At 39.8% G+C, this 57,671-nt stretch carries 56 protein-coding genes and 3 pseudogenes (1 of these 59 running past the window's edge); 13 read left to right on the forward strand and 46 right to left on the reverse strand.

The features are described 5' to 3' along the window. Positions 1–472: 472 nt before the first annotated feature. Complete coding sequence (locus CVT14_RS05785) at positions 473–2,281, reverse strand: menaquinone biosynthesis decarboxylase (RefSeq protein ID WP_021089856.1); 1,809 nt, start codon at positions 2,279–2,281, stop codon at positions 473–475. A gap of 116 nt (positions 2,282–2,397) precedes the next feature. Between CVT14_RS05785 and CVT14_RS05790 the strand changes: the two genes are divergently transcribed. Further along, positions 2,398–3,120, forward strand: a complete 723-nt coding sequence (locus CVT14_RS05790) for a lecithin retinol acyltransferase family protein (RefSeq protein WP_021085578.1) — start codon at positions 2,398–2,400, stop codon at positions 3,118–3,120. Positions 3,121–3,300: 180 nt separating this feature from the next. Here CVT14_RS05790 and CVT14_RS05795 read toward each other — a convergent pair whose 3' ends face one another. From CVT14_RS05795 to CVT14_RS05840, 10 genes are read right to left on the reverse strand one after another with little or no spacing between them, the layout of a single operon-like run. Beyond that, entirely contained in the window at positions 3,301–3,666 is a 366-nt protein-coding gene (locus tag CVT14_RS05795) for an Imm10 family immunity protein (RefSeq protein ID WP_021089775.1), read from the reverse strand. 2 nt (positions 3,667–3,668) lie between these two features. Beyond that, complete coding sequence (gene hemC / locus CVT14_RS05800; protein WP_021089850.1) at positions 3,669–4,598, reverse strand: hydroxymethylbilane synthase; 930 nt, start codon at positions 4,596–4,598, stop codon at positions 3,669–3,671. Between the two features lie 8 nt (positions 4,599–4,606). Continuing rightward, a complete protein-coding gene (locus CVT14_RS05805; protein ID WP_021089852.1) occupies positions 4,607–5,038 on the reverse strand; it encodes an FxsA family protein in 432 nt (143 codons plus the stop codon). Further along, positions 5,035–6,735 carry a proline--tRNA ligase gene (locus CVT14_RS05810; RefSeq protein ID WP_021089844.1) on the reverse strand — a complete coding sequence of 567 codons (1,701 nt, stop codon included), beginning with the start codon at positions 6,733–6,735 and terminating at the stop codon, positions 5,035–5,037. Before CVT14_RS05810 ends, CVT14_RS05805 begins: the two co-directional genes overlap by 4 nt. Next, entirely contained in the window at positions 6,725–8,008 is a 1,284-nt protein-coding gene (gene hemA, locus CVT14_RS05815) for a glutamyl-tRNA reductase (protein WP_002940193.1), read from the reverse strand. Before hemA ends, CVT14_RS05810 begins: the two co-directional genes overlap by 11 nt. Then, positions 8,008–8,901 carry a polyprenyl synthetase family protein gene (locus tag CVT14_RS05820; protein ID WP_107849919.1) on the reverse strand — a complete coding sequence of 298 codons (894 nt, stop codon included), beginning with the start codon at positions 8,899–8,901 and terminating at the stop codon, positions 8,008–8,010. The genes hemA and CVT14_RS05820 overlap by 1 nt, the downstream gene beginning before the upstream one ends. Positions 8,902–8,911: 10 nt before the next feature. Continuing rightward, positions 8,912–9,343, reverse strand: coding sequence for a hypothetical protein (locus tag CVT14_RS05825; RefSeq protein WP_021089858.1), 432 nt, complete (start codon positions 9,341–9,343; stop codon positions 8,912–8,914). Then, positions 9,336–9,590 (reverse strand): DUF2018 family protein, encoded by a 255-nt coding sequence (locus CVT14_RS05830; protein ID WP_107849920.1) that lies wholly within the window; start codon positions 9,588–9,590, stop codon positions 9,336–9,338. The genes CVT14_RS05825 and CVT14_RS05830 overlap by 8 nt, the downstream gene beginning before the upstream one ends. Before the next feature lie 48 nt (positions 9,591–9,638). Then, entirely contained in the window at positions 9,639–10,262 is a 624-nt protein-coding gene (locus CVT14_RS05835) for an HAD family hydrolase (protein WP_107849921.1), read from the reverse strand. Next, positions 10,259–10,591, reverse strand: coding sequence for a hypothetical protein (locus CVT14_RS05840; RefSeq protein ID WP_107849922.1), 333 nt, complete (start codon positions 10,589–10,591; stop codon positions 10,259–10,261). The genes CVT14_RS05835 and CVT14_RS05840 overlap by 4 nt, the downstream gene beginning before the upstream one ends. 106 nt (positions 10,592–10,697) lie before the next feature. Between CVT14_RS05840 and CVT14_RS05845 the strand changes: the two genes are divergently transcribed. Beyond that, the gene (locus CVT14_RS05845; RefSeq protein ID WP_021089776.1) at positions 10,698–11,969 is read left to right on the forward strand and encodes an O-acetylhomoserine aminocarboxypropyltransferase/cysteine synthase family protein; all 1,272 of its coding nucleotides are present in this window, start codon (positions 10,698–10,700) and stop codon (positions 11,967–11,969) included. 38 nt (positions 11,970–12,007) lie between these two features. Here CVT14_RS05845 and CVT14_RS05850 read toward each other — a convergent pair whose 3' ends face one another. The 6 genes and pseudogenes from CVT14_RS05850 to CVT14_RS05880 all read right to left on the reverse strand — a co-directional run bounded on the left by CVT14_RS05850 (position 12,008) and on the right by CVT14_RS05880 (position 18,030). Then, positions 12,008–12,187, reverse strand: a complete 180-nt coding sequence (locus tag CVT14_RS05850; protein WP_021089801.1) for a hypothetical protein — start codon at positions 12,185–12,187, stop codon at positions 12,008–12,010. Positions 12,188–12,680: 493 nt separating this feature from the next. After that, positions 12,681–14,123: pseudogene (locus tag CVT14_RS05860) on the reverse strand (potassium/proton antiporter); the annotation flags it as partial. An 18-nt stretch (positions 14,124–14,141) separates the two neighbouring features. Then, complete coding sequence (locus tag CVT14_RS05865; protein WP_021085477.1) at positions 14,142–14,579, reverse strand: hypothetical protein; 438 nt, start codon at positions 14,577–14,579, stop codon at positions 14,142–14,144. A 30-nt stretch (positions 14,580–14,609) separates the two neighbouring features. Further along, positions 14,610–15,851, reverse strand: a complete 1,242-nt coding sequence (locus tag CVT14_RS05870) for an ArsS family sensor histidine kinase (protein ID WP_087583134.1) — start codon at positions 15,849–15,851, stop codon at positions 14,610–14,612. Beyond that, entirely contained in the window at positions 15,851–16,528 is a 678-nt protein-coding gene (locus tag CVT14_RS05875; protein ID WP_002940190.1) for a response regulator transcription factor, read from the reverse strand. Before CVT14_RS05875 ends, CVT14_RS05870 begins: the two co-directional genes overlap by 1 nt. A 98-nt stretch (positions 16,529–16,626) precedes the next feature. After that, positions 16,627–18,030, reverse strand: a complete 1,404-nt coding sequence (locus CVT14_RS05880) for a Do family serine endopeptidase (protein ID WP_107849923.1) — start codon at positions 18,028–18,030, stop codon at positions 16,627–16,629. A gap of 155 nt (positions 18,031–18,185) precedes the next feature. Between CVT14_RS05880 and CVT14_RS05885 the strand changes: the two genes are divergently transcribed. The 3 genes from CVT14_RS05885 to CVT14_RS05895 are packed head-to-tail and all read left to right on the forward strand — an operon-like array spanning position 18,186 to position 21,089. Then, positions 18,186–19,082, forward strand: a complete 897-nt coding sequence (locus CVT14_RS05885) for a DnaJ family protein (RefSeq protein ID WP_009293707.1) — start codon at positions 18,186–18,188, stop codon at positions 19,080–19,082. Positions 19,083–19,085: 3 nt separating this feature from the next. After that, complete coding sequence (locus CVT14_RS05890) at positions 19,086–19,460, forward strand: heat shock protein transcriptional repressor HspR (protein ID WP_009293705.1); 375 nt, start codon at positions 19,086–19,088, stop codon at positions 19,458–19,460. 3 nt (positions 19,461–19,463) lie between these two features. Next, positions 19,464–21,089: a cation:proton antiporter gene (locus CVT14_RS05895; protein WP_002940401.1), complete on the forward strand. Its 1,626-nt coding sequence runs from the start codon at positions 19,464–19,466 to the stop codon at positions 21,087–21,089. A gap of 249 nt (positions 21,090–21,338) precedes the next feature. On the opposite strand, the gene CVT14_RS05900 is transcribed toward CVT14_RS05895, so the two are convergent. From CVT14_RS05900 to secA, 3 genes and pseudogenes are all read right to left on the reverse strand, one after another. Next, entirely contained in the window at positions 21,339–22,538 is a 1,200-nt protein-coding gene (locus CVT14_RS05900) for an ABC transporter permease (protein WP_107849924.1), read from the reverse strand. Between the two features lie 51 nt (positions 22,539–22,589). Then, positions 22,590–22,691, reverse strand: a pseudogene (locus CVT14_RS11050) (SEC-C metal-binding domain-containing protein); the annotation flags it as partial. A 108-nt stretch (positions 22,692–22,799) separates the two neighbouring features. Beyond that, a pseudogene (secA, locus tag CVT14_RS05905) lies at positions 22,800–25,196 on the reverse strand (preprotein translocase subunit SecA); the annotation flags it as partial. Positions 25,197–25,293: 97 nt separating this feature from the next. Between secA and lolA the strand changes: the two are divergent. Further along, a complete protein-coding gene (lolA, locus tag CVT14_RS05910) occupies positions 25,294–25,806 on the forward strand; it encodes a LolA-like outer membrane lipoprotein chaperone (protein ID WP_002940204.1) in 513 nt (170 codons plus the stop codon). A 27-nt stretch (positions 25,807–25,833) separates the two neighbouring features. Here the strand turns inward: lolA and CVT14_RS05915 are convergent, their stop codons facing one another. From CVT14_RS05915 to CVT14_RS05940, 6 genes are read right to left on the reverse strand one after another with little or no spacing between them, the layout of a single operon-like run. Continuing rightward, complete coding sequence (locus CVT14_RS05915) at positions 25,834–26,373, reverse strand: hypothetical protein (protein WP_021089839.1); 540 nt, start codon at positions 26,371–26,373, stop codon at positions 25,834–25,836. Beyond that, positions 26,370–27,689, reverse strand: coding sequence for an ATP-dependent DNA helicase (locus tag CVT14_RS05920; RefSeq protein ID WP_021089842.1), 1,320 nt, complete (start codon positions 27,687–27,689; stop codon positions 26,370–26,372). Before CVT14_RS05920 ends, CVT14_RS05915 begins: the two co-directional genes overlap by 4 nt. After that, positions 27,690–29,705, reverse strand: coding sequence for an SH3 domain-containing protein (locus tag CVT14_RS05925; RefSeq protein ID WP_021089853.1), 2,016 nt, complete (start codon positions 29,703–29,705; stop codon positions 27,690–27,692). Then, positions 29,702–30,196 (reverse strand): hypothetical protein, encoded by a 495-nt coding sequence (locus CVT14_RS05930; protein ID WP_021089837.1) that lies wholly within the window; start codon positions 30,194–30,196, stop codon positions 29,702–29,704. Before CVT14_RS05930 ends, CVT14_RS05925 begins: the two co-directional genes overlap by 4 nt. Continuing rightward, positions 30,189–30,632, reverse strand: coding sequence for a DUF523 domain-containing protein (locus CVT14_RS05935; protein ID WP_021089846.1), 444 nt, complete (start codon positions 30,630–30,632; stop codon positions 30,189–30,191). Before CVT14_RS05935 ends, CVT14_RS05930 begins: the two co-directional genes overlap by 8 nt. Further along, positions 30,629–31,495, reverse strand: a complete 867-nt coding sequence (locus CVT14_RS05940) for a D-amino acid aminotransferase (RefSeq protein WP_107849926.1) — start codon at positions 31,493–31,495, stop codon at positions 30,629–30,631. Before CVT14_RS05940 ends, CVT14_RS05935 begins: the two co-directional genes overlap by 4 nt. A gap of 103 nt (positions 31,496–31,598) precedes the next feature. Here CVT14_RS05940 and CVT14_RS05945 point away from each other — a divergent pair, with 103 nt between their 5' ends. Next, entirely contained in the window at positions 31,599–32,105 is a 507-nt protein-coding gene (locus tag CVT14_RS05945; RefSeq protein ID WP_103572221.1) for a hypothetical protein, read from the forward strand. Here CVT14_RS05945 and CVT14_RS05950 read toward each other — a convergent pair. The 3 genes from CVT14_RS05950 to rsmH are packed head-to-tail and all read right to left on the reverse strand — an operon-like array spanning position 32,084 to position 35,243. Next, a complete protein-coding gene (locus CVT14_RS05950; protein ID WP_103574352.1) occupies positions 32,084–34,033 on the reverse strand; it encodes an FUSC family protein in 1,950 nt (649 codons plus the stop codon). The two genes, CVT14_RS05945 and CVT14_RS05950, sit on opposite strands and share 22 nt — an antisense overlap. Beyond that, complete coding sequence (locus tag CVT14_RS05955; RefSeq protein ID WP_002940285.1) at positions 34,024–34,317, reverse strand: hypothetical protein; 294 nt, start codon at positions 34,315–34,317, stop codon at positions 34,024–34,026. Before CVT14_RS05955 ends, CVT14_RS05950 begins: the two co-directional genes overlap by 10 nt. A gap of 2 nt (positions 34,318–34,319) precedes the next feature. Beyond that, a complete protein-coding gene (rsmH, locus tag CVT14_RS05960; protein ID WP_107849927.1) occupies positions 34,320–35,243 on the reverse strand; it encodes a 16S rRNA (cytosine(1402)-N(4))-methyltransferase RsmH in 924 nt (307 codons plus the stop codon). Between the two features lie 126 nt (positions 35,244–35,369). Between rsmH and CVT14_RS05965 the strand changes: the two genes are divergently transcribed. The 4 genes from CVT14_RS05965 to ftsZ all read left to right on the forward strand — a co-directional run bounded on the left by CVT14_RS05965 (position 35,370) and on the right by ftsZ (position 40,132). After that, positions 35,370–35,957, forward strand: coding sequence for a class II aldolase and adducin N-terminal domain-containing protein (locus tag CVT14_RS05965; protein WP_021089792.1), 588 nt, complete (start codon positions 35,370–35,372; stop codon positions 35,955–35,957). Positions 35,958–36,096: 139 nt separating this feature from the next. Continuing rightward, complete coding sequence (locus CVT14_RS05970; protein ID WP_021089840.1) at positions 36,097–37,554, forward strand: peptidylprolyl isomerase; 1,458 nt, start codon at positions 36,097–36,099, stop codon at positions 37,552–37,554. 5 nt (positions 37,555–37,559) lie between these two features. Further along, positions 37,560–38,978, forward strand: a complete 1,419-nt coding sequence (gene ftsA / locus CVT14_RS05975) for a cell division protein FtsA (protein WP_021089817.1) — start codon at positions 37,560–37,562, stop codon at positions 38,976–38,978. A gap of 14 nt (positions 38,979–38,992) precedes the next feature. Continuing rightward, the gene (gene ftsZ, locus CVT14_RS05980; RefSeq protein WP_021089797.1) at positions 38,993–40,132 is read left to right on the forward strand and encodes a cell division protein FtsZ; all 1,140 of its coding nucleotides are present in this window, start codon (positions 38,993–38,995) and stop codon (positions 40,130–40,132) included. Between the two features lie 630 nt (positions 40,133–40,762). On the opposite strand, the gene CVT14_RS05985 is transcribed toward ftsZ, so the two are convergent. The 17 genes from CVT14_RS05985 to rpmH form a co-directional block, all read right to left on the reverse strand. Beyond that, on the reverse strand, positions 40,763–41,059 hold the full coding sequence (locus CVT14_RS05985; protein ID WP_021089773.1) for a metal-sulfur cluster assembly factor: 297 nt from the start codon (positions 41,057–41,059) through the stop codon (positions 40,763–40,765). Positions 41,060–41,062: 3 nt separating this feature from the next. Then, a complete protein-coding gene (locus CVT14_RS05990) occupies positions 41,063–42,253 on the reverse strand; it encodes a hypothetical protein (RefSeq protein ID WP_021089779.1) in 1,191 nt (396 codons plus the stop codon). Position 42,254: 1 nt separating this feature from the next. Further along, positions 42,255–42,593 (reverse strand): hypothetical protein, encoded by a 339-nt coding sequence (locus tag CVT14_RS05995; protein WP_021089843.1) that lies wholly within the window; start codon positions 42,591–42,593, stop codon positions 42,255–42,257. Between the two features lie 73 nt (positions 42,594–42,666). Next, entirely contained in the window at positions 42,667–43,707 is a 1,041-nt protein-coding gene (gene msrB, locus CVT14_RS06000) for a peptide-methionine (R)-S-oxide reductase MsrB (protein ID WP_107849928.1), read from the reverse strand. A 78-nt stretch (positions 43,708–43,785) separates the two neighbouring features. Further along, entirely contained in the window at positions 43,786–45,318 is a 1,533-nt protein-coding gene (purH, locus tag CVT14_RS06005) for a bifunctional phosphoribosylaminoimidazolecarboxamide formyltransferase/IMP cyclohydrolase (protein WP_021089794.1), read from the reverse strand. Between the two features lie 22 nt (positions 45,319–45,340). Next, positions 45,341–45,913, reverse strand: a complete 573-nt coding sequence (locus CVT14_RS06010; RefSeq protein ID WP_021089833.1) for a hypothetical protein — start codon at positions 45,911–45,913, stop codon at positions 45,341–45,343. Then, positions 45,914–46,648, reverse strand: coding sequence for a TerB family tellurite resistance protein (locus CVT14_RS06015; protein WP_107849929.1), 735 nt, complete (start codon positions 46,646–46,648; stop codon positions 45,914–45,916). Between the two features lies 1 nt (position 46,649). After that, positions 46,650–47,699 (reverse strand): SDH family Clp fold serine proteinase, encoded by a 1,050-nt coding sequence (locus CVT14_RS06020; RefSeq protein WP_002940400.1) that lies wholly within the window; start codon positions 47,697–47,699, stop codon positions 46,650–46,652. Positions 47,700–47,702: 3 nt separating this feature from the next. Then, on the reverse strand, positions 47,703–49,892 hold the full coding sequence (purL, locus tag CVT14_RS06025) for a phosphoribosylformylglycinamidine synthase subunit PurL (protein WP_107849930.1): 2,190 nt from the start codon (positions 49,890–49,892) through the stop codon (positions 47,703–47,705). 56 nt (positions 49,893–49,948) lie between these two features. After that, the gene (locus CVT14_RS06030; RefSeq protein WP_107849931.1) at positions 49,949–50,668 is read right to left on the reverse strand and encodes a hypothetical protein; all 720 of its coding nucleotides are present in this window, start codon (positions 50,666–50,668) and stop codon (positions 49,949–49,951) included. A gap of 73 nt (positions 50,669–50,741) precedes the next feature. Then, positions 50,742–51,323, reverse strand: a complete 582-nt coding sequence (locus tag CVT14_RS06035; RefSeq protein ID WP_107849932.1) for an NAD(P)H-dependent oxidoreductase — start codon at positions 51,321–51,323, stop codon at positions 50,742–50,744. Positions 51,324–51,365: 42 nt separating this feature from the next. Further along, the gene (gene mnmE / locus CVT14_RS06040) at positions 51,366–52,691 is read right to left on the reverse strand and encodes a tRNA uridine-5-carboxymethylaminomethyl(34) synthesis GTPase MnmE (RefSeq protein WP_107849933.1); all 1,326 of its coding nucleotides are present in this window, start codon (positions 52,689–52,691) and stop codon (positions 51,366–51,368) included. Next, positions 52,688–53,779 (reverse strand): Jag N-terminal domain-containing protein, encoded by a 1,092-nt coding sequence (locus tag CVT14_RS06045; RefSeq protein WP_021089798.1) that lies wholly within the window; start codon positions 53,777–53,779, stop codon positions 52,688–52,690. Before CVT14_RS06045 ends, mnmE begins: the two co-directional genes overlap by 4 nt. Further along, positions 53,776–55,332, reverse strand: a complete 1,557-nt coding sequence (gene yidC, locus CVT14_RS06050; protein WP_021089820.1) for a membrane protein insertase YidC — start codon at positions 55,330–55,332, stop codon at positions 53,776–53,778. Before yidC ends, CVT14_RS06045 begins: the two co-directional genes overlap by 4 nt. Further along, a complete protein-coding gene (yidD, locus tag CVT14_RS06055) occupies positions 55,333–55,674 on the reverse strand; it encodes a membrane protein insertion efficiency factor YidD (RefSeq protein WP_002940252.1) in 342 nt (113 codons plus the stop codon). Then, on the reverse strand, positions 55,671–56,006 hold the full coding sequence (gene rnpA / locus CVT14_RS06060) for a ribonuclease P protein component (RefSeq protein WP_080658384.1): 336 nt from the start codon (positions 56,004–56,006) through the stop codon (positions 55,671–55,673). The genes yidD and rnpA overlap by 4 nt, the downstream gene beginning before the upstream one ends. Next, complete coding sequence (gene rpmH / locus CVT14_RS06065) at positions 55,994–56,128, reverse strand: 50S ribosomal protein L34 (RefSeq protein ID WP_002940373.1); 135 nt, start codon at positions 56,126–56,128, stop codon at positions 55,994–55,996. The genes rnpA and rpmH overlap by 13 nt, the downstream gene beginning before the upstream one ends. A gap of 123 nt (positions 56,129–56,251) precedes the next feature. Here rpmH and CVT14_RS06070 point away from each other — a divergent pair, with 123 nt between their 5' ends. Both CVT14_RS06070 and CVT14_RS06075 read left to right on the forward strand, forming a co-directional pair. Then, positions 56,252–56,905 carry a uracil-DNA glycosylase family protein gene (locus CVT14_RS06070; RefSeq protein ID WP_021089783.1) on the forward strand — a complete coding sequence of 218 codons (654 nt, stop codon included), beginning with the start codon at positions 56,252–56,254 and terminating at the stop codon, positions 56,903–56,905. After that, a protein-coding gene (locus CVT14_RS06075) for a hypothetical protein (protein ID WP_107849934.1) crosses the window boundary here: on the forward strand, positions 56,902–57,671 show its 5' portion. Its footprint extends 511 nt past the window's final position; 770 of the gene's 1,281 nt are visible here — the first part of the coding sequence; the start codon lies at positions 56,902–56,904; its stop codon lies beyond the right edge, outside the window. The genes CVT14_RS06070 and CVT14_RS06075 overlap by 4 nt, the downstream gene beginning before the upstream one ends.

A 57,671-nucleotide genomic window follows, 5' to 3' on the forward strand; every position in this document is an offset into this window, starting at 1 on the left:
AGACATGTTGAAATATAGCCAGTTTTCAAGCCAACCAGAAACCCAGAAACCCAGAAACCCAGAAACCCAGATAAACAGATAAACAGATAAATTTAACTAGAAATTTTCATAAAAATGGCAAGAAATTTTATACTACGATATAAAAATGGCCTTAAACTAAGTCATTTTTAAGTGCAAAAACTAATCTTTTAAATTTAAAAGCAATTTTATCAAGCCAAAATGCTAAATCAAATTTAAAGCTTAATGATTGAGAGCTTTGCATATACGGCGAAGAGCGAACTTGAGCGATCACGCTGGCTTTATGCGCCGATCGAGCCATTCTTAGCGATGGAGACGGCTAGCAAACAGAGGCCAGCATTTCGCACGACTGTGACCAGCATAACCGCTTGAATATAACTACAAGGGTGGGGGGCTGAGCGCATTTTCTTGCCGCTTTTGTGCACGAGCGTGCCAAAGCCACTAGGCTACAACCCTACCCAAATATCTCAAATTTATGAAAAAGCTCTGGTTCATCTTTCACTATGCCTCGCTTCACAAGCTCAGCCACTACTTCGCGCTCGCAGTCGGTTTGCATAGGCCAGCCACGCATGTAGCCCTCTAGCTCACTCTTGCTCGTCGCATCCACGCAGAAATGCTCGCCCTCTGCGTAGATATCACGCAAGGCATCTATGTTATTTGTCACTCGCCAAAGCAGCATATATGGATTTTCTAGGTAGTTTTGCATATCCACGACGACTAAAAGCTTGAAAAACTCCCTAAATTCCAAAAGCTTAGAAAATAGCTCTTTTACAGGGCGATCTTTTTCAAATTTTACCACGCAAATAGGCGTTTTGCTCTGCTTTTTAAACTGCCTAAGCTCCTTAACATTTGGCGAAATACTTTGAAATTTAGCCAAAAGCTCATCGTCACTTAAAACCGCAGGGCTAAATTTACAAAAGTCCTGCGTCGCGTCGACGCCTAGCTTGCCGCCAAAGCACGAGTTTGGACTGGCGTGATCGAGCTGATCGCACACACCTTGGCTTATCAGCACACTCTCACTGCCAAATCTATCAAGCACAAAGTCCGCAAATTTGTCGTATTCTGCTAGCTCTGGTGCATCGCTACCCACAAAGATCGCATGCTTTACAAAGCTCATCTGTCCAACTCCCCAAAAAGCGTGCATCGCCTGCTTTGCGTGCGCTGGATAAAGAGCATTTATCTTAGCTAGGATCAGGTTGTGAAAGACGCCATTTTCAGGCATATTGTAGTCTAGTAGCTCTGGCACGGTCGTTCGCAAAAGCGGCAAGAAAATGCGCTCAGTCGCCCAGCCCATGTATTTATCTTCAAGCGGCGGTTTGCCAACCACGGTCGCGTGAAATACGGGGTCTTGCTTGCTAGTTATCGCCGTGACCTCCATCACTGGAAACGGCTCAACTGGCGTATAAAAGCCAGTGTGATCGCCAAATGGCCCCTCAAACTCGCTCTTAGCAGTATCCACAAAGCCCTCTATCACGTAGTCGGCGTCGTGCGGGACGTAAATTTCATTAGTGAGCGACTTTACAAGCTTGGCTGGCTCTTTGCGGATAAAGCCGTAAAGTAGCAGCTCAAAGACGCCCTTTGGCAGTGGCGCCTGACCGCACCAGATATAGAGTGGATCGCCGCCGATCGCCACAGAGACTGGCATCTTACGGCCTGCGCGCTTATACTCATGAAAGAAATTTGCGCCGTCTTTGTGGATCTGCCAGTGCATGCCAAGGCGATTTTTATCATAAATTTGCAGTCTATACATGCCTAAATTTTGCAACGTGCCGTCTAGACTTTTCGTATAGACCTGCCCCATCGTAATAAAAGCACCTCCGTCATGCGGCCAGGTCTTTAGCGCAGGCAAGCTCAAAAGATCAGCCTGCTCGCCCATAAATTTGACCTGCTGGCACTCGCCCTCGCCCTTTAGCCTTTTGGTAAAAATCTTTCTCATGCTAAAAAGATAGGCCAAAAAGTCAAGCTTCTCTTTGAAATTCTCAGGTTTTTTGGGCTTTAAAAGCTTTTCTATCTCAGCTGCTATCTCATCGGGCTGCACGCCAAATATCAGCTCAAGCGCCCTTTTTGAGCCGTAGATATTTGTAAGTACTGGGGCAAATTTACGCCCAGTTTTTTTGCAGACCGGGTTTGTAAAAAGTAGTGCTTGTGAGCCCTCGCGTTTAACCTCGATGTAGCTAGCGTGCGCGATCTCTAGGTCGATATCCACTGGCTCATCGATCACCCTAAGTAGGCCATTATCTTTTAAAAGCTTGATGTAGTCCATATTTTTCCTTATAAATTTATACTTAGTTATCCAAATTTTAATAAAGTTAAATTTAGCAAATTTGGGCTAAATTTGTCGTTTTATTACGATTTTTAATAAATTTTATAGAGATAGATATGCAAAATTTACCAAAAATAGGCGATCACATCTTCGTAGACAGAAGTGTGCTTGGCGTAAAGCTTTACGAGCATCACGGCATCTACGTCGGAGATGATAAGGTCGTGCATTATAACGGCTTGGCGCGTGGGATCGTGCTTGAAAAAAGCTGTTTTGAGGAGATCTTAAGCAACGTCGTGCCGCTAGATAAACGCAACATCGCAAAGGTAGAGATGACTAGCCTCGAGGAGTTTGCTAGCGGCGATACTTGGCAGATAAAAGAGTATGCAAATGCGCCATTTAGCGGTCAGGAGGTGGCGCTTCGGGCTAAAGAGCGCATAGGCGAGCAAAAATACAACCTACTCATCAACAACTGCGAGCATTTTTGCAGCGAGTGCATATTTGGCGAGCATGTGAGCGAACAGGTGCAAAATGCGAAGCAAAATTCCGCCATTTTTAGCGAGATAGAGCCATATTTGGGGCAGATCATAGGTGAGCTTTTTAGTGCACAGACCAAAGATGAGATCAAAGAAACTCTCGTAAAATCATTTACCGCGCTTGCACAATTTACGAAAGATAGCGCGGAGAAAAAAGCTCGCGAGATGATAAAAGAAAACAGCGACAAGGCAAATTTGCAAATAGAGAAATTTATGGACAAAAATGCCAAAATGAACGCTATGTTTAAAAAGATCGGTGCGGACTTAAAAACAAAGATCGCAAAGGATTTTAATATAAAAATTTAGTCCGACTACGGTTTTGACGCTTGGTCAAATTTAAAAGGCGCTTTTAAATCGCGGCTTTATTTCTCGATATCTTATCCGCGTTTTGGCTTGCAGCATTTAGCACGCTAGGTAGCGTCACGTCTCCTGAAACGGCGGCAAATTTTAGAAAATTTCGTCTTTTTATCTCTAAATTTAAACAAATTATTTTGGTACGCTACACTCTAGCAGCTCGCCAAATATCTCTTTGCTATATCTCATAAAGTGCTCATTAAGCTTAACATCCTCGGTATCTACGCAAATGAGACTATCTTGTATCTCAAAAATGATAGTTTTTTCAGAGATCGTCACCCGCTTGCAAGCGTTATAACAAACATCGCCATTGCACTCTGCATATAGGCCGTTTATGTCGGCGTTTTCGTCGTCGCCCTTTTTTAGTTTGATCGGTCTTTGAAAGATTATGTAGTTTTTGTAGTTATATTTGTCGTCCGCAAGACCGATCATATAGTAGTTGTCTTTGCTATTTTTGGTGGCGTTTATGGCTTTTGCTTTAAAATTTAGCTCAAACACGCTTATGCCATCTCTTCAGCGCGCTTTAAAAGCTCTCTCGCCCCTTTTTCTATAAATTTATGCGCTAGCTCCTTGCCGATGCTTTGAAATTTATCTTTGCTACTCTTTAAGCTATCTTTTATAAACTCGCTTCCATCAGGCAGGCCAACGATCGCATCGATAGAAATTTCATCGCCTTTTAGCCTTGCGCTTATGCCTATTGGCACTTGGCAGCCACCCTCCAAAACGCTTACAAAGTCACGCTCTATGGTCGTTTCTATAACTGCATTTTCATCATTTAAAAAAGAAATCTCATCTAAAATTTGCTTCTCATCTCTAGCCTCGACACCAAGAGCGCCCTGACCCATCGCAGGTATCATCTCGTCAAAGCCAAATGTGTAGATGTGCGCCACTTCAGCCTTGATATTTAGGCGGTTTATGCCAGCCATCGCCAAAATGATCGCGTCAAATTCGCCCTCTTTTAGCTTTCTAAGTCTAGTTTGCACGTTTCCACGAAGCGAGATGATCTCAAGATCAGGCCTCATGATAAGTAGCTGCATCTTGCGGCGCAGGCTCGTTGTGCCAACCTTTGCACCGTGCGGTAGGTCGCTAAATTTAGCAAATTTCTCACTTATCATCGCATCTCTAGTGTCTTCGCGTGAGCAAATGGCAGCTAGTTTAAGCCCTTTTGGAAAGACTACTGGCACATCTTTTAGGCTATGCACCGCGATGTCAGTCTCGCCTTTTAGCATGCTATCTTCAAGCTCTTTTGTAAAAAGCCCTTTGCCGCCGATCTTTGCAAGTGGCGTGTCAAGTATCACGTCGCCCTTTGTCTTCATGCCCTCAAGTACGACCTTCACGCCCTTGTGCTGCGCCTCGATCCTAGCCTTGATATGCTCGCTTTGCCAAAGCGCTAAGATACTCTTTCTAGTTGCTATTTTTATCTCTTTCATCATCTCTCCTAATTTACTCTTTTTGGCTCTTCGATGACCTCAACGTCGATGATCTCGCCATCATCTTTTTTACTGCCCTGCTCGCTAAAATTTTGAAATTTAAACTCCTGATAGCTCTCATTTTTCGCTGCATTTTTCTTAAACACTAAAGAAAAAACGACCACGGCGATACCAAAAATGTCTGTCAAAATTCCTGGCAAAAATAGCAGCGCTCCGCCAAAACTAAGTCCTAACTGACTAAATAAATTTCCACCAAGAAAGCTCTTAAACGCTACTTGAGGCGAATTTAAACTAGAAAATCCAGCATTAAAAAGAAGTGCGATACCAACAAATCCAGAGACCAGCACCTCAAGAAAGTAGTTTAAAAAGCCAAATTTATCTACAAAAAGATAGATAAACACCGCTTCGATCAAAAAAAATAAAAATGCAAAAAATCTCATAAGCTTTCTTTTATCTTTCTAAAGGCGTCGTTTGCCTCTATCGCCTCTTTGTTTAGCCCATCTCTCGTGATAAACTCAACCTTGCCATTTGCAAATTCTTTACCCACGAGCAGCGCGTAAGGAAAGCCGATAAGCTCAAAATCATTCATCTTAACGCCAAATCTCTCGTTTCTATCATCGATGATGACGCTAACGCCAGCTTTTTTGAGGCTCTCATAAAGCTCAAATGCAAATTTCACGCCCGCTTCATCTTTTAAATTTGAGATGATGATCTCCACGTCAAACGGCGCGCACTCTTTTTTCCAGATGCAGCCCTTCTCATCGTGGCTAGCCTCTATCATCACAGCGATAAGCCTGCTGATGCCGATGCCGTAGCAGCCCATCAAAAATGGCTTAGCCTTGCCATTTTCGTCAAGATATGTCGCGTTCATCGCAGCTGAATATTTATCGCCTAGCTGAAAGATATGACCGACTTCGATGCCTTTGCTAAGTTTTAAATTTCCGCCGCAAACTGGGCATTTATCGCCCTCTTTTACCTTTACAAGGTCTTTAAATCTCTCCTCGTTAAATCCGCTAACACTAACGCCAACAAAGTGGTAATCCTTCTCGTTAGCGCCACATATCATGTTGTTTGCGCCCTTTAGCTCGTTATCTATAAAAAATTTCACATCCTTTAGCCCAACTGGCCCGCAAAAACCAGCCACAAGCCCAGCTTTAGCCACGTCAGCCTCGCTAGCATCAACAAGCTCTAGCGCCTTGCAAGCATTTTGCGCCTTTGTCTCTTGAAGCTCGTCATCACCCCTTACAAAAAAGACCACGACCTCTTCTTTATCCTCATAAATCGCCTTTTTCATAACAGCTTTTATGCAGTAAAACTCGCTAACTTTGAAAAACTCCGCCACATTTTTTATCGTTTTTGCATTTGGCGTTAGAAATTTAGCCGCGTCTGCCTCTGGCGCCTCAGCCTCGCTAACTCTTGGTTTGCGTCTTGCAGCCTCAACGTTTGCAGCGTATCTGCAAGCCTCACAGCAAAGTATGTCATCCTCGCCGTTACTTGCAAGCACCATAAATTCTTTACTGCCACTACCTCCTATGGCTCCGCTATCAGCCTCAACAGCTCTAAAATTTAGCCCCAAGCGGGTAAAAATCTTACTATAAGTTGCCTCCATAAGGTCAAACTCACGCTTTAGATCCTCTTTGCTCGAGTGAAAGCTATAACCATCTTTCATCGTAAATTCGCGCCCTCTTAGCAAGCCAAAGCGTGGTCTTGCCTCGTCACGAAATTTAGTGTTTATCTGGTATAAATTTAGCGGTAGCTGCTTGTAGCTAGTTACCTTGCCACGCACCAAAGCAACGGCTGCCTCTTCGTTTGTCGGACTTATGACAAAGTCATTATCCTTTCTATCTTTAAAGCGCAAAAGCTCCTTGCCAAAGACGTTGTAACGACCACTTTGCTTCCATAGCTCGCCTGAAGTGACCACGCTAAAGCTAACCTCCAGCGCGCCAGCCTCGTTCATCTCCTCTTTTACCACGCGTGAAATTTTATCGTGCATGATCTTTCCAAGCGGCAGATAGTTATAAAGCCCAGAGCCGATCTGCTCGACAAAGCCGCCTCTTATCAAAAACTGATGACTTGGTAAAGATGCATCTTTTGGCGCTTCTTTGGTCGTTGGGGCGTAAAATTTACTAAATTTCATCTATATCTCCTGCTTGAAAATTTTGTTCATCTTTTATGTCAAATAAAAATTTAACTCCGTTTGAAAGCTCGCTAGCTCTCTCCTCGTCTGCAAGCCCTTTTAGCTTCATCGTTGGCTGGTGCAAAAAGGCTTTAAAGACCTGATGGATGAGCTTTTGCGCCTCATCGTAATCACTATGTTTTAAATAGCCCTTTTTCATCGCCTTTTCTAGCTCGTTTTTCGCGCAAATTTCAGCCTGTTTGCGGATAGATTTTATAAGAGGCACGCTCATATCTTCTTTTAAAGTCTTTAAAAACTCGCTCGTATCTTGACCGACGATCGAGTAGGCTTTTTGCGCCTGCTCCTCTCTTAGGGCTAAATTTTTACGCACGATCTCCTCTAGGCTATCGACCGTATAGACGCTGATGAGCTCTGTGTTTAAAAGATCGATATCTCTTGGCACGGCGATATCAAAAAAGTATCTGTGAAATTCTCTTGGCTCGATGATCTCGCCTGTGATGATGGCGTGCGGGGCCGCAGTGCTTGAAAAGATGAGATCGTAGTTGTTTACATACTCTTTTAACTTCAAAATGCTATCCCAGCTCGCGTTATCTCCTAGGCTATCAACTAGCTGCTCGACGCGCTCTGAGCTTCTGTTTATGATGATCACTTCTGCACCGCTTGATATGAGGTGCTTTGCTGCTAGCTCGCCCATCTCGCCAGCGCCCACGACGATAGCTGTTTTACCTTCAAGCGTGCCAAAAATTTCTTTTGCCTTTGCCACGGCGACGCTTGAAACTGAGATCGGGTTTTTAGAAATTTGAGTTTCGTTTCTAACCTTGGCAGCGCACTTACATGCGTAGTGGATGATCTTGCTGATATCTTCGCCACATGAGTTATTATCATAGGCAAATTTAAAGGCATTTTTTAGCTGGCCAACGATCTGCGTTTCGCCAACGACTAGGCTATCAAGCGAGCTTGCCACGGCAAATAGGTGGTGTGCAGCACCGCTGTTTTCGTAGATGTCAGCTCTCTCATAAAGCTCATCTTCAAAAACGCCTGAAAATATCGACATACACCTGATGATATGAGCAGTAGCAGCCTTTACATCCTCTACGCTAGCTATGATCTCGACGCGGTTGCAGGTGTTTAGCACCATGCTCTCTTTTATGTTTTTGTTTGAGTTTATCAGTTTTAAAATTTGCTCTTTTTTATCGTCACTATCAAATGCAAGCTTCTCTCTGACCGAAATATCAGTATTTTTATATGTAAAACTTATGTCTAAATAGTGCATCAAAATTCCCTATCTATCATGCTTTTTATGATCCCTTCAAGCTCGGCGTTTTTATACTCTTTTATCGCTTCTATTGCCCCATTACCAAGCCTTTTAGCCTCATTTATAGCTTTGCTAAGTGAGCTAGTTTTATCAAAATTTTCTTTTAGCCACGAAATTTCGTCCGCGTTTAACTTCTTTGCCCAAAGCGATCTAAGCTTTGTTTTACTAGCCTCATCCAGGCTCTTATAAAGATATATGTAAGGAAGCGTTGTTTTGCCCTCGACAAAGTCGTTTAGTGCTGGTTTGCCAAGTGTTTTTTCATCTTGAGTGATGTCTAATATATCATCAACAATCTGAAATGCAAGACCTAAATTTTTGCCATAAAGTCCAAATTTCTCGCTATCTTTGCCAGCTAGCTTTGCCCCACAAATAGCCGTGGCTTCTATCAAAACAGCTGTTTTATAATAGATCATTTTTAGGTATTCTTGCTCGTTTTCGTTAAAATTTTCAGCCATTTTCACATCCATCATCTCGCCGACGCTTAGTTTGCTGACTGCGTCTGAGATGACAGCTGCGATGTTTGGATCAAATTTTGTAAGCTCAAAATAAGCCTTTGAGTAAAGGATGTCGCCTAGCATGACTGAGTTTTTACTGCCAAAAAGTGCGTTTATGCTTGGTTTGCCGCGCCTTATATTTGCCTCGTCTATGACGTCGTCGTGCAATAAGCTTGCAAGGTGGATGAGCTCGATGATAGCGCAAAGCTTAAGTGAAATTTCACTCTCTCCTGCGATCTTTAAGAGAAGTTTTGAGCGTAGCTTCTTGCCTGAGCTTATCTTTAAAAACATCTCAAACGCCTCTTTATAGCCAAGCTCGCTTATAAATTTGCTCATTATTTCATCGATTTTATCCATTTTTATCCTTCTATTTATCCTCGTGCGGATCTCTAAAACCAACATCCACACGCTTGCTCTCATCTAGCAGCGCCACCCTAAAATGCGCCTTTTTGTCCCTAAAATCAATAAATGATATATAAAGGCTCACGCTCTCGTTTGGCGGCATCATAAAATCAGGCAAAACTCGCTGCATGTAGGTGTTTTGTCCTTGTCTTAGCGAAAAGACCATCTGCCTTGGATAGCGCCTAAAAAAGCTTTGCACAGTGATATTTGTGCTATCAAACAGCGTCCAGCGAAAGTCAAACGTCTCAACTCTTTGAGTTTTTTTCTCGGTTATAAAGACCCTCGCCCACTCATCTTTTTTAAGCTCAAATGTATGCACCGAATTTGGGTCAAAATTTGGCTCTTTTGCAAAGACAAGAGCGACAAGCAAAGCAATGAGCGCAAAAATTCTACTCATTTTGGCTTAAAATTTCTCCGCTAAGCTCGATATACAGGTCATTTACTCCGTTATAAACTTTATCTTGCTCTGAGGCTATAAAATTTCTGATCTCGTCCTCATTAACGCCATGCTTTTCGCAAAGCTCGCTCATAGCCACAAATTTCTCAAAAATTTTATCTATCTCGTTTTTAACTAAAACGGCATTTGCGTTAAACAAAATGTCATAAAATTTATCCCTCGCACTGCCCTCAAATATATCTACCATCGCTGTTTCTTTGAAAATTTCTTAAGATTATAGCCAATTAAAACTAAGTTAAAAATTTAATATTATCTCCCAAGCCTCGCTAACATTTTTAGCGTTATACGTGGCAGTTTTGCTCTCCTCGCCAAATCCCCAGCAAACTTGCACATAGGGCATATTTGCATTTTTGGCAGCTAGCTCGTCTTTTAGACTATCTCCAACAAATATCGCCTTGTTGGCTTTAGTTTTACTAACAGCTAGGTGAAGCATCGCAGGATCTGGCTTTTGCGGTATCTCTTTGCTAGCGCCGATAACCTCGTCAAATAGCTCATAAATTTCATTTTTCTTTAAAATTTTCTCTAGCGTATCGTGCGGTGCGTTGCTTGCCAAAACGACCTTATAGTGAGCCTCTTTGCACTTTTGCAAAAGCTCTTTTACGCCATCATAGGTAGTCGCACACTCATCGTAAAATTTCTTAAATTTCTCTTCAAAGCCCTCTTTTAAACTCTTGCTTGGTGTGTCTATGCCGTAAAACTCAAGGGCCAAATTTCTACCTGGCTCATTAATCGCTTTTATGATAAATTCTTTTTCAAGTGGCGGCAAATTTAGCTCATATCTCACTTCATTTACCGTTTTATATATCGCCTCGCCGCTATCGATCACCGTGCCGTCCATATCAAAAATAACTACTTTCAATCCTCATCCTTAAATTTATTTTTATGTTTTTCTTTCTTATATGTCTTTTGATTTTTTAGCTTATCAAGTAGATTTGCCGCCTTTAAAAGCTCCTCTTTTGAGGCATTTTTGATAAGCAAATTTATAAAATTTTCTAGCGCCTTTGAGTATGGCTGGTCAAGATAAACAGCCTCTACTTTTTCGATGACTTTCGCATTTTTCTCCACTCTTTGGCGAAATTCAACCTCGTCAAAGTCATCTCTTTTTAGCCCGTTTATCGCTGATTTTGCAAATTTTTCTAGCGCACGAAGATATTTTACACGCTTAAATTTGTCCGTGACTTGGTTCAAATTTTTCCTTTTTTTTGGCAAATTATATCAAAATTTGATTTTATCCCCTAAATGTTGGCTTTGCTAATGTATAATTTACGTAAAAATTACCAAACAAGGAGCAAAAATGAGGCAAGAAACCGCTGCGATCCACGTAGGCTACGACACAAACGAAGGCTTTGGCACGATGGCTGTGCCTATTTTTCAAAGCACAGCTTATGACTTTGGAAGTGCCGAGACAGCAGCTGCTAGGTTTGATCTAAAAGATGGCGGCTACATCTACACAAGACTTAGCAACCCAACGACAGATATCTTTGAAAAAAGGGTCGCTGCACTTGAGGGCGGAGCCGCTGCGATAGCGACTGCAAGCGGTCAGTCAGCTTTGTTTTACAGCATCATAAATTTAGCCCAAGCAGGCGATAATATCATCATCGCTAAGAAAATTTATGGCGGCACGACAGTGCTTTTTACGCATACGCTAAAGAGATTTGGCATAGAGGCTAGAGTCTTTGATAGCGACACCGCTGATGATCTAGAGGGTTTGATAGATGATAAAACTAGGGCTATATTTTTTGAAACGCTTTCAAATCCGCAAATTTCTATCCCAAATATCGAAAAAATCGTAGAAATCGCAAACAAATATGGCATTATCAGCATCACCGATAACACCGTGCCAACGCCTATCATCTTTCAGCCACTTCGCCACGGCGTCGATGTTTGCGTGCATAGTGCGAGCAAATATATGAGCGGTCAGGGTCTTAGCCTAGCGGGTGTCGTTGTAAGCGCAAATCACCTAAACGAAAAGCTAAAAGGCAACAAGAGATATGAGCACTTTAACGTGCCAGACGCGAGCTATCACGACATCGTTTATGCTGATATGACGGATCGTTTTGACATATACACGCTAAGGATGAGGCTTGCTATCGTGCGCGACATCGGCGCTGTGATATCTCCGTTTAACTCTTGGCAGCTCATACAAGGGCTTGAAACGCTCGCTGTTAGAGTTGAGAGACACTCGCAAAACGCGCTAAAAGTGGCTAAATTTCTAAACTCTCACAAACATATAAAAAGCGTGGCTTATCCTGGACTTGCCGACAACGTAGATCACGCAAAGGCTCAAAAATACTTTAAAGATGGCATGGCAAATGGGCTATTTTGCTTTGAGACTGATAGCTTTGAGCGCGCAAAAAAGATGCTAGAGCGCGTAAAACTCTTTAAGATCGTGGTAAATATCGGCGATACAAAATCGCTCATCACGCACCCAGCCTCGACAACTCACCAGCAGCTAAGCAGCGAAGAGCTAATCAAAGCTGGCATCACAAAAGAGCTGATAAGAGTTAGCATAGGTCTTGAAAACGCCGAAGATCTGATAGCCGACCTAGCCCAAGCCTTAGAATAAACAAATTTCTAGCTCATTTTGGGCTAGAAATTTAAAATTTACTTAAGCTTGCCGCATGTCCTCTCGCACTCTTTTGCGTGCCTTATAAATTTTATAACGATATAGATGACAAGCAGTGGCACGCTTATATACCAAAAGGCAAAAAAGGCGAGTAGAAAAAACATAAATAAGAATGTTGCAAAATATACTAAGACCGCAAGGATGATATTATCAAGCATTTTGCCTCCCATTTTGCTAGTGTTTTGGTGATTTTATAAAAAGCAAAATAAAATGAGACTGAACGGATTTGTTTTTGGCTATAAAATTTGAGCTAAGCGATAAGCGAAGCTAAATTTTAGTAGTCAATTCTTAGGGGTGAGTGGAATTTTGAAATTTGCGCGATAGTAAATTTCTATTTTTAAAAATACAGACCTTAAATTTAAAAACTCTTTTATCCAAAAGGGAGACAAAGGGACTTGAATTACGAAGCCGTCCCCTTATCTCCCTTTAGATCCCTCAATCCCCTCGCACATTCAAGGTGCATGCTCCAGTGCTTCGCACTACATGCAGTTAAAAACTTTAAAATTTTATGAACGAGTAATTTCGGCTCTAAAATTTGAGCTAAGCGGTAAGCGAAACCAAATTTTAGTAGCCAACTCTTGCGAGTGAATGGAATTTTAAAATTTACAAAAAAGAGGTGGCTAAAAACTAAATAAATTTTCAAATTTACTTTCAAGAAGTCAAATACTTAACCGTATCTTGGTAGAGCACTTGGTTTTCGCATTGCACCAAAAGTAGGTCGTTTTCTTCAAAGATAGTCGAGCCAGTTGGTTTTAGATACTCGTTTTTACGCTTTACAAGAAGGATCAAAAACTCACTTGGCAGCTCAAGCTGAGCTAGGTTTTTGCCAACTAGCTTTGAGCCGTAGTGTATGGTGTGCTGGTGAAGCGTGTAGGTAAGGATCGGTGAGTTTACGATGACTTCAGCTGGCGCCTGCTCGCTCTCTTTTACCTTAAATTTATCAGCCGCAAAGCCGATCGACATACCCTGCATCAAAATAGAGATCAAAACCATGAAAAATATAATGTTAAAAATCATACCCGAGTCTGGAATACCATCTACATAAACATAGGTCGCAAGCACGATAGGCACGACGCCTCTTAGCCCAACCCATGAGATGAAAATTTGCTCATTTATCTTAAATTTAGAAAAGGCAAGTGAGGCAAAAACACCAAGCGGCCTAGCAACAAGCATGAGCCATAATGCCAAAATAAGCGCCAACAGCGCAGTTGCAGGAAGTTGTGAGGGATTTACCAAAAGACCAAGCGTCAAAAAGACCACTATCTGCATCATCCAAGCGATACCGTCGTGAAAGCCGATCAAATTTTTCTTATGCGAAAACTCTTTTTTATTTATAAAAATTCCCGCTATATAAACAGCTAGATAGCCGTTTCCACCGATCTTGAAACAAATCGTGTATAAAAGTAGTATCCAAGCGATAGAAAAAACTGGATAAAGTCCCCAGCTCTTTAGGCTAAGTCTGTTGAAAATAGCTGGTAGCGCCACGCCAAAAAGATAGCCCATGCTTATGCCGATGCCAAACTGCTTAACCAGCGTGATCGCCCACTCTGACGCACTTGGAGTGCTATTTAGCGAGATCATCTGAATGATCGTCATAGTTAAAAATATCGCCATCGGATCGTTTGAGCCAGACTCTAGCTCAAGAAGCGGTGCTATGCCATTTTTTAGTGAAATTTTCTTCGCTCTTAGTATGGCAAAAACAGCTGCTGCGTCTGTCGAAGAGATAATGGAGCCTAGCAAAAAGGCTTCCGCCCAGGTAAAATCAAGCAGATATTTTGCTACTGGAGCGATAGCTAGCGCGGTTAAGAAAACACCAAGTGTAGCAAGCGCTAAACCTCTACCAAAGATAGGTTTAATCGCTGCAAAATCAGTATCTAGCCCACCAGCATAAAGTATAAAAATAAGTGCTAGCATGCCGACATTTTGAGCAACCACCTGATCATCAAAATTTACACCCAGCAGGCCGTCTGAGCCTGCTAGCATGCCAACACCTAGAAATATTATTAAAGAAGGAATTCCAAATTTATCAGAGATTTTGCTAAATAAAATGCTAGTTATAAGCAAAACTGCAAAAAATAGTAGTAAATTTTCTAATCATCCTCCAAATTTATCTCAAACGATATCTTCAAAAACTTCAAATTTATCTTGATTTACAAGCATCTCAAGCAAGACACCGTAGTTATCTTTTATCTCATCTTGAAGTTTTATAGCAAGCTCTTTTGCGTCTTTTCCATCTTTTGGATAGGTAACTACTAGATCGATCGGCTCAGCGTTTAAAAACTCTTGTATGCCAGTTAGTAGCTCGCTAGCGCCTCTCTCGTTTGTGCCGTGAAGTACGACTACATAGTGTTCGTTTTCTCTTATGACAACGTCAGTTTGTCTTAGGATTTTTTCAAAAATTTCGCCATATTCTTTACTATTTGGCAAAGAAAAATATATCAAAGATAAATTTTTCGCATAGTCCTTTACGTTTTTGTATCGCTTTATAAAAGCTATCTCAAGATCGATTATTGATAAAATATCAACTGCTGAGAAGATTTTTGCCGCCATTTTTACACTCCTTTTTTTGCGGTTTTGATTTTACGCCGCTATTATATCTTGTAAATTTTCAAAAATAAAGACATTCATTCCATTTTTGTATTCATAGCCAAATTTTAGTCCATGAGCCTCAAGGATGTTGCTAACTATATATAAACCTAGACCAAAGCTCTTTTGCGCATCCTCGCCTTTGATAAATGGCTGGATGTAAAAGTCAAGGTCATTTTTCAGCTTTTCGCCTTGAGTTATAAATTTCATATGATCCTTGCTAACCATGATATTTACGTGCTTATCGGTTGAATACTTTATGCCATTATCTATCATATTTTTTATAGCAACTGAAAATAGCTTAAAATCAACCATCACCCTAACCTCATCAAGCTCACTGATACCAACATGCTCTTTTTCAACCATCGCTATATCGATAGCTTCATCGATGAGATCTCTCATAAGGCAAGGCGTTTTGTTTGTAAGTCCTATCTTTGAAGTGATCTGCTCGATCGCTGCAAGCTCATTTATCAAATTTTCAAGCTTGTGAAAGACAGAGATTAGCCTCTCTTGATTTTTGCTTTTTTCTATCATTTGAGCGGCGATCAGCCCCTTTGTGATAGGCGTTTTTAGCTCGTGCATGATATTTCTTAAGAAAAGATGCCTTGAGTCATTTAGTGCTTTGATCTGACAAACAGCCTCATAAAATGCCTCTGAAACTTCAGAAATTTCATCCTTGCCGTTGCCGACATTTTGCACGCCGTCAAGCTCGCCATTTGCAAATTTAACAATCTGACGCTTTAGCTTTCTAAGCGGTTTTATCTTGTAAATTACAAAGATATAAGCAGCCAGCAAAATGACCGCAACTACGGCAAACACAGCCTTTATCACCTCGTATCTGTAAGGCTGAAATTCTTTATCCATCAAAAGCTTTAGCTCGTCTAAATGCTCGATCTTTAGGTAGTGGTGCTTGTCATAAAGCAAGATAGCACTAGATCCTAGATCACTTGAAATTTCTTCTAAAACGGCTGCATTTTTTAAAATTTCTTCTTTTTCATTTTTGGCGGTGATCTCTGGCATGTCGATGTTTGAGAGCTGACGGTCATACTGGGCTTTGTTTATGATGCCACCCATGTAGAGCAAATTTGTCCTAGCGACGTTTGAGTATTTGTTATTTAGCTCTCTTGTGTAGTTTTGCTTGTCAAAGCCCATGAGCCACAAAAAGGCTAGAAATATCGAAACGAGCGCGAGTCCAAAGATAAACGTTATCGTTATAAATATAGAAGATCTTGGCATCAAAGAACCAACTTATAGCCGATGCCGCGGATAGCGTGGATGTATTTTGGCTCTTTTGGATTTTCATTTAGTTTTTGGCGAATTCTGCCGATGATGACGTCGATACTTTTGTTTGAGCTATCTTCATTTATGCTCTCGCAGTTGTAGATGAGCTCCTCTCTAGTGACCGCCCCGCCCTCTTTTTGAAGCAGATATTTTAAGATGTCATACTCCGCTGCAGTTAAATTTAGCACGCTGCCTTTAAATAAAATTTCCCTCTCAAATTCCTTTAAAACTAAGTCTTTGTTTAAATTCCTTGCCTCATTAGCTGGAGCTATGCTCTGCCTTCTTAGATGGCTTTTTATGCGAGCAAGAAGCTCTTGTGGGTCATAAGGCTTTGGCAGATAGTCATCCGCGCCGTTATCTAGGGCATTTACTTTGTCCGTTATATCGTGCCTTGCGCTTGAGATGATTATAGGGATGTTGTGCTTTTTTCTTATCTCTTTGCACACCTCTAGTCCGTCCATGCCAGGGAGCGTAAGATCAAGGATAACTAGGTCAAATTCGCTTGTGTTTAAAGTAGATAGTCCGATATATGGCTCCTCGGCCGTCGTTACTTTTATGTCGTAGTTTTCTAGGTATTCAGTTAAAATTTCAGCAAGCTCCATATCATCTTCTATCATTAAAATTCTAGTCATGATCTTTCCTGATGTAAATTTATTTTTTAAGGATTATAGCAGATAAAGGTTTTAAAAATTTAAAAGAGTTAAGAGCTGAAATTTCAGCTCTTAAGTGGTTATTTTATAACAAGGCCTTGCATGATGCCACCGCGGTTTATCCATACTAGCGTCTTTTTGCCTTTTGCATTTTTAACAGTGCTTGCAAATGTTTGAATATCTTTTATGCTCTCTTCGCCAACTTGAACGATCACATCGCCTCTTTCAAAGCCAAAGTCTTCAGCTTTTGAGCCAGATTTTACGTCAGTTACAAGCACGCCTTGAGTATCTGGGCTGATCTTATATTTAAATCTTATCTCATCGCTTAGATTACTAACGCTAAGACCATCAATGATGACGCTTTTTGTAGCATCTTTTGCGTTGTGATCCATATTTACAAGCTTGATTTTTGTATTCATAACTTTATTTGATCGCTCGTAAGTTATATCAACGCTGCTATTTGGAGTTAGTGAGCCGATGAAATTTTTAAGATCATTTGCGTTTTTGATAGCTTTGCCGTTTGCAGATATGACCAAGTCACCTCTTTTTAGCCCTGCTTCATCTGCTGGCATGCCCTGCTCTACGCCGCTTATTAAAGCGCCTTCTTTATTTGTGTAAAGCTCTTTTTGCTCATCAGTTAAATTTGCGATAGTTACGCCAATAAATCCGCGCTCGATCTTACCGTCAGTTATCAGCTTTTTAGCGATATCTTTTACCATATTTGATGGTATGGCAAAGCCTATGCCGTTATTGCCACCACTTTTTGAAAGTATGGCTGAGTTTATACCAACTAAATAGCCACTGCTATCAACCAAAGCGCCACCTGAGTTACCAGGGTTTATAGAGGCGTCTGTTTGGATGAAATTTTCATATTGATTAAGCCCGATATCATCTTTATTTAGCCCTGATACGATGCCTTGAGTGATACTTTCGCCCACACCAAATGGATTGCCTATGGCAAAGACAACATCCGCGTCAAGTAGCTTTGATGAATCAGCAAATGTTATCGCATTTAGCCCATTTGCCTCTATCTTTATGACGGCTAGATCGGTCTTTGGATCGCTGCCTATTAGCTTTGCTTTATACTCCTTGCCGCCCTTCGCCAAGGTCACAACGATCTGGTCGCTATCTTCGATGACGTGGTTATTTGTAACGATGTAGCCGTCATTTGAGATGATGACGCCAGAGCCAAGAGAGGTTGTCTTTTCTTTCTCTTTTGGTTTTGCAAAGTTAAATCCAAAAAATTCATTAAAAAACGGATCATTAAACATCTGCTCGATACCCGCGTTGCTTACTGTTTTTGTAGTCGAGATATTTACGACTGAAAGTTTTGCCTGAGCGATAGAGTCGTAGTATGAGAGCACGCTATTTTTATCGCTTAACGGCGAAACTCTAGTTACATCTTGGTTTGCTTCGTTAAATTTAATATCAGCTCCCATTAGCAAAGAAGCCGCTGCTAATGAAATTAGCATAAATTTTTTCATTTTTTTCCTTTAAATTGAAAATGTCTTGAAATTATAAATAGAGCTTAAAAATAAAATCTTAACGCTTTTTTCTCCTTTGTAAATAAAAATAAACTTGACTTGCATAGACTAAAGTTTTGTGATATAATCCGTGTCAAAAAACATAAGGAGAATATATGAGCGAAAGCTTATATGAAACTTTAGGAGTTTCAAAAGGCGCATCAAGCGACGAGATAAAAAAAGCTTATAGAAAACTTGCTAGAAAGTACCACCCAGACATCAACAAAGACCCTGGAGCAGAGGATAAATTTAAAGAGATAAACGCTGCTTATGAAATTTTAAGTGATGAGAAAAAACGTGCCCAGTATGATCAATACGGCGATAATATGTTTGGCGGTCAAAATTTCCACGACTTTGCCAGAGGCTCAGCCGATATGGGCGATCTAAACGATATCTTGAAAAATATCTTCTCAGGTGGATTTGGCGGAGGCGGCGCTAAATTTAGCGGTGGATTTGGTGGAGGTTTTGAAGGATTTGAAGGATTTGGCGGAGGCGGATTTGGCTTTGGAGGAGCTGATCTAGATGTAAATGCCAAAATTTCTATACCATTTGACGTGGCTGTAACTGGCGGCGAACACAAGATAAATTTTAATGGCGAAAGCATCAAGATAAAGATCCCAAGCGGCATAGAAGGCGGCGAAAAACTTCGCATAAAAGGCAAAGGCAAGAGTGCTGGCGGTCAAACTGGCGATCTTATACTTGCCATTAGCGTTGAGCCAAGCGACGAGTACGAAAGAGTCGGAGATGATCTTTATAAAGATGTAGAAATTCCACTAAAAACTATGCTTTTTGGCGGTAAGATAAATGTGCATACATATAAAAAAGATGTAACCATCAAGATCGCTGAGAACTCAAAAACAGGTACGAAGATCCGCTTGAAAGGATACGGCGTGCAAAACAGAAAAAGTGGAATTTATGGCGATCTTTACTTAAAAGCCAGGGTAAAACTTCCAAATATCAGTGAGCTTGACGAGGGCTTAGTAAAAGAGTTAAAAGAAAAATTACCGGAGTAAAAAATGCAAAATTACGAAGAACCACTTTTTTTAATAAGCGTTGTAGCAAAGGTTTTAAGCATACATCCACAAACTTTAAGACAATACGAAAGAGAGGGACTAGTTGAACCCTCAAGAACAGACGGCAAGATGAGGCTCTACTCACAAAAAGACGTTGATCGCGTCAAAACGATACTAAATTTAACCCGCGAACTTGGCGTAAATTTAGCAGGTGTTGATGTGATACTTCAGTTAAAAGAGAAAATTGACGATTTAGAAGCAACTATTGATGAGTTAAATAAAAAATTACACGAAGCTACCAGTCAAACTAGCACCAAAAGATCGCTAGTAAAGAGAAAAAGTAGCTTTGATCTTGTATTTTACGAAGGCAAAAAATAATATATGGAACAAATTTTAGAAGGCTTCTTGCTTGTCGCTGCGATCTCAGTCGCGTTAAATGTCATTTTTAAGAAATTTCAGATACCAACCATCATCGGCTACATCGTAACCGGCACGCTTATATCAGAATTTTTCAACCTAAAAAGCAACGATGAAATTTCTCATATCGCGGAATTTGGTATCGCATTTTTGATGTTTACGATCGGACTTGAGTTTAGCTTTAAGCACCTGATGAGCATGAAAAAAGAGGTCTTTCTAAATGGCGGTCTGCAAGTTTGTTTAAGTGGCTTTGTGATGGGCGTGATGCTCTACTACGCGCTTCATCTAAAGGACGAGACAGCGCTTATCGCTGGTCTTGCCTTTGCTCTATCATCAACTGCGATCGTGCTAAAAACGCTAAATGACAACGGTGATGTGAGTAAAATTTATGGTAGAAAGGCACTTGGAATTTTACTATTTCAAGATATCGCCGTCATCCCGATCTTGCTTATGATAGATATGTTTAGCTCGCAAGATGCCTCGATAAATGAGCTTTTGTTAAAGACATTTACAAGCGCGGTTATCCTTATTGTTGTGCTATTTTTGCTCGGCAAATACGTCATCAACTGGATATTTTACAAAGTCGTTCAGACAAACTCTCAAGAGGTCTTTATCGCAACGATCCTATTTTTAGTCGTTGGCGCCAGCACGCTAGCTCACTTCTTTGGCTTTTCATACTCTCTTGGTGCATTCTTGGCTGGTATGATGATGGCAGAGACGCAGTATAAGCACCAGATCGAGGTCGATCTCATACCTTTTAGAGATCTGCTTCTTGGACTATTTTTTATAACCGTTGGCATGCAGATAAATTTTGTAGTCGTGCTTTCAAATATCTGGCTAGTTCTAGGTCTAGTCTTTAGCATAATGGTCGTAAAAGCCATCGTCGTTTTTGCCGTTTTAAATATCTACTTAAAACGCAGGGTCGCTGCTAAGACCGCGCTTAGCGTCTGTCAGATCGGTGAATTTGCACTGGCTGTCTTTGGGCTGATGACTACAAGAAATTTACTTGATGTCCAAACAGCTCAAATTTTCATCGCAGCCTCTGTTATATCGATGTTTGCAACACCTTTTATACTTAAAAAGCTTGACGTTTTAGCTGATCTTGTAGAGCGTGAGGTGGTAGTTGAGTCAAACGAGACCTTAAAGCCACAAAAACTAAAAAATCACATCGTGGTCTTTGGCTACGATAGGCTTGGCCAAGAGGTGGTTTTAAGGCTAAAAGAGACAAAGCTTTTATACATCGTGCTTGATAACGACATCAGCCTAGTTGAGCTTGGTAGGAGCCGCGGGGAAAATGTATTTTTAGGAAACGTGCTTCAAAGCAACACCCTTGAAAATGCCTGCCTAGACGATGCAGCCGCTGTCATCATAACTGTAAATAATGAGCAAAGAGTTGAGCTGATCGCGCAAAAGATCAAAGACTACGGAGCAAATATCCAAACGATCATCAAAGCAAATGGCGAGGGCAACAAAGATATCTTTGGCGAGCTAGGCGAGAATTTCCACCTTATAAGCGAGGAGCGCGTCATGGCAAAAACCCTTGTTCATGAAGCCCTTCAATGCAAGATCGACCACGACGTAAGAGCGTAGTAAATTTAGCTTCTTAAAACACGATTTTTTTAAGTTCGTTTAAATAAATTAATAAAACTATTAGCAACTTTTTTATTGTATAAGAAACAATAGAGAGACAATAAGACAAATCATTTTAAAGCTAAAAATTTGTCTAGTCACAACATCAATGCTAGTCTTAAAAAGAATTTATTGCAAATTAAAATAAAAGCATATTAGAAAATAATATGCTTTTGAAAACTAAATTTAAATCCTAGTTTTGCCAGGCTTTTACTCATTTCTTAAAGTTTGAAGGACATTTACCTCTGTGGCTTTTTTGGCTGGATAGTAAGACGAGATAGCCACGATAAACACAGCCCCAACTACGATAAGCACAAGATCAATAGTTGAGAGTTCAAGTGGTAGTTTGCTTGAGCCATAAACGTCAGCTGGCAGGTCTATGATGTTGAAATTTCCAAGTAAAAATAGCCCCAAAAAGCCAAGCACTAAGCCAAATATAATGCCACCTCCACCGATAACTAGCCCTTGATAAAAAAAGCTTCTTTTTATCTCGCCTTTGCTAGCTCCAAGTGCTAGAAGCAAGGCGATCTCTTGCCTGCGATTCATCACAGTCATTAGCAGTGAGCTTATGATATTTAGCGACGCCACAAGGATAATAAGCATCAAAACTATAAAAAGTGCTCTTTTTTCAAGTGCGAGCGCTGAGAAAAAGTTGCCATTTTGCTCCCACCAGCCAATGGCAACCGTGCCTGCTGGAAGCCCATCGCGCACCCTTTTTATATCATCAAATGGCTTACTTGAAAAGATGTGAATTCCATCATAAACACCCTTTGGATAGTCCAGAATTTTCCTTAAGGCATCAACTGAAGTATATGAAAACGCCTTATCGTAGGCAATTAGTCCAGATGTAAATGAGCCGCCGATGTCAAAGCGCTTCATCTTTGGAGTTAGTGAAAAGCCAGCTGGATCGGCCTTTGTAAAGATAAGCGTTAGTTTTTCATCATCTCTTAGCCTAAACTCACTCGTTATGCCACTTCCCACAAGTATCTCAAAGCCCTCTAGCTCTTTATCTTTTAAAGCTTCATTTACGACTGAGTTTATCTGCTTTTCGTCTTTAAAATTTACGCCATAAATTAGCCCGCCTTCAAGCGCATTTGCCGAGCGGTAAATGACCTGCGTGCTGATATATGGACTAAATTTAAGGTCGCTAAATTTAGCCTTTAGCTCATCTACAAAGCCATCATCGATCGATCCTTTAAAGGCACTTTGAACGGTTATTGGATAGTTCATCGTAAAAAGTTTGCGCTCAAATTCTTTATCAAATCCGTTCATAATAGCCATAGCAACTATTAAAACCATAAGGCCGATGCTAACACCAAGAAAGGCGAGCAAGGCGCTTAGAACGATAAATGGCTGAGTTTTATCAAATCTTAAATATTTAAAAAGTAGATACTTTGGTAAGCTTGTCATCAAATAGCCTTTAAAAGATTAAGGCGCTTTGGCGCCTTAAAAGTAGAAATTTTAAGCAAATATGCCTTTTTTAGGGCCACTTTTGCCGTGGCAATCTTTATATTTTTTACCGCTTCCGCAAGGGCATGGAGCGTTTCTTGGTATCTTTTTTTCTGGCGTGAAATTTTCATCTTCGCCTTGGTTGCTATAGTTTAGAGGCTCATTTTCAGCATTTTGACTAGCTTCAAGCATCATCCTAGCTTGCTCTTCTTGCTCCTCACGGCTCTTAAATCTAACGATTTGAAGCGTTTTAACGCTCTCAGTTTTTAGTCTGCCAACTAGCTCCATAAAGAGGTTGTAGCTCTCTTTTTTATATTCAACTAGCGGATCTTTTTGATTATACCCTCTTAGACCGATGCCAGTTTTTAGGATATCCATCTGATAGAGGTGCTCTCTCCACGCATTATCAAGCACTTGAAGGTATAAAATTTTCTCTATATCTTTTCTTTGCTCTTCATTTAGCACGCTCATCTTTTCATTATATCTAACCTCTAAAATTTGCGCTATTTTCTCTACCAGTTCATTATACTCTAGCCCTTTTAGCTCGCTCTCGTCGATCTCTTCGCCGCAGTCCGCAAGGATGATAGAGCATAAATTTTTAATGTCATAGTCATCTTTCAAGCCGCCATGGAAAATTTCAGCCGTATCAAGTAAATTTGTAGCATATTCAACTCTATTTTGAGCTATCTTCTCGCTCATATCGTAGTTTTTATCAAGTAGTTCGTCACGGTATTTATAGATGGTTTTTCTTTGCTCATTTGCCACGTCGTCATACTCAAGCAAGTGCTTTCTAGCCTCAAAGTGCAAGCTCTCGACCTTTTTTTGAGCATTTTCAACAGCTCTTGTCACCATGCGGCTCTCGATGCTTTCGCCCTCGTCGATACCAAGCCTATCCATGATCGCTTTTATGCGGTCGCTACCAAAAATCCTTAAAAGATTGTCCTCTAAGCTTAGATAAAATCTACTCATACCAGGGTCGCCCTGACGTCCAGCACGGCCACGGAGCTGATTATCTATCCTTCTACTTTCGTGCCTTTCGGTGCCGATGATATATAAGCCGCCAAGGTCTCTCACCTCGTCATTTATCCTGATATCAACACCACGTCCAGCCATGTTTGTAGCGATAGTCACAGCACCTTTTACGCCAGCTTGTGCGATGATCTCAGCCTCTTTTTCGTGGTTTTTAGCATTTAGCACAGAGTGTGGGATGCCAGCTTTTTTAAGCATCTCATGAAGCACCTCACTGCGCTCGATACTTGCAGTTCCCACAAGTACTGGCTGACCCTTTTCGTGAGCTTTTTTGATCTCGTCGATGACAGCTTTAAATTTCTCATTTTGGGTTTTATAGATAAGATCGTTTTGATCGATCCTCTTAACTGGCACGTTTGTAGGTATCGAGATAACTTCAAGGTTATAAATTTGAGAAAACTCAGTAGCCTCAGTCTGAGCCGTACCAGTCATACCTGCAAGCTTTTTATACATTCTAAAATAGTTTTGGTATGTTGTATCGGCAAGCGTTTGGCTCTCTTCTTGAATTTTCACGCCCTCTTTTGCCTCAAGCGCTTGGTGAAGCCCCTCGCTAAAGCGTCTGCCCTCGCTTAGACGTCCTGTAAATTCATCAACGATGACAACCTCGCCATCTTTTACGACGTAATGAACGTCTTTTTCAAAGAGATTGTGAGCTTTTAGAGCTTGATCTAAGTGGTGGCTTAGCACGGCGTTTTCAAGGTTGTATAAATTTTCAACTCCAAAGAGCTTTTCAGCCTTGCTTATGCCAGCCTCTGTGATCATTATCGTTCTATTTTTTTCATCTACTATGAAATCCCCCGTTGGCTTTGAACCTGGCACGTTTGGATCGGCTGGAGTGCCTCTGGTAAGCTGTTTTGCGACTTGATCAGCTCTTATGTAGCCATCAAGCGTGCGGTTTGTTGGACCAGAGATTATAAGTGGCGTTCTAGCCTCATCTATCAATATACTATCGACCTCATCCACGATAACGAAGTTGTGGCCTCTTTGCACCTTTTGACCAGCTTCAAATTTCATATTGTCACGAAGGTAGTCAAAGCCAAATTCTGAGTTTGTGCCGTATGTTATGTCGGCGTTATAGGCAGCTTGTCTTACCTCGTCGTCGTATCCGCCACTTAGTATCACATCGACACTTAAGCCTAAAAAGTTATAAAGCTCGCCCATTTGCGTCGCATCACGCTTTGCAAGGTAGTCATTTACTGTTACTACATGCACACCCTTGCCACTCATCGCATTTAATATAACTGGTAAAGTCGCAACCAAGGTCTTACCCTCGCCTGTCTTCATCTCAGCGATCCTGCCCTCGTTTAGCACCATGCCGCCTATTAGCTGCACGTCAAAATGGCGCATCTTAAGCACCCTTTTGCTAGCCTCTCTAACGATCGCAAAGACATCATTTAAAATTTGATCTAAAGTGACTTTCTCTTCGACGACTTGGGCTTTAAGCTCATTAAATTTGATCTTAAGCTCATCGTCGCTCATCTTCTCATAAGTAGGCTCTAGCGCGTTTATCTGCGCCACACGTTTTATATATTTTTTGACTTCTCTATCGTTTTTCGTGCCAAAAATCTTTCTAAATACCGATGAAATCATTACTTTACCTTCCTAAATTTTTAAACTTTGGATCTTAGCATAGTTTAACTATTTATTTAATTAAACTGGGCTAGAATACGCCAAAAAAGGATAAAAAATGAGAAAATTTTTGATAGCTTCTCTCGTTGCAGTTTGCTCATTTGGCGCTGGTTTAAATTTTAAAAGCCTGCAAAGTGACTTTACTCAAACTGTCTTTAGCGAAGGCAAAAGTGTAAATTACAAAGGTAGATTTTACGCTAAAAGCGATAACACCGCGCTTTGGATATATGAAAGTCCAACACCAAAGAGAATTTACTTTGACAAAGACAAAGTGGTTGTTATCGAGGATGAGCTTGAGCAAGCCATCATCTCAAGGCTAGATGATACGCCAAATTTGACGCAGGTTTTGGCTCACGCAGAGCAAATTCAGCCGACACTTTATAAGGCGATATATGACGGGGTTGAGTACTTTATAACGATCAAAAACACGCTTCCAACGACGATTGACTATAAAGACAAACTCTCAAATAAGATAAAAATAACTCTAAGCAACCCTGTAAAAGACGCACTCATCCCAAAAGAGACGCTAACACCAGTCATCCCACAAGGTTACGACATCGTAAATCAATAAATTTGGCTAGCTTTTAGCCAAATTTACTCACTTCTCTCCGAAGTCTTTTCCAAATTCTTGCACATTATTTAGATCGATCGGCTTTTGCACCACATCATTTGGATCAGGTGCGACGATGATCTCATTGCCTTTTTTCTTCTTTTCTGGCTTTGTCATCACATCTTCATTTACGCTTGGATCAGAGCATAAATTTTGGCTTTTTATCGCTTTTATGATCTCGCTTAGCTCTAAATTATTTATCACTTTGATATTTAAAATAAGCACGTCGTCGATGTCAAGCGAGTGTTTTTTGGCTGCATATTTCATAAAGAGCTCTTTAAATTTCTCTTTTCCCATTGAGGTTAGGATATCCTCCACGTAAAAGCTGCCAACAACGACGTTTAGCGCGTCAAGCACATATGCTTCGTTCTCCTCCACGTCACGTCCGACAACTTCAAGGTTCATGCTTATCTTTTTCGTTAAATTTTGTCCAGCTTTTGAGTAGATATCTGTTTGAAAGTCACTCACTTTTAGCACATCTGCAAATGCAAAAACGCCAAAAACAAGGCTTAAAAGTAGCTTTTTCATAAACTCTCCTTAATATGCAAAAATACGTTTTCTTGGTAAAATTTCTTAACTTCGTCGTCAATTTTAACCACTTTTCTTAAATGCTGCCTAAAATCACTTTTCTTATCATAAAAAAGTTTTAAATTTTTAGGATTTACCGCGCGAGAAAGTGCGACATAGAGCTGTCCTTTGGCAAAGATGTGGTTGATGTTGCAAATGAGTGAGTTTATACTCATGCCTTGAGACTTGTGGATAGTTAGCGCATAGGCAAGTTTAAATGGAAACTGATAAAGCGAGGCCTGCACATTCTCCTCAATCTCGTCTTCGTTTAAATTTAGCGCGCAAAAGTTATAAGCGCACTTTTCTATCTCGCAGATCTCGCCGCTATCTTTTTGCACGATCACACTTGATATGGCGCCATTTTCTTTTAAAATTTGCATGATCTTGCCCTGCTCGCCGTTGTAGTATTCGCCCCATTTATTTGAAGTAAAGATGATTTTTGCCCCTATCTTCATCTCTAAATTTCTTGAGATATTTAGCGTGTTTGCCCACTTTTCAAACTCTTTTTTGTCTAAATTTTCATCCATAACAAGCACGTCCGAGTTTGAAATTTCAAGCGGTGCATTAAGCGCGAGAAGCCTCTTTTGATTTAGCATCTCAGCCTCTGCGTTTCTGCCAAAAAGCACGCTAGTCTCACTATCTGGCTCGATAGCATCCACTCGCAAGCTCTCGATATAAGCCATCATCTCATCATCTAGCTCGCCAACTCTAAGACGAGAGAGAATTTCATAAAATTTAAGATCATTAGTGCGTTTTGAGAGCAAAAGCTCAACATTTGTAAATTTCATATCCTCCCACGCACTGGAGTTAAAAGCGTATAAAAAGTTAAAAAGTTTGCTCTCATTTTGCTCTTTTTGCACGGGTGGCAGCTGATAAAAGTCGCCCACTATAAGCACCCTACCCTTAAATTTAGAGGTGAGCAAGCGGTATCTTATCATCTCCATAACATTTGAGCTAACCATCGAAATTTCGTCTATTACAAGTAGATCGCAAGCATCTAGCATATTTCGTAGTTTGCTTAGCTTATCTTTTTGGCGGTAGTCAAGCCGTCTTAGCTCCTCGTAGTCCTTGCAGTAGCCAAATTTAAAAAAGCTATGCAAGCTCACTCCCCCAAGGCTAACAGCACTTATGCCAGTTGAGCCAAGGATGACGACATTTTTGAAATTTTCTTTGTAGTGTCTGATGATGGAGGCGGTTAGATAGCTCTTGCCAACACCGCCGCCGCCTGTTAAAAAGACGTTTGATCGAGATAAAATTTCTAAAATTTGATCTTTCATCTACTCAAACATCTCTGGGCGATACTCAAAATGCATCGTATCAAAGTGCTTCCAGCGTCCGCCCCAGATAAATTTATGCTTTTCAAATACTCGCACGATCTTTTCAGGGATCAAGTTCTCATAGCCCTTGCTCCACTGCCAGTAGTGGCTCTTTTTTACATTTATATCGATCGCGATGCCGTAGCTGTGCGCGCTTAGGCGGTTTGTGCCAGCGATGATGCGCCACTTAAATGTCCCGCCTGGATCTTTTAGATATTCAAGTAAATTTGGATCGCTCTTTACCATCTCGTTTAGCTCGTTGCTCACATCCTGCAAGGCAGCTGCGGCGCCATTTTTAGAGTTAAATTTTAAAGGCAAATTTAAAAAATCCTTTAGCCAGATGACATCAACCAAATTTGCCTTTACCGCGCTCTCACTTGAGCCATAAATTTTGCCTAAAAGCTCGTAGTTTCTGCATCTACCAGCATCACTTAAAGCCGCGCTAAGTGGCGAAAACGCAGCGTAATCAAGCGCGTTCATATCCTCTATGTCAGCCCCAGTGCTGCACTCTTCATCTTTTTGTTTAAAATCATCATAGACTAAACTCGTGCCATCACTAAATTTAACCAAATTTTCTTCTATCTTCACGCCGTAAGCTCGCTGCAAAGCTGAGATCTTTCTAGCCTTATCCAGCATCCCTTGCTCAGGTCTCATCACATTTATAGAATCAACCTTAGAAATTAGCAAATTTGCACTTTGTATGTCGCTTCTGTTTTGTCCGATATTTAGCGTAGTTATCGCGGTCGCTCCGATTAGCGCGCGGCCATTATTTGCAGTCTTTAGCCCCCAAGCATCATGCACGACGTAGATATCATCGCCCTTGTATCCAGCATAGAGCATGATATGGCCTGGCAGATGCACGAGCGTGAGATATGGCACGCCTTTTTCTTTTATCTCTTTGCTCTTTGCGGCGTTGCTAAGACCTTTTAGATTGATCTTTTCTCCCATATTTGCCTGCGCCCTTGAGTTCCTAGGTAGCCACACGCCAAAGCTTGCTAGCAAGTCTTTTGTAAAAAGCGAGCAGTCTCTTAGCTTATCCACCCCGCCCCAGCCATAAGGCTGAGTAAGAAGCGAGCTAAGAATTGTCTTTAAATTTGAGTCGTTAAATTTAAGTGGAAAAAGGGCGCTAAAAGACTTTGGGAGGACAAACTCCCTAAGCATATTTCTTACATAAATTTTGCCGTAGTAGTTTTTGTCATCTTGTGCCAAAACTGGCAGTATCGCGCCAACACGTGAGTAAAATAAAAAGTTTCCACCCTTGTCATAAACTGGCATCTTGTCGGTTTTTATCGTTACAAAGCTTGATTTTTGATAGGCAAGCGCCTCTTCGTCGCTTATAAATTTGATATCCTCAACCTTCACCCAGCCCCAAACCGCATCATCACTCACAAACGCCCATGCCCTATCTTTTGAGAGGTGTGATACAAAGAGCGGATGAGCGATGCTTAGGGTTGATTCTTGCAGATAGTCAAACGGATAGCCCTCACCTGGAGTTTGCGGGTTTAAAAATATCGGCTCGTCGGTTGGGAAATTTCTTACAGCTGTGTTTGCTGAAGTTAGAGCGTAAGCTGAAATTTGCAAAAAGCCAGCAAAATTTGCATTGTCCTTTTGTGCGTCAAACCAGCTTTGCGGTATCTGTCTAAAATTTGAGCCAAAATACTTTCTTTTCTCGCTTGGTTTATATACATTAAACGCCCAAAAAGCGTCGTTTTGGTTAAATTTAACGCCTCTTAGGGTAAAAACTTTAAACCTTCTTTTTAAAATTTCATCTTGAGCAAAACTCGCACTTTGCATATTTTGAGGTAGCGACGAGGCGTCTTGTTTTACTTCAAATTCAAGCAAGCTGATGCGCTCATTTGGCTTATAGACATTTTCGTCTGGCAGGGCATTTTGCTGCTTGTTTGGCTCTGGTTTTGTTGTCTGCGAACAACCCAAAAACAAAGCAACACTAAGTGCTAAAAATATACCTTTTTTCAAATTTCTTCCTTATCCTTAAATATAGCTTCGACGATCAAAACAAAGATATAAAACATCTTTTCATCGTTGTTTTTGCAAATTTGCTTCATCGTCTCGTTTTGATCCTTGACCTTTATATCGTTTGATCTTAAAATTTCTGCAATGTCTGAGCCAAATTTCTTTGAAATTTCCCCAACTTTAACATCATTTAGCGCGTTTAAAAACCTTGTCGTGTTGCAGTCCATCTGAACTGGCTTATGCTTTAAGATATTTTTAAACTCAAGGCTTAGCTTTTTTAGTTTTTTCTTCTTGACGTAGCTGTGAATTATGGTGAGAACAACCAAACTAAAGCCAAAGAAAATGTGCAAATTTAGCGAAAACTCGCTCATCTCTCCCTTTAAAAAGAGCACGCCGCTTGCAAAAAGTCCCACCACGCAGGCAAAAAGTAGCAGCAAGATGATGTATTTAAAGATCACCTCGACCATGACGTTATCTTTTAGCCTCTCAAACATCAAGCCGCCCTATCTCATCTTCGCTAAAGACTAAAATACCATTTTCTTTTAACATTTTTGCCGCTATGCCGTCGCCAAAGATTAGCTTTTTAGTGAAGCTTCCATCATAAATTTGCCCGCTCCCGCAGCTTGGGCTTCTAGCTTTTAAAATAGCCTTTTTGCAGCCATTTAGCTTAGCTATCTTTAGGCAAATCTCAGCCCCAAATTTAAAATTTTCGCTCACATCCTTAGCTGTTTTTGTGACGATTAAGCCATCTTTCATCTCAGCTGGCTCTCTTGGCGTGCTAAGTCCGCCAAAAACCTCTGGACAGATAAAAAGCAGATGATATTTTTTTGAAATTTCATCTAAAACGCCTCTACCCAAAAGGTTGTTTTTGCCGTTAAATTTGCAGTTTATGCCAGCCAGACAAGCGCTTATTAAGACCTTTTCTCTCAAAGTCCGGCTTCTTTTAAAAGCTCGCTAGCATAAATTTCACGAAGTTTGCTTGAGATTTCGCCCACTTTTGCGCCATTTATCGCCTTGCCGTCAGCATAGATGACTGGCAAAAGGATGAGCGTAGCAGCCGAGATAAAGACTTCATCAGCACTATAAACCTCGTCCATACTAAATTTACGCTCTTCTATCTTTAGGCCGATATCTTTAGCGATCATTAAAAGCCTCATACGGCGGATCCCTGGCAAAATTTCATTTGAAAGTGGCTTAGTGATGAGGGTTTTATCTTTGATGATAAAAGCGCTCGAGCTACAGCCCTCTGTGACAAAGCCGTTTTCTACCATAAAGCCCTCATCCGCGCCCTTTTTGTGAGCCTCGTTTTTAGCGTAGCACTGAGCTAGAAGCGAGATCGACTTGATGTCGCGCCTCTTCCACCTGATGTCCTCGACGCTTACCACTTTTATGCCAGTTTTTGCAGCTGGGTTGTTTAAAATTTCACTCTCGTAGCAGAAGATAAAGACGCTTGGGGTTAAATTTTCCATAAAATAGAAATTTCTAAACGCCACACCTCTTGTTACTTGCATGTAAATTCCACCCTCTTTTAAGGCGTTTTTTGCGATCATCTCATTTAAGATCGCTTCAAATTTATCTTTTTCGTAAGGCAGGCTTATATCTATCTCATTTAAGCTTCTCTCAAATCTCGCCCAAAAACCCTCTTTATCAACCATTTTTGAATTTATCACAGGCACGACTTCATAAATTCCATCGCCAAATATAAATCCCCTATCAAACGCGCTAACTTTTGCCTCATCTTTTGGCAAAAACTCGCCATTTACAAAGACCGTTTCCAAAGCTTTATCTGCCATTTTTACTCCTTAAATTTTGCGCAAATTGTATCTAATTTTGTTTGAATTTATAGATTTTTAGATACAATGAGCTGAAATTTTTAAGGTAAAAAGTCTATAAAAAATGAAAGAAAATCTAAGAAACACTATCATTAAAAATATTTTTTTCGTCTCAAAACAGCCAGTTTTATTTAGAGATCTACTTGAAGCAAATGCCCTTTTTAACGAAGGTATGCTAGTTGATGGCGCAAAGCTAAATTTTAGATTTAACCACGTGAAGCTCTATCAAATTTACGCACTTATCTGCTTTGTAGTCTTATTTCCGCTTCTCATCATCACGCACCACTTTTTAGCAAAGACCGACGCGCACATCTCGATAATAGCAACCACCATCGTCACTTCAGCTGTTTTTATCGGATTTGATATGTTTAAGGTTTGGGCAAGAAGAGAGATAAGCTTGGATCTTATAAAAAAGGCTTGGAGCGTGCATTTTCCATATTTTGGATATGAAAAGTATTCAAGCAAGGTTGAAGAAATTTACAACACCGCTCTTAAAAATGACGTTTCAAAAAAAGATTTAGAACAATATATATATGAAAAGCTAATCTCTCAAAAAGAGAGCGCTGAGTAAATTTCATTTTGTTTTAAAGCAACTCGTAAAATTAGCTTTTTAACGTTTTCATCTTTGCAAAGCAGCTTAACACCAACCTCTTCTATGAAGTAGTATGGTAGCTTTTTCAGCTTCTTTTCAAGCATCAAAAACCTATCTGAGATGATTTTTATATCATTTTGCAAGGCGTTTTTCTCTTTTAACTCATCTAAATTCAGATAATTTCTAAGCTTAACCAGATCGCTATTTATATCATCAAGCTTACTAGCTATAAATTTTGCATTTTTCATATTATCATCGTCTAAATTTTTACTAACTTTTATAGCGTAGTTTAGCTCATTTAGCGAGCCTAAAATCGCTTTTTCATCCATGCTAAAAGCATCTTTGTTTGACTCATTTAGAGAAATTTGCACTAAATTTCTAAAACCTATCAAGGCACTGCTTAAGCTATTTTTTATCGCTGTATAGTCATTTTTTCTAGTTAGCAGATATGTAGCAAAAACTATCAAAAAGCCAGCCGCCACATCAAGCAATCTATCTACCATAAGGGCTAAAAAGTCTCTTTTTATAAGCGAAAAAATAGCTGTAAATTCAAACATAAAAGCCGTTGCAAAGACGATTTGTTTGTAGGATTTTAGATAATAAACCAAAAACATACCGATAAAGACAACCACGTAAAATGCGTATGATTCACCCATAAATTTCACAAAAACAAGCGCGATAAAAAAGCCGATAACTCCGCCAAGAAGACTATCTCTGCCAGCATTTTTCAAAGCATCTTCGTCGTTTTTGTTTAGGCTCATCACCGCTATGGCGATCCAAATTCCGTGATTTATATGAGTGGCCTGCGCTATAAAAATGGCTAGCGACATACAAATGGCAAGCCTTAAAGACTCTTTTAATACTTCATTTTTTAAATTTAACTTTTTAAACGCCTCTTTTAGCGTGATCTTTTTTGTGTTGTTAAACGAGAGTTTGTCCTCTCCGCCCTCTTTTATAAGCAAAAATTTATCATAAAGCACGCCAAGCGAGCTTGCAAAAATTTTAAAATTTGAGTTTTTAGCTAAATTTAGCGCATCAAATTTCAGCTTTGGAGTTTGATTTTTGAAAATTTTTTTAAGCTCAAAAAGGTTGTAAGCGATCTCATTTTTTACCTCGTTTAAAAGCGCTTTGTCCTCGATCCTTTCAAACGAAGCGCCCAATGTTCGAAGCAAAAGGGCGATCTCTTCAACTTTATAAAAATAAAATAGTGCTTTGGCTTGATTTCTAACTAGCTTAACATCTTTTATCTTTAGGCTTTTGTTTGCAAAAATTTCTTTTGATTTGTCAATCGAGCTCATCAAATCTGCGATACTTGCGTAAAAATGGCTCGTGCCAAACGCCTTGCTCGATAAGATGGCGCTATCTAGTAAAAAGCTGATGCTCTTTTTAGTAAATTTGCCGTATTTGCCAAAGTTTTCAAATTTTATGATGATGCTTAGCACGCCAGCAAGCACTAGACCGCCGATGCTTTCAACCACATTTAGCCCAACTGCGGCCTTTGTCACAAAGGCAACCAGCCCTGTTGCATTTACGGCGAGTAAAATTTTATTTAAATTTGAGCTATAAATTTGGCTAATGCCTACCACAAATATCCAGACAAATACGATAAGCGAGAGCCAAACGCCAAGGCTCATAAGGGGTGCAACAAAGGGCATAAAAGCGCAAGAAAGCGCGATGTAAAGTAGCAAAAATGCAAATTTGCTCCTATCTTTGCACTCAAGCTCACCAAGAAAGAAGATACCCATCGTGATATTTACAGCCATGATAGCGCCACTTAGATGAAAGAAGTAAAAGCACAAAAAGCAGTTAAAAGCTATGGTTGTGGCAGCTTTTAGCGAGTAGATGAGCTGAAAATTTGCAGGGTCGTAGTAGCGGGTAAAGCTTTTAAATTTCTTAATTATTTCCATTGACGCTCTTGCATATTGTTTAAAATTTGATTTTTATAACGCAAATTTTCAAGCTTTATGCTAAGAGCTCTGTTTTCTTCAAGGAGCATATCTCGTTTGCCGCTGATGTCAGCGATATCTCTACTTATATAATAAATTTGATTTGCTATATAAATTTTTGGCAAAAATAGAGCCAGCGCTATAAAAACCGCCAGATAGACCATTACTAGCGTCTTAAAGCTTAAATTTACCTCACGTTTTTGCTCCTCGTCGTGAAGTGTTAGCAGCTCTTCTTTTTCTTGCATCTTTATCCTTTTATCTTAAAAACACGTAGTTTTGCGCTCTTGCTTCGTGAGTTTTGCGCTAGCTCACTTTGGCTTGCTGTTAGTGGTTTTTTAGTTAAAATTTCGCCCAGTTCGTGGTTATTTCCACACTCACATCGGTAGATGCCAGGCGGGCAGATACAGCTGTTTGCCCACTTTTTGAAGTGCTCTTTTACGATCCTATCTTCAAGCGAGTGAAATGTTATGATCGCCACCAAACAATCTTTAAAACCGCCCTTTTCTATGCTATAAAGCAAATTTGTTAGCTCATCTAGCTCGCCATTTACCTCTATCCTAATCGCCTGAAAAGCAAGGATCGCAGGGCTAACACCGCGCCCTTTTATCTGAGCTGTGCCTATTATGTTTGCAAGCTCTTTTGCGCTTGTTACCTTGCTTAAATTTCTAGCATTTATTATCTTATTTGCGATCCCAGAGGCATTTTTTAGCTCGCCGTAATCCCTAAAAATCCTAACTAACTCATCAAACGAGTAGCCATTTACCACGTCATAGGCGCTAAATCCTCGCTCTTTATCCATGCGCATATCAAGCGCGCTTGAGCCAAGGCTAAAGCCTCTATCATCTTTATCTATCTGCAAAGAGCTAACGCCAATGTCAGCTAAAATCCCTCTAACATTTGAAATTTCATCGCTGCTAAGTTTGCTAATAAGCTCAGAAAAATTGCTCTTATAAATTTTCACTCTGCTGCCAAATGGCTCAAGTTTTTTGAGCGAGAAATTTATAGCCTCGCTGTCTCTATCGCAAGCGATCAAATTTAGATTTTCATTTTGAGACAAAATGGCACTAGAATGTCCAGCATATCCAAGCGTGCAATCTATAAAATTTCCACGCAGGTCTTTAAAAAATGATAAAACTTCGTCAAGTAAAACGCTAATATGCGGACTTTGCAACACTACCTCTTTAATGAAATTAGTGTGAAAATTTATCGAAATTTTACTTAAAAAGCTATCATTACATAAAATTTTACACAAATTTTAAGATAGCTTAAATATAATCACCCAAACATAGGAGAAAAAATGGACTTATTGCACTCAACAAATGAGATAAAAAAGATATCTCTTTCGATGTTTAGAAAGAATTTTTTTGGTGTTTTTCATGGTTCTATCTCGGCAAGGGTAGAAAAAAATCAATTTATCATCAACAAGCAAAGTGCCATTTTTGACGACTTGCAAGATAGTGATCTAACGCTTCTTTCATCTAAAAAAGACTACCGCTGGAATGATGCAAGCTTAGATGCTGATATACACTTAAATATCTACAAAAACATAAATGAAGCAAAATTTGTCTGCTACGCCATGCCTCCATACGTGACAGCTTATGCAATGAAACATGAAAAGATCGCACCAAAAGACTATTTTGGGTGCATGAGATTTAATGAAATTTTAGTCTATGATCCAAAGCAGTTTGACGACTGGTATGAGCGTGCTGAGACAGAAATTTATAGGGCGATGATAGAGAAAAATACTAATATCGTCGTGATCAAAGGATACGGCGTTTACGCGTATAGCAGGAGTCCTCAGCTACTTGCAAAAGATATAGCTTTGTTAGAAAATAGCTGCAAACTGCTTCATTTTACTGGTGATTACAGCGATTTTAGCATTTAAATTTTTGCTAACAAAGATAAAAAATGTTAGTAAAAATTTAGCAAGAAACGTTTTTATAAAGCCCCATTTTAAGCTTATTTAAGCCAAATTTCTATAAAATATCGCACAAGCTTTGTTAGTATTTTAAAGGAAGAACTTAATGTTATCTTGGATGCAAAAACATAAAAAATACCTAGTCGTGACAATTTGGGTAAGCACGATAGCCTTTGTCGGTGCTGGTTTTGTCGGCTGGGGCGCATACGATCTAAACAGCAATAGAGCTACTTCAGTAGCTAAAGTAGGACATAGAAACATAAGCGTTCAAGAGTTGCAACAAAAATACGATAGACTTTATCAGTACTACAATAACGTATTTGAAGGCAAACTAACTCAAGAGAAAGCTGAAGAGTTAGGTTTAGAAAATGCTGCACTTCAAGCTGCTATTCAAGAAAATTTATTGCTAAATTTTGCAGACGATATCGGCCTTAGTGTTAATAAAGATGACGTTTTAAAATATATAATCGTCGATCCAACATTTCAAAAAGACGGCGTTTTTGACAAAAATTTATACTATGATGTGCTAAGAAGAGCCAGGATAAACCCAACTGATTTTGAAGATAATCTAAAGCTAACTATCTTACTAGACAAACTTAGAACTATTTTAAATTTACCTGCAAGCAAAGAAGATATTGCGATGATGGAAGCTAGCTTTTTCATGCAAGATAAATTAGCTGTGCAAATAGTAAATGCCGATCAAAGCGAGATCAAAGTAGATGAGAAAGAGCTAAAAGATCTTTGGGAGATAAATAAAAATAACTATATGACAAAGACACTTTATGGCATAGATACATACTTTGTCGAGTCAGAAAAAAGTGATGCAAACGAGAGCGTTTTAAAGTCTTACTATAATGAAAACCAAGATAAATACAAGGGATCTGATGACAAGATAAAGCCTTTTAACGAGGTAAAAGCTGAGGTTAATAAAGACTATAACATAGAACAAAGCAAAACTAACGCTTTAGAAAAATATGTCGCTGTCAAAAAAGCTGAACTTGCAACTAATGGTTTTATAAGCGTAAATGAAGACAATGCTACTTTTTCACTTGATGAGATCAAGGGTGCAAAAGTTGGCGAAGTTATAAAACCATTTATCTACAAAGATGGCTATTTAATAGCTAGAGTAAAAAGTATAACTCCTCCACAACCTATGAGCTTTGAACAAGCAAGAGCTAATGTGCTTGAAATTTATAAAAGTAAAAAAGAAAAAGAAATTTTAACAGCAAAAGCAAAAGAGACTCTACAAAACTTTAAAGGCACAGATGTTGGCTTTGTTAGCAGAGAGGTAAATGGCTCTATTGCGGGCTTAAATGAGAGCGATACAAGAGCTTTTGTATCTCAACTTTTTGATACTAACAATACAAAAGGTTATGTTATATTAGATGACAAAGCCGTAGTGTACGATATTTTGGAACAAAGATTGCTTACTAACAATATAAATAACAACTATAAGCAAATAACACAACAAAATGTTGCAATGCTTAAAAACAACGAGTTGATAAAAGATTTAACAAATAAACTTCTAAAATATTATGAAGTTAAAGAATATGTCAAAAGGTAAAAATTTTGAGCACTAGAATTTTAGGCATAGATGTCGGATCATTTCAAATTTGTGCTGTTATAGCAGAACAAAATGATGATGGCATAAAAATAATAGGAATAGGCACAGAAAAAGCACAAGGTATAAAAAAGGGCGCTATAAACAACATTGAACTAGCTGCAAAGTCTATAAAAAATGCACTCATAGAAGCACAAAAAGTTGCAGGCACACACTATGAAAGAGTAGTGGTTTCGATATCCGGAAAATATACTAAAAGCGTAAATAGCAGTGGCGTAGTAAATATACCAAATCATGAAATAGGCATAAAAGAGATAGAGCGTGCTATGCAGATGGCAGATCACAATGCCGAGACTTCACCAGAATATGAAAAACTTCATGTCTTACCTTACAACTTTAAAGTAGATGGACAGGAATTTATAGAAGATCCTATTGGCATGAACGGCACTAGACTTGAAGTGCAAACACATATCATAAGTATCCAAAAATCACAACTTAGCAACCTAAGAAAAGCTATAAATTTAGCAGGCGTGCAAGTTGATAATGTAGTTCTTTCTGGTTACGCTTCAGCCATAGCAACACTAACAAAAGACGAAAAAGAACTTGGTGTTGCGCTTATAGATATGGGCGGCGAGACATGTAATATGGTAGTGCATGCTGGAAATTCACTAAGATACAACTCATATCTACATGTTGGCTCGGCAAATATAACCATAGATCTTTCAATGGCGCTTCATACTCCTTTACCAAAAGCTGAAGAGATAAAACTAGAATATGGCAAGCTAGTAAATAAATCAGTAGATCTTATCGAGCTTCCAAGACTTGGTGATGAGCAAAAAACTCACGAAGTTTCACTTGATGTTATATCAAATGTCATCTCAGCTAGAGCAGAAGAGACTGTAATGGTACTTGCAAATATGCTTGAAGATAGTGGATACAAAGATCTTGTTGGTGCTGGCATAGTACTAACTGGCGGTATGACAAAACTTGATGGACTAAAAGACTTAGCTTCTGCGATATTTGACAACATGCCAGTTAGGATCGCTAGACCAAAAGAGATGGATGGTTTATATGAAATTTTAAGAGATCCGGCAAATTCTTGTGCCATAGGACTTTGTATGTATGGCGCTGGAGAATTTACACCTTATGAGATAGACTCAGAAAAAAAGATGAGATATAAAGGTGAATTAAGATCAAAGCCAAAAACAAATTTCAACATTTTTGAAGAAGAGAAAAAAGAGAAATTTCAAGCAAAAAAACAAGATAAAGATGATTTTGAAGAAGGCATTGAGCTTGTAAATATGGATATAAATTTGGAGCAAACAAACAACAAAAACGAGCTTGCAAATATTGCTGATATAAGTAAGCAAGAAAAAAAACCAAGTGCTTTAAAGAAATTTTGGCACAGCATGACACAACTATTTTGAGGAGAATTTTTACAATGAGCAACAGTTTCACAATCGAAGAGAACAAGAGCCTATATAGCGCAAAGATAAAGGTAGTAGGCGTAGGTGGTGGCGGTGGTAATATGATAAACCACATCATAAGAGAGAATCCAAATTTAGACATCGATCTAATGATAGCAAACACAGATGCTAAGGCACTCGAAAATTCTCCTGCACACACAAAGATACAGCTTGGTGAGAAAAAGACAAAAGGTCTTGGCGCTGGTATGAGACCAGAAGTTGGCAAAGAGGCTGCACAAGAGAGCTACGAAGAGATAAAAAGTGCTCTTGAGACTTCTGATGTTGTGTTTATCGCTTCAGGCCTTGGTGGTGGTACAGGTACAGGCGCTGCTCCGGTTGTTGCACAAGCTGCAAAAGAGATAGGTGCGCTAACAGTTGCTGTTGTGACTATGCCTTTTTCATTTGAGGGTAAAAAGCGCAGCAAGCTAGCTGATATCGGTCTAAGCGAGCTTAGAAAAGAGAGCGACTCTATCGTTATCATACCAAACGACAGACTTTTAACTTTGATAGATAAAAAATCAGGCATCAAAGAGAGCTTTAAAATGGTTGATGAAGTGCTTGCAAGAGCAGTAAATGGTATGTGCTCTATCGTGCTTGACTCTGGTGTTAGCGATATCAACCTTGACTTTGCTGACGTAAAAACAGTTATGAGCCACAGAGGTCATGCTTTAATGGGCGTTGGCGAGGCTTATGGCGAGGGTGCAGCTCAAGAAGCTATCAAAAATGCTATCCAATCACCACTACTTGACAACATGAACATAAACGGAGCGCTTGGCGTTTTAGTTCATTTCAAGATGCATCCAAACTGCTCACTTGACGATCTTCATAGCGCGATGTCAATGATCGAGGAGGCATCTGATGATGATGCTGATGTGATCTTTGGTACAACAACCGATGAAAACATAGAAGACAATAAAGTCGAAGTTACTATCATCGCAACAGGTTTTAAAGGCGCAGAAAAAGAAAGCGAAGAAAAAAAAATAGCCCAAGAGCCTGAAAACGATCTTCTAAATAAAAATATCGTTTTAAAAAGAAGAGTAAGTGGTGGATATAACAGCGATGAGTATATCTCTCAGCTAGATATCCCATCATATCTTCGTCATCAAATGGACTAAGTCCTAACTAAAAATTCTCCTGTTAAATTGCAAGTTTATCTTGCAATTTACCTTTTCGTATCTAAATTTAAACTATCGTTGTGCAAAACACCTAAACTCTAATATCTTTATTCTAAATCCGCAATATGCTTTTAATTTTTAATTGATATTAATTTGTTTTTGACTACTCTGGAGAATAAATTTACAAATTTAACAAAGACTCTATATAAAGTTATATTAGATATCAAAGCTATAAAAAAGGAGATGAAAGTGCGATTAATTCGTAGTTAGAGTGAGTTTTGCTTAAAATCAAAGTGGCGAAATTTTTTACATTACTTTACAAAAAGCTTTACATCTTTTTACAAACTCTTTTAAAAGCCATTTAAAAGGGCTTTTAATCACACATCTTAATACTTTACCTACTATATTAGACCTCAACGTTACTATCTTCATCTAGTTCGTAGCTTTGAAAGTCTTTGTCGATGCTTATGAGAAGCACTTTTTGCAGTAGTTTTGCCATGAAATTTCCGCACTTTAAACAGCCCAATACAAATTTAAATAAACTTTTTTATACAATTTTTTAAATTTAAAGTAGAAATTTTAAAAAGAGCTAGAAATTTGTCAGCTAAGCTAAATTTCTAGCCAAATTTATTAATTCACTCCAAGTTGTGCTTTTACTAAATCGCTTGCCATTTGGATATTCCACTCAGGCTCCCAAACCAGGTCTATCTCGCACTCTTTTACACCCTCCACACCAAGCGTAGCCGTCTGCACCCAGTCAAGTATCATCTCATGAAGTGGGCAAGACTTAGTTGAAAGCGTCATAGTCACCTTTGCTTTACCATTTTCATCACAGCTTACATCATATATGAGCCCAAGCGAAACGATGTCAAAACCAACCTCGGGATCGACGATATTTGACAGAGCATCATAAATTTTTTCTTTCATTTTTTATCCTTTAAAACCAGTAAATTTAAAAACATTTATCATATTTACAGCAAGCAAAATGATGCTTAAAGCCATAAAAATCATACTTGCATAGACTAAATTTCTCATCTCAAAGCTAACCGCCAAAGGGTAGCATACAAGCGATATGACATTAAATACTATGGCAAAATATGCAGCCTTTTTTAGTATCATCGCATCAAGTAGCGGCACTTTTGCCTTGCCAACAAATGGCGCCACATAGTGATACCAGATGAGAAATGGTGCGATCTTATATAGATGAGCCACGATAAAGGCAAACAAAAAGCCATATATCATAAAAAATGCGGCCAAATTTAGCTTTTCAAAAATCATAAATATAGCAGCCACAAACAAAGCAAGCAGCGAAAGAGCAATATTTACATTCCAATAGTCATACGCCTTTCTCACGCGCTTTTTCAGGATATAAAACGCCTGAGATATAAAGAGCAAAGCCGCCACAGCCACCGCAAAAATCGCTAAATTTTCATCAAACGCCAGCAAAACGCCAGCCAAAATATAGCAGGCAAGAGAGGCTTTGCTAAGTGTAAATTTAAGATCATGAGCCAAAGCAAACATCGGTAAAAGCACGCTTGCAGCCCCAAGTATCACGAAAAATACAAAACCCAGCACAAAATATACGTGAAATTTTAGCGTCATCATAAAATCAAGCATAAGCGTGCCACCAAGTATCATCACTAGGCAAAATCCAAGCGTTATGCCAACTAGCAAAAATATCGCCGAGGCAAAGAGCGCAAAGGCAGCAAAGCTTCTTTTTTGATTATCCATAAAGCTTAGCGCATAGGTCAAGCCAAAAAAAACAAGCGCGCCAAAGAGAAAAACTCCGCTGATTTGCAAAATCCTAGCCTCGCCAAATATCATCGCATAGCTCATAGCAAGTAGCGACAGGCAAAAAATGGCTAAATTTAAAATAGCCCCTTTGACCGTAAAAAATGGCTTTTCTAAGATGACTGAGGTTAGCTGATAGAGCGCTCCGATGATGATACTTATCACAAAGCCCACGAAAAATATATGCAAAAAGCCAGCCGTGTTTAGCGAGCTAATCGCCTCAAAATCAGCGTAAAAAAAGGCCGGGACGCTTAGCGCTAAGAAAAAAATGCCAGCGATAAAGTAGCCGCCAACTAGCTTAAATGGCGGCGCATAGGTATTTAAAAGCATCTTAGTGGCAAAGGCTAGTGTCTATGTTTTCTATGCTCGCACCCTCTTTTAGGCTAAAAGTCATCTTCACAGCTCCGCCCTCAAGGTCCTCGCGCTTAATGTCAAAGCTCTTTTCTATCTTTGGGATGAGCCCAGCTGGAAATTTGTGATTTACCATCACGATCTTTGTGTTTTTATCAGCAAATTTGATAGCCAAAAGCGCGTTCATCATTGGCTCTGGCGGCACGCAAGGACGTGAGTCAAAGCCCACAAAGCTTACACCATTTTCACTAAATTTATAAAACGGCACCGTCGCGCCCTCTATGTTAAACTGCTCTGCATTTTTGAAAAAATCACTCATTTTTTCTCCTTTTGATTTTGGAGAATTATACTCTGATTAAACTTTTCAAAACATTGATTTGCTTCAACAAAAGCTACTTGACGTAGGGGATAAACTCCTCGTATCCAAGCCTAGCCATATCCTCAAGCGGTATAAATTTAAGGCTAGCTCCATTTATACAATACCTTAGCCCGCCCTTGTCGCTTGGTCCATCGTCAAATACATGCCCAAGGTGCGCGTCGCTGTTTTGAGACCTAACTTCAACCCTTTTCATCATAAATGAGTTGTCCTCGCTATAGGCAAGCGCCGTTGTCGTGATAGGCTTTGTAAAGCTTGGCCAGCCACACCCTGCGTCAAATTTATCAGCGCTTGAAAAGAGCGGCTTGCCACTTGTGATATCAACATAGATGCCCTTTTTGTCAAATTTATCATACTCGCTGCTAAATGGCCTCTCAGTCGCCGCCTCCTGCGTCACGGCATACTGCTCGCTACTTAAATTTCTCTTTAGCTCCTCTTTGCTAAGCGGCTTAAATTTAGCCTCATCGTAAAGCGGCTTGCTCGCCAAATTTAGATCGATGTGGCAGTATCCAAAAGGGTTTTTATCAAGATAGTCTTGGTGATACTCCTCAGCAATGATAAAATTTTTAAGTGGTGCTACCTCAACCACGATCTTATCTTTAAATTTCTTTTGCTCTATCTTTATAAAGCTCTCAATGACTGGTAGATCGTCCTTGCTAACATAGTAAATCCCGCTTCTATACTGCCTGCCAACGTCATTGCCCTGTTTATTTAGCGAGGTTGGGTCGATCACTCTAAAAAAATGAGCCAAAATTTCAGCCAAAGCGACCCTATTTTCATCAAATTTCACATAAAGTGTCTCGGCGTGGTCGCTCTCATGCAGCTCACGGTAGCTCGCGCTCTCACTCTTGCCATTTGCGTAGCCCACCTTCGTATCCACCACGCCAAATATCTTTTTAAAATAGCCCTGCATGCCCCAAAAGCAGCCACCTGCTAAATAAATTTCTTTCAAATTTTGCCCTGCCATCGTCCGCTCCTTTAAAAACTCATCTTTTGCCATCAAATTTACACCCAAAAATACCGCCAAAACCAAGAAAAAATTTAATATCTTTTTCATGCGAGCTCCTTTTTTTGAAGGATTATATAAAATTTAAAGTTATAAAGTGTGAAGTAAGGGGCAAAGCGCCCCTAAATTTTAGTGCAAGAAGTGTCTAACACCAGTGAAATATAGCGACATGCCGTGCTCATCGGCAGCCTCTATCACCTCATCATCTCTGATGCTACCGCCTGGCTCGATGACGCATTTTACGCCCACTTTGCTAGCGATGTCGATGCTGTCTCTAAATGGGAAGAACGCCTCGCTTGCAAGCACGCAGCCGCTTAGATCGATCTTTAGCTCTTTTGCCTTTGCCACGGCCGCACGAGCAGCATCCACACGGCTAGTCATACCCATGCCAATAGCCACCATCGCGCCATCTTTTACATAAACTACGCAGTTGCTCTTCGTTAGCGCAGCCACTTTCCACGCTATCTGAGCGTCTTTTAGCTCGCTGCCAGTCGCAAATTTCTTGCTCATTTGCTTCATATTTTCAAGCTCTTCGTCTTTTACGAAGTCTCTTTCTTGAAATACAAAACCGCCATCGATGTGCTTAAAGTCAAATTTATCATTTGCACGCACTAAAAATTTATTATCTTGAGTGAAAATTTTGATGCGTTTTTTGCTCTCAAACACTTTAAGCGCGGCATCATCGACATTTGCAGCGATGATTACTTCAACGTAAATTTCATTTATCTTTTTAGCTAGCTCCTCATCAAGTGTGCCATTTATCGCCACCACGCCGCCGTATGCCGAGATCGGGTCGCACTTAAGCGCTGCCACGTAGCTCTCAAGCAGCGTATCTTTTACCGCAAAGCCGCAAGGATTAGCGTGCTTGATGATAGCCACTGCCGGAGCGTCATCAAAGCTAGTTGCAAGCATTAAAGCGCCATTTATATCGGTCATATTATTGAAGCTTGCCTCGCCTTTTAGCGCTCTAAAGTTGTTTGTGAAGAAATAATCAAACTCATAAAGCGCGCCTTTTTGGTGTGGATTTTCGCCGTATCTAGTGTCAAAAACTTTGCTTCCCACGATAAATCTAGCATCGCCAAAACCACCATTAAATCTATCATTCATATAGTTTGCGATCATGCTGTCATAGGCTGCTGTATGCTCGAACGCCTTTATCATCAGCGATCTTCTAAACTCGTAATCATCGCTTTTTTCTCTTAGGCGCTTTAAAATTTCGTCGTAGTCAAGCACGCTTGTGACGATGAGCACGTCTTTAAAGTTTTTAGCAGCGCTTCTTACCATAGCTGGACCGCCGATGTCGATATTTTCGATGATCTCGGCAAAGTCATCAGTCCTGATGGTAGTCTCTTTAAATGGATATAAATTTACGCAAACTAGGTCGATGCCCTCGATGCCATACTCCTTTGCCTGAGCCACGTGTGTAGCGTCATCGCGTTTGTGCAAGATGCCACCGTGGATCTTTGGATGAAGGGTCTTTACCCTGCCCTCAAACATCTCAGGTGATGCCGTAAATTCGCTAACCTCAGTGGCTTTGACGCCCTCGCTCTTTAAAAGTTTGTAGGTGCCACCAGTTGAAAGTATCTGCCAGCCAAGCTCTTCTAGCCCCTTTGCAAACTCTACAATGCCCTCTTTATCGCTAACGCTAAGCAACGCTCTCATTTTTTCTCCTTTATTAAATTTTTTATCTTTTTGTTAAACACATACCTTTTACAAGCAGAAGCTGCCCCATTTTTATATCCTTTGCGATATTTTTTATCGATAAGGCCTCTAGCGTAACCATAACATTTGCGGCTGCATCTATATAATAGTCTTTTCTCTCTACAAAGTTTTCACGCTCTTGACCAATAATATCAACGCTAAAGGCATAGCTTGAAATTTGATTGCCATCAAAATAACTCGCATCTAATACGCTTAAATTTATAGGTTCCTCTTTCTCAAGCGCCTCGCATATCGGCTTTTTCGAGCTAAATTTCATAACTTTTATGCCACGATCATACGAAAAGATATACTCACTAATTTCATTTAATTTTTTTGCTTGAACTGACATAATGTCGCTCTTGTTGCCATCTTTATCGACAAATATTATGCTCACATTGCTATCTTTAACATCGTAGTTGCTGACGACCAACCTTTGATCTTGATAAAGCTCGCTTTGAGTAAGCTTAAATATTATCTCTTTTCCATCTATATTTACCACTTTAAAATCATTACAAAAGCCAGCCACAGCCAAAAGCAAAATCACAAATTTCTTCATCTAAACTCCAAATTTCTCTTTTAATCTTCCATAAGCCTCGTTTATCTCCTGAAGCTTCTTAGTCGAGCGCTCTATCACCTCTTTACTCTCGCCTCTACCCATCAAAATGTCAGGGTGATACTGCCTCACAAGCTCTTTGTAGCGAGCCTTTATCTCATCAAGGCTTGCATTTTTACTAAGTCCTAAAACCTCAAATGCATCATTTTCTTGGCTCATCTCATCGCATTCCGCTCCAAATCTTGAGCCATAGAAGCTATCAAATTTATAGATTATCTCATCAAGCGTCTCTTTGTCGATGCCAAATCCATAAGCGATATTTCTTATGACGTCTTGCTCGCTCTTGTTAAATTCTCCGTCTATATAGGCTAAATTTAGAAAAAAAGTGAGCCTAGCCACGCAGGTATCGTAGTTTAGATTAAACGCGCGCTTGTAGTTTCTGGCGGTTTCATAGGCGTTATCTACATTTTCTTTTTGGCTATTATAGACCTCTTTTAGATACTCACGCACGCCGCTAACACCGCTAACTTTCTGGCTTAGATCATCAAGCACTTGAGTGATCAGCCTAGCCTCTAGCTCGCTAACTCTGCCATCACTTTTAGCGACTTTTGCAAGCAGTGAGACTAGAAATTTAGCCTCATCTACATTTGCTTGTTTCTTGCGGTTACTACCTATTTGGACATTCATAAATAAAAATATCGCACCGCCTAATATCAGTAAAAACAGGACTCCAGACATATTACCACAAGTGATAGATCGTATTTTTTATCTTGCCATTTACTAGCTCATTTTTACGCCATGAGCTCTCGTCGTTCATAACATTCCAGCGGCGCTCTTCAGGGCGATAAAACCAGTCTTTATCGATCTGATAGTAAATTTGCTTGCCGTTTGTCTCGATGATGTTTGCGATGTTATTATCGTGATAGCTGTTCTCATCGTAGTCGGTAAAAGCTCGCTGCCCCATCTCTGAGTAAAGTAGCGTTAGCTCCTGAAGCATCTCGTTTAGATCATCGTCCATTTTTTTGACATGTAGGCCGATCTCCTGCGCCTCACGAAAGAGTATTGGATACTCGTGTGCTGGGTAGTCTGCGTTTAGTCGCTCTGAAATTTCAACGATCTTTTTGTCATCATCTATGTGATATCTAAGCAGCTCAGAACAAATTTTAAGTGAGAGCGAACTAGCACGATCAACCGCACCAAAAACTAGCGGATGGATGTACTCATATAGCGAATTATATGGGTTTGTGTCGTTTGGTCTATCTTTATCCTGCTCTTTCCAAAGCTTCACCACACGGCTAAGCTCATCCATCGAGACGCTAACAAGCTCGTTGCCCTTGTTTGTAGGGCTAAGTTCATGCTTGAGCGATGTATCAACTGGTGTTAGATAGGCAAGTGGGCCCATCACGATCTCGTTTGCGCCAAGCGCCATCATCGTAGCAGCTGAAGCGCAGTTTGATGGGATCAGTGCTATTAAATTTTTGCAGTAGTTTCTAAGGGTGCTAATGATCCTAAGTGCGGCTATACCGCTTCCGCCGTCACTTTTTATGAAAAGATAGGCAGTGTCTATCTTTTTGCCCTTTAAAATTTCATACATTGCACTGGCATCGTTGCCGCAGACATTACCAGCGTTTGAGTTGTAGTAGGTTATCAAAGGGGCATTTAGCCTTTTTTCGATCGTACTTATCAAATTTTGAGTATCGCTAAAGAGCACTGGCGGTTTTGCCACGCCCTTTTTCTCGTTTTGCTCTACTTCCTTTTCTCCGCTTACTTTTTCCTTTTTAGAAAACATCTTTTAGTCCTCCTTTTTTACGATTTTCGCAAACTCATTTAGATAAATTTCTCTTACACCCTCTAAGCTCTCATCTATATCATTTAGCTTAAATCTCTTACCTCCGCTAACGCCGATCTTTTCAAATTTCACACCAAATTTAGCCGCAAGCGCTTCAAATTTAGCCTCGTCTTTTACACCCACAACTGCTCTTGAAAAGCTCTCGTCAAAGATGAAATTTGGCTCTTTAAATTTAATCTCGCAGTTTGTGCCGATGTTTGAGATGCTAGCCATTTTTGCCAGCGTGATAGCAAGACCGCCTACGCCTACGCTATTTGCAAACTCTAAAATTTGCTCTTTATTTGCCTCTATCACTAGCACCCAAAGGGCTCTCTCAGCTTTATAATCAACCTCTTTTAGCTTACCACCAACCACGTTAAATAGCGACTTTGCGTAAAGTGAAGCCGCAAATTCTCCGCTTGTCTCGCCAAGTAGATATATCGCTCTACCCTCGCTTAAAAATGTGCTTTTTAGATTTAAATTTGCATCTTCATTTACGCCCACAGTGACGATCGCTGGCGTTGGATAGACGCTAACACCGTCAGTGTCGTTATAAAGGCTCACGTTACCGCTAACGACTGGCGTATTTAGCTCACGGCAAGCCTCTTTTATGCCCTCACATCCTTCTTTAAACTGCCACATTACCTCTGGATTTTGCGGATTGCCGTAGTTTAGGCAGTCGGTGATCGCAAGTGGCACAGCACCGCTCATCGCGACCTTTCTACCAGCAGCTGCAACAGCTCTTGCAGCGCCAATTTTTGGATCAACAAAATTTGCTCTAGGGTCGCACTGCGCAGCCATAGAGACGGCCTTTTTAGTGCCTTTTACTCTGATGCTTGCAGCGCCCAAGCAGCCAGGCTGTTTTATGGTGTTTGTCTGGATATTTGCGTCGTATTGGTCGTAGATAAAGCTTTTATTTAGCACTTCTGGCTCTTTTAAAAGCTTGAAAAATGCAGTTTTGTTATCAATATTGTTTTTAATTTTTAAATTTGCTATCTCATCAAGGTATTTTGGACGTGCAACTGGGCGGTCAAGCACCGGAGCTGCCTCACTAAGTGGTCCGATAGGGATTTCGCCTGCAAGCTCATCATGCCAGTAAAGCTGCATCACGCCGCTACTTGTGACCTCGCCGATGATCTCAGCGTCAAGATCCCACTTTCTAAAAATTTCAAGCACCTTTTGCTCAAAACCTTTTTTGGCGCATATTAGCATACGCTCTTGAGACTCGCTTAGCATTAGCTCATAAGGCGTCATGCCAACTTCGCGCATCGGTACGCGGTCTAGATACATCTTCATACCACTGCCACTTCTGCCAGCCATCTCAAAACTAGAGCTTGTAAGCCCTGCTGCACCCATATCTTGGATGCCGATGATATAGTCTTTTTTGAAAAGCTCTAAGCACGCCTCCATGAGTAGTTTCTCGGCAAATGGGTCGCCTACTTGCACCGTTGGACGAAGTGATTTATTTTCGTCGTTAAAGCTATCGCTCGCCATCACAGCGCCGCCAAGTCCGTCCCTGCCGGTCTTTGAGCCTACATAAATGACTGGGTTGCCCACACCTTCAGCCTTGCCGTAGAAAATTTCATCACTTTTGCAAAGGCCAAGCGCGAAGGCGTTGATTAAGATATTGCCATTAAAGCTAGGGTCAAAGGTGGTTTCACCGCCGATCGTTGGGATACCCATGCAGTTGCCGTAGTGTCCTATGCCAGCTACACTTCCTTTTAGCAGATATCTATGCTTTTTGGCTAGCTCGCCCTCGCCTCTTATCTCGCCAAAACGAAGTGAGTTCATGTTTGCAACGACTCTTGCACCCATCGTAAAGACGTCTCTTAAAATTCCACCAACGCCAGTTGCAGCGCCCTGAAACGGCTCGATAAAGCTTGGATGGTTGTGGCTCTCCATCTTAAACACAGCGGCTACCCCATCGCCAACGTCGATGACGCCGGCATTTTCGCCAGGTCCTTGGATGACCCATGGTGCCTTTGTCGGAAAGCCATTTAGGTATTTTTTGCTTGATTTGTAGCTGCAGTGCTCGCTCCACATCGCTGAAAATATGCCAAGCTCTAGTAAATTTGGCTCACGGCCTAAAATTTTTAAGATCTCCTCATACTCTTCGTCGCTGATTTTATGTGCTTGTATGGTAGCTTTATCCATTGATGTAACCTTTTAAGAATTTTAAGCTATTTTACAACCTTGCTTATAAAAAGTTACTAAAAAGCCTTTTGAAATTTACTAAAACAAAGCACATTTGAGAGAATTTCACCTTGTCTCACGAGGTCACTTTCGATAAATGTTTTGTAAAAATTTTGCGTTAGCGTCTCAGCCTTTATCTTCTCTTCATCTTCGCTTGAAAGGTTGAAATAATACCTCGTCTCTCTTAGAAAAAAGCCTTGATCATTAGATATATCTGAGTTTAAGATCACTGCAAAAAAGCCATTTTTCAAAGGGTGATTTGTCACGCTTTTTACTTTTATCGCCTCTTTGCCACCTGCAAAAGCTTCGCAAACTGGCACGCTCTTTGTGCTATAAACCACGCTTTTTATAGAGCCATTTGAAATTTCATAAAATTTGATATTTTTTGCATTTATTAGCTCATCTATATCGTTAGAATTTGATAGCACAGCGTCCTTGCTAGTGTCTAAGTTTTTAACGATCATCGTTTTATTTGCGTCGCCACTTTGCATTAGCTCGCCAAGTGCGCTAAATCTGCCATTTTCGCCAGCTGCTTTTATCTCAGCCTTGCCGACAATGTTTGCAAATTTATTAAAGTCATTTAGGCTATTTTGGGGCTTATAAAATTTCATCTCATGCAGTGTTTCGTTATTTTCAAGATAGAGTAAATTTGACTTTTCGCTTGGCGCTAAAATTTGCTTGCCAGCACACCCTGCAAATAATATAATAGCAGCTAAAAATAGAAATTTTGTCCTCATTTCCCCACACAAGATAGATATAAATTTAAATGCCCTCTAGCGCAAATGACTAGAGAGCGGTAGAAATTTGTTTTTACGCTTTGAAAACTTTTTCAAGATGCGCCTCATACTCTTTTAGGTATCTTGGCACGTCTGGCATCTTGATAACATCGCAGCAGATAAAGTGCGGAAGCGACTTTAAGCCCATAAATTCATTTGCCTTTCTAAAATGAAAATAAACTCCATCAACGCCGCGCGCCTCAAAAAACTCATTTGGATCGCTAAATGCCTCAGCTGGGGCATTCCAAGTAAGGCTTAGCATAAATTTCTTACCATTTAGCAAGCCACCTTTGCCGTAGTTTTTGGCTGGATCTACCCTGTGCCTGCCATCACTCGTATAAAGCTTGCCATGACCTGCTGTAAAGACCTCGTCGATATATTTTTTCACTATCCAAGGCTCGCCCATCCACCAAGCTGGCATCTGCCAAACTACCGCATCCATCCAGAGAAATTTCTCAACTTCAGCCTCGATATCATAGCCTTGATCTATCACGGTTTGCTTTACCTCGTGACCCATTTTCGCTAGTTTTTCGCACGCAAGATCGTGAAGTGTTTGATTGAGCCTGCCATCTGAATGACCAAATTTTTTGCCGCCATTTATAAGTAAAATTTTCATATTCTCTCCTTTAAAAAGCGCAAATTTTAACCAAAAAAAGTATCATTTTCCTAAACAAAAATGACTAAACATCTCGTCTAAAATTTCACTTCTCTCAAATGGCTTTGTGATACTTGCAAGTGCCTTTATCGCACTATTTAGCTCATAAGCAAAAATTTCTAGTTCCTCTTCATTTAGCCTAAAAAACGCCCTTTTTAAAGCCTCGCTCGCCTCTTTGCAGCTTAAAATTTGGCGGTTTGAGCTTAGCATGATCTCGTCGGTGTCTTGTGTCTTGAGGTAGCCCTCAAGCTCTTTTAAAACTACGCTCGTATCATTTTTTGCTGAAATTTTGATAGCGCCATCCAAATTTATGTCAAATTTAAATGCAAGATCGCTTTTATTTAGGATAAAAAAGGCTTTTTTGTTTGAGTTAGACACAAGCCTAATTATCTCTTTATCTTGCTCATCGCTTGGATTTGAGCCATCAAAGACAGCTAGGATGATGTCGGCCTCGTTTATGGCAGAGATCGAGTAGTTTATGCCGATTTGCTCGATCTTTCCAGCATCTTTTCTGATGCCTGCGGTATCTATTATGCGAACTAAGTGCGAGCCGATCTTGAAATTTTCTTCTATCCTATCTCTAGTTGTGCCGGCCTCGTCGCTAACGATCGCTCTTTCGTATGCCAAAAATGAGTTTAAAATGGAGCTTTTGCCAACATTTGGCTTGCCAACGATAGCGATCTTAAAGCCATCGATCAGCCCTCTTCTTTGCTCGCTAAGAGTGGCTATGCGCTCTAGCTTCTCGCTATTTTTTAAAAGCATCTGCTTAGTCTGCTCTAGCAAATTTGCAGGCAGATCATCATCAGCATAGTCGATCATCGTCTCAACAAAGGCAAGAGTTTTGACCACTTCGCCCCTGATCTCGCCTACAAATTTACTAAGATCGCCTTGCATCTGACGGGTCAAAATTTTAGCTGCGATCTCGCTTTTTGAGGTGATGAGCCCTTGCATCGCCTCAGCCTTGGCTAGATCCATCTTGCCATTTAAAAATGCCCGCTTGCTAAACTCGCCAGGCATAGCAAGCCTAGCGCCAGCCCTTATTAGCTCATTTAAAATTCTCTCGCTCACCATCACGCCGCCATGAGTTTGAAACTCGACGATATCCTCACCAGTAAAGCTTGCTGGAGCCTTAAAATATATAACGATGCCCTCATCTAAAATTTCATCATCAAGGGAGTAAATTTTGGCTAGTTTTGCGTATCTTGGCTCTAAATTTGAAAGTTTAAGTAGTTTTAAAGAGGTGGCCAGTGCGTCCTTGCCACTAAGCCTTACGATAGAAACTGAGCCGATGCCATAAGCTGTGGCAAGGGCTGCGATAGTTTCACTCATTTTTTAAAAAAGTCATTTACGACGACAAATTTGCCGTCATTGCCGCTTTTTATGCCGACATATTTATCTGGGAATTTCTCTCTAAGCTTCTCAAGCGCGATCTTAACCAAAACTCCATCAAGTGGCTTTGTTTGGGCTCTACCACTATTTTGCACACGCTCGATCACACCATTTAGATATTGATCCATCATCGCTTCTTGATTTTGCAAAAATTGCGCGATCTCAAGGCGGATAGCGAGGTTATATTTTGAATTTAGCCAGTTATAGAGCATATAAGAGATCGCTTTATATCTATAACCCTCTTTGCCGATAAGTAGCGCCGCATCAGCACCGTCTAGCTCGATAAGCACGGTTTCATCGTTAAATTTACTAACTTCTACCTTATCTATCTCAAAGCAGCTTGCTTTAAAAAGACGCGTCATGCCCTCTTTTATCTCAGGTAAAATTTTATCAAAGTCGATTACAACCTTCTCTTTTTTCTCTTTTGGTAAAGCTTGAGGTGCACTCTCTTCATCAGTTTGGTTGAAATTTTCGATGATTGATGTATCTAGGATATTTTTAGGAGCACTTTTACTAGCTTGTGGCTCTTTTGTCCCTTTAGTCTCTTTTTGCTCTTTTGGCTCTTTTGGCTCATCAAGTCTTTTTATGACATATCCCGGCTCTTCAGCCTCTTTTTCACCCTTTTCAGCAAAGGCATCTTTTGCAAGAGCTGAGTTTTTTTCACTCAAATTTGGCTTTTCATTTTTATGCTCTTTTTGCTCAGACTTAGCTTCGTTTTTCTCATCTTTATGCTTTTTAGGATTTCGCTTTTTATCATTATGATCATGTTTTTTACTCTGTTTTTTCTCTTCTTTTGCAGGCTCGTTTTCATCACTTTTTTTAGCAAAATTTCTATCATTTTTTGGTTTATGCTGTGGTTTTGGCTGATTTTCTAAATTTGCCTCAATGATCGCTGTCTTTTTAAAAAATCCAAAAATTCCGCTACTTGGATGTTGCAAGACCTTTATATCAAGCTCTGTAACTGAACAGTTAAGCTGCTCGGCTGCCTTTTGAAATGCCTCTTGGAGGGTATTTGCTTCTATTTTCATTGAGCTTTTACCTCCGCAGCTTTTTTATGTTTTTCAAAAAGTTTATTTACAAAGACTTGTTGAACGACCGAACAAACGTTATTTACAAACCAGTAAAGCGTAAGACCTGCTGGGAATGTCACAAAGAAAAATGTGAAGATCAAAGGCAAGAATTTCATAACCTTTTCTTGCATAGGATCAGTAAATGTCGTTGGTGTAAGTTTTTGTTGTAAAAACATCGTTAGACCCATCAAGATAGGTAGCACAAAGTATGGATCCATCACTGAAAGATCGTGTATCCAAAGTATCCAAGGAGCACCTTTTAGCTCGATCGCATTTAGTAAAACGCGGTAGATCGCAAAAAATACTGGAATTTGAAGCAAGATCGGCAAGCAACCACCCATAGGGTTTGCACCATGTTTTTTGTATAGCTCCATCATATGGACTTGCATCTTTTGCTTATCGTCTTTATATTTTGTTTGGATCTCTTTTACCTTTGGAGCAAGCTCTTTTAGCTTATTCATCGATAGCATACCCTTATATGTAAGCGGGAATAAAACTATCCTTATGACAAGCGTTAGCACAACTATCGCCCAACCCCAGTTGCCGATGTAGTTATGTAAGAAATTTAAGAATGAAAACATCGGCTTTGCTATAAACGTAAACCAACCATACTCGATAACGTCGTTTAGTCTCTCATCCATCGAGCTTAAAATTTTATGCTCTTTTGGTCCGATGTAAGCGCCTAGTTTTAAGCTATCGTTTGCCTTTACAAAAACGATAGGATTATTATTTGCATCTTTATCTACAACAGCTTCAAATGGCTTGTTAAATGAGTAAAATAGTGCTGTGTAGTATCTATCAGATGCAGCTGCTATAGTTGTGTTTGCATAGTTTTTAACCTCTTTTGCATCGCCATCTTCTATGATATTTAGGCTATCGTCTGTATTTCTAAGCATGACACCATGAACTGTGTAACTATCTATCGCGATATTTGGTCTAAAGCCAGGAGTGATGAAATAATCAACACTTTTACTTAAATTTACTTCAACCTCGTAACGACCATTTGGGTAAAATTTGATATTTTTTGTGACTGTAACACCATCTAAATTTTGAGTGAGTTTTATAGTTTTAGGCTCGCTGCTAGCATCTACCTCGCTAGAGTCACTACTATATGCAACCTTAAAAGCGTCAGTATTTAAAGCGCTATCGTTAAATCTAAGCTCAAGCGGCAGTGGTTTTTGTGAAACAAGCTCGATTTTGTTGCCATCTTCTGTTTTATACTTATCTTCGGTGAGATAAAATTTCGCGATCCTACCTAGCTTATCTATCTTTGCTTCATAGCTTTGACCTTTGATGGTAGCGATTATCTCGTTTGAAGCTAAATTTTCATTTGATTTTGGAGTATCGTTAGTAGAGGCTGGGGCTTTGCTTTGATCCATTGTTTGAGAGATCGTTGTCTGGTTTTGCTCTAGTGGAGCTCCTTTTGGCATAAAAAAGTCATATACTATGAAAAATACGATTGACAAAAGTGCTGCAAGAAGCAACCTTTTTTGCATAGACATCTGTTCCATTTAATTTTTTTCCTTTAATTTATCTAATACTTTTACGACATAAAATTTACTATTTTGGCAAGGGATAAACCAGAAATTTACATTTTTGGTATCGCTTTTTTGAAATATAAAACATGAGTTAAATTTTTTGCGGATGATTGGGTAGTTGATACCGCCTTTGAAAAGTTGATTGCATCTTAAAATTCGCATGAATGTTGCAAAAAAAGCAGAGAAGAAGCTGTTTGTTTGAAATTCCCAAATAGCGTATTGTGAGCAAGTCGGATAGTAGCGACAGCTTTTTGGCAGAAGTATGGAAATATATTTTTGATAAAAAGCGATAAATTTAATCGCAAATTTTTTCATTTTAGACATCCCATTTTTTTTATAGACCAGCTCAAATTTTTACAAATTTTGTCAAATGAAATTTCTGTAATTCCATTTTTTGCGACCATAATGTAAGTGCCATCTTTTAGCTCATTAGAAATAGAAAAAAAAGCAGCTCTTAAAAGTCTCTTTGCTCTATTTCTAACTACTGCTTTTCCTACTTTTTTGCTAGCAACAACTGCTAATTTTTTTTCAATTGTAGGTTTATAAAAAACTACGCAAGCGTCGCAGTGCCATTTACTGGCCTCTTTATAAACCTGAGAAAATTCTCTCGAGTCACTTAGTGACTCAAAACCAGCTAAGCAGCCAATCTTTTTCTACCTTTAGCACGTCTAGCGTTGATAACCTTGCGGCCGTTTTTAGTTTTCATTCTTAAACGAAAGCCGTGAGTGCGTTTTTTAGGGGTTTTATGAGGTTGATAAGTCCTTTTCATTTCTATCCTTAAAGTTAATATAAAAAGTGGGATTTTATCAAAGCAATACTTAAATTCCTTTGAATAAATCAGCCCGAAAAAACTATAATTTAAACTTTAAGTAAATCAAGTTATAATCCAAAAATGAAATTTCATAAAAACAAAGATCTCTTAGAAAAATTACTTTTTTTAAAAGCGATCGGTTACAATTTTATAGATGAAAATTTTCTTAATTTAAGTAGATATCAAGATTATAACAGCATAGACGAGCTAAATAGTGAGATAAAAAAGTGCTCTCTTTGCTTTTTAAGAAATAGCTCAAAGTGCGTTTTTACTGGCTTTGGCGATAAAAATAGCAAGATAATGTTTATCTCGCTTTGCAAAAAAGATGATTATTTTGAAGGCACAAGCGGCAAAATTTTAGAAAAAGCTATAAATAATGGCTTAAATTTAGAAAAAGATAGTGTTTATATAAGCTTGCTTTTGCGCTGTGAAATTTCAAATAGTGACGCGAAAAATCCAGCGCTAAAGAGCTCGTTTGAGCTTTGTAGGCCATATCTTTTAGAAGAGATAAGACTTATTAAGCCAAAAATTATCATCACTTTAGGAGAGGAAGCTTTCATGCATCTTTATCCAAATTTGCTCTCAAAGGGCGGATTTTCAAGCATAAGAGGGAGCATTTTAAAAGATGATGATAGGTTTATAATGCCAACCTTTTCACCAGAGTGGATCAGTAAAAATCCAAGTTTTGAAGAAAATTTTATAGATGATTTGAAAAAAATCAAGGGAGTGATATGAAAAGAATTTTTCTTTTTTTAGTTATATTTGTAAGCCTTTTTGCAGCGCAAAATGAAGCCATAAGCGAGATGCAAGACGAGATCACTGAGGCAAAATTTGAAAGCAACATCACTAAAAATCAAAGCCTCTCAAGCATACCGCCAGCAAAGATCACTTACATAAATTTAGAGCCAGAATTTTGTGATAGCTCTTGCCTAAATGAGCTTGTAAAAAGCGATATGTTAGCTAGCTTTATGGCGAGATTTGAGCCAGCAAAGATAGATGATAAGGCACTTTTAGACCTTTACGCTTCACTTGGTGGAGAGATGGTTTTAAAGCTTGCGCAAAGCGACAAGATAGCGGTCATCATCCCTCAAAAGGTTATAAAATCATACGCAAATGTCGTATCAAACGCGATTCTAAGCTACATCTTAAAGCAAGATGCAAATGTCGAAGTGAAATTTATAAATAGTAGCGACGAGAGTTTGCCTAGTCTTCAAAATGCGCTTCAAAACGCTAGAAACGAGGGTTTTATCTACTTCATAGCAGCTCTTACTCAAAATGGCGCAAACACAGTAAATTCTCTCATCTTGCCAAACGAACTCATCTACATACCAAGCGTTCATAGCTCTTTTGTGGCAGCTCCAAAACCAAATTTGATCTTTGGCGGAGTTGATTACAAAGCGCAAATTTCAGCCCTGCTCGCTTTTGCCAACGAAAAAATAGTCGCCTTTGACGATGGCAGCGCGCTAGCACAAAAGCTAAATGAGTATGTACGCATGCAAAG

The organism is Campylobacter concisus (assembly GCF_003048445.1).
Classification (GTDB): Bacteria; Campylobacterota; Campylobacteria; order Campylobacterales; family Campylobacteraceae; genus Campylobacter_A; species Campylobacter_A concisus_BF.

What these genes read in the sequence shown, in the direction of transcription:
- CVT14_RS05820 (WP_107849919.1), bottom strand. Translation starts at nt 8,901, where the DNA reads ATGGATAAAATCGATGAAATAATGAGCAAATTTATAAGCGAGCTTGGC.
- CVT14_RS05995 (WP_021089843.1), bottom strand. Translation starts at nt 42,593, where the DNA reads ATGAGTGATTTTTTCAAAAATGCAGAGCAGTTTAACATAGAGGGCGCG.
- CVT14_RS05830 (WP_107849920.1), bottom strand. Translation starts at nt 9,590, where the DNA reads ATGGTAGATATATTTGAGGGCAGTGCGAGGGATAAATTTTATGACATT.
- CVT14_RS05955 (WP_002940285.1), bottom strand. Translation starts at nt 34,317, where the DNA reads ATGCAAGAAAAAGAAGAGCTGCTAACACTTCACGACGAGGAGCAAAAA.
- CVT14_RS05965 (WP_021089792.1), top strand. Translation starts at nt 35,370, where the DNA reads ATGGACTTATTGCACTCAACAAATGAGATAAAAAAGATATCTCTTTCG.
- ftsZ (WP_021089797.1), top strand. Translation starts at nt 38,993, where the DNA reads ATGAGCAACAGTTTCACAATCGAAGAGAACAAGAGCCTATATAGCGCA.
- CVT14_RS05930 (WP_021089837.1), bottom strand. Translation starts at nt 30,196, where the DNA reads ATGTTTGAGAGGCTAAAAGATAACGTCATGGTCGAGGTGATCTTTAAA.
- CVT14_RS05895 (WP_002940401.1), top strand. Translation starts at nt 19,464, where the DNA reads ATGGAACAAATTTTAGAAGGCTTCTTGCTTGTCGCTGCGATCTCAGTC.
- mnmE (WP_107849933.1), bottom strand. Translation starts at nt 52,691, where the DNA reads ATGAGTGAAACTATCGCAGCCCTTGCCACAGCTTATGGCATCGGCTCA.
- lolA (WP_002940204.1), top strand. Translation starts at nt 25,294, where the DNA reads ATGAGAAAATTTTTGATAGCTTCTCTCGTTGCAGTTTGCTCATTTGGC.
- msrB (WP_107849928.1), bottom strand. Translation starts at nt 43,707, where the DNA reads ATGAAAAAGATATTAAATTTTTTCTTGGTTTTGGCGGTATTTTTGGGT.
- CVT14_RS05810 (WP_021089844.1), bottom strand. Translation starts at nt 6,735, where the DNA reads ATGAAATTTAGTAAATTTTACGCCCCAACGACCAAAGAAGCGCCAAAA.
- CVT14_RS05920 (WP_021089842.1), bottom strand. Translation starts at nt 27,689, where the DNA reads ATGAAAGATCAAATTTTAGAAATTTTATCTCGATCAAACGTCTTTTTA.
- CVT14_RS05870 (WP_087583134.1), bottom strand. Translation starts at nt 15,851, where the DNA reads ATGCCAAGATCTTCTATATTTATAACGATAACGTTTATCTTTGGACTC.
- CVT14_RS05950 (WP_103574352.1), bottom strand. Translation starts at nt 34,033, where the DNA reads ATGGAAATAATTAAGAAATTTAAAAGCTTTACCCGCTACTACGACCCT.
- CVT14_RS05900 (WP_107849924.1), bottom strand. Translation starts at nt 22,538, where the DNA reads ATGACAAGCTTACCAAAGTATCTACTTTTTAAATATTTAAGATTTGAT.
- yidC (WP_021089820.1), bottom strand. Translation starts at nt 55,332, where the DNA reads ATGGAACAGATGTCTATGCAAAAAAGGTTGCTTCTTGCAGCACTTTTG.
- CVT14_RS05990 (WP_021089779.1), bottom strand. Translation starts at nt 42,253, where the DNA reads ATGCTTTTAAATACCTATGCGCCGCCATTTAAGCTAGTTGGCGGCTAC.
- purL (WP_107849930.1), bottom strand. Translation starts at nt 49,892, where the DNA reads ATGGATAAAGCTACCATACAAGCACATAAAATCAGCGACGAAGAGTAT.
- CVT14_RS05790 (WP_021085578.1), top strand. Translation starts at nt 2,398, where the DNA reads ATGCAAAATTTACCAAAAATAGGCGATCACATCTTCGTAGACAGAAGT.
- yidD (WP_002940252.1), bottom strand. Translation starts at nt 55,674, where the DNA reads ATGAAAAAATTTGCGATTAAATTTATCGCTTTTTATCAAAAATATATT.
- CVT14_RS06035 (WP_107849932.1), bottom strand. Translation starts at nt 51,323, where the DNA reads ATGAAAATTTTACTTATAAATGGCGGCAAAAAATTTGGTCATTCAGAT.
- CVT14_RS05885 (WP_009293707.1), top strand. Translation starts at nt 18,186, where the DNA reads ATGAGCGAAAGCTTATATGAAACTTTAGGAGTTTCAAAAGGCGCATCA.
- CVT14_RS05845 (WP_021089776.1), top strand. Translation starts at nt 10,698, where the DNA reads ATGAGGCAAGAAACCGCTGCGATCCACGTAGGCTACGACACAAACGAA.
- CVT14_RS05825 (WP_021089858.1), bottom strand. Translation starts at nt 9,343, where the DNA reads ATGAGTAGAATTTTTGCGCTCATTGCTTTGCTTGTCGCTCTTGTCTTT.
- purH (WP_021089794.1), bottom strand. Translation starts at nt 45,318, where the DNA reads ATGAGAGCGTTGCTTAGCGTTAGCGATAAAGAGGGCATTGTAGAGTTT.
- CVT14_RS05875 (WP_002940190.1), bottom strand. Translation starts at nt 16,528, where the DNA reads ATGACTAGAATTTTAATGATAGAAGATGATATGGAGCTTGCTGAAATT.
- hemA (WP_002940193.1), bottom strand. Translation starts at nt 8,008, where the DNA reads ATGCACTATTTAGACATAAGTTTTACATATAAAAATACTGATATTTCG.
- rpmH (WP_002940373.1), bottom strand. Translation starts at nt 56,128, where the DNA reads ATGAAAAGGACTTATCAACCTCATAAAACCCCTAAAAAACGCACTCAC.
- CVT14_RS05865 (WP_021085477.1), bottom strand. Translation starts at nt 14,579, where the DNA reads ATGGCGGCAAAAATCTTCTCAGCAGTTGATATTTTATCAATAATCGAT.
- CVT14_RS05880 (WP_107849923.1), bottom strand. Translation starts at nt 18,030, where the DNA reads ATGAAAAAATTTATGCTAATTTCATTAGCAGCGGCTTCTTTGCTAATG.
- CVT14_RS05985 (WP_021089773.1), bottom strand. Translation starts at nt 41,059, where the DNA reads ATGAAAGAAAAAATTTATGATGCTCTGTCAAATATCGTCGATCCCGAG.
- hemC (WP_021089850.1), bottom strand. Translation starts at nt 4,598, where the DNA reads ATGAAAGAGATAAAAATAGCAACTAGAAAGAGTATCTTAGCGCTTTGG.
- CVT14_RS06070 (WP_021089783.1), top strand. Translation starts at nt 56,252, where the DNA reads ATGAAATTTCATAAAAACAAAGATCTCTTAGAAAAATTACTTTTTTTA.
- CVT14_RS06010 (WP_021089833.1), bottom strand. Translation starts at nt 45,913, where the DNA reads ATGAAGAAATTTGTGATTTTGCTTTTGGCTGTGGCTGGCTTTTGTAAT.
- CVT14_RS05915 (WP_021089839.1), bottom strand. Translation starts at nt 26,373, where the DNA reads ATGAAAAAGCTACTTTTAAGCCTTGTTTTTGGCGTTTTTGCATTTGCA.
- CVT14_RS05805 (WP_021089852.1), bottom strand. Translation starts at nt 5,038, where the DNA reads ATGAGATTTTTTGCATTTTTATTTTTTTTGATCGAAGCGGTGTTTATC.
- CVT14_RS05940 (WP_107849926.1), bottom strand. Translation starts at nt 31,495, where the DNA reads ATGGCAGATAAAGCTTTGGAAACGGTCTTTGTAAATGGCGAGTTTTTG.
- CVT14_RS05850 (WP_021089801.1), bottom strand. Translation starts at nt 12,187, where the DNA reads ATGCTTGATAATATCATCCTTGCGGTCTTAGTATATTTTGCAACATTC.
- CVT14_RS05970 (WP_021089840.1), top strand. Translation starts at nt 36,097, where the DNA reads ATGTTATCTTGGATGCAAAAACATAAAAAATACCTAGTCGTGACAATT.
- CVT14_RS06045 (WP_021089798.1), bottom strand. Translation starts at nt 53,779, where the DNA reads ATGAAAATAGAAGCAAATACCCTCCAAGAGGCATTTCAAAAGGCAGCC.
- CVT14_RS06030 (WP_107849931.1), bottom strand. Translation starts at nt 50,668, where the DNA reads ATGAGGACAAAATTTCTATTTTTAGCTGCTATTATATTATTTGCAGGG.
- CVT14_RS05890 (WP_009293705.1), top strand. Translation starts at nt 19,086, where the DNA reads ATGCAAAATTACGAAGAACCACTTTTTTTAATAAGCGTTGTAGCAAAG.
- CVT14_RS05945 (WP_103572221.1), top strand. Translation starts at nt 31,599, where the DNA reads ATGAAAGAAAATCTAAGAAACACTATCATTAAAAATATTTTTTTCGTC.
- CVT14_RS05785 (WP_021089856.1), bottom strand. Translation starts at nt 2,281, where the DNA reads ATGGACTACATCAAGCTTTTAAAAGATAATGGCCTACTTAGGGTGATC.
- CVT14_RS06015 (WP_107849929.1), bottom strand. Translation starts at nt 46,648, where the DNA reads ATGTCTGGAGTCCTGTTTTTACTGATATTAGGCGGTGCGATATTTTTA.
- CVT14_RS06020 (WP_002940400.1), bottom strand. Translation starts at nt 47,699, where the DNA reads ATGTTTTCTAAAAAGGAAAAAGTAAGCGGAGAAAAGGAAGTAGAGCAA.